We start from the raw sequence: 57,054 nt of genomic DNA, 5'->3' as shown, positions 1-57,054 counted from the left end.
TCGCGCAACGCGTGGCTCAGGAACAGCTGCAGCACCCGCTCGCCCAGCGCCCGGCGATCATGGCCCGCGGCATCCAGCGCGGCGTTGTCGCCCAGCGGCACGCCCTCGGCCCAGCCCATCGTCATCACCCGGCGCGCGGAAAATGCCCATTTCACATCCGGCAGGCGAAAGCCCGCATCATTCGCGGTATTGGCAGCAAACTCGCTGGCCGAGGCGCTTTCCAGCCGCAAATCCAGCTCGCCCTTCACCACACCTTCGAAATGGGCGATCACGTCGCGCGGTTTCAGCCGACGTGACGCCGGGCTGAGAAACTCGATCATGTCGGCAGCAAAGTAAAACGCGTCCACGTCGCGTTGAAACGCCCGCTCGATCCCGGGCCGTAGCACTTTCACAGCCACCGCTTCGCCCGTGTCTTTCAACCTTGCGCGATGCACCTGCGCGATCGACGCCGCCGCGACCGGCTCGCTGAACTCGTCGAACACCTCGCTCACCGGCAGGTCCAGTGCCTCGCGCACGCTGGCCTTGGCGATCTCGGTCGGAAACGGCGGCAGCTTGTCTTGCAGCACCCGCAGTTGCACGGCCAGATCATCGCCCACCACGTCGGGCCGTGTGCTCAGCACCTGGCCGAACTTGATATAGGCCGGCCCCAGCGCGGTCAGCGCCCGCGTGGCCGGCGGCATCGACGTGTCGCCCTTCTCGCCCAGCCACTGGAACGGCCACACCAGCCCGCGCAGCACCATCCGCATCAGCCGCGGCGCGTCATAGGCATCCAGGATCACCTTCATCGCCCCGGTCCGCTCCAGTGTCGCGCCGGTGCGAATGAGCCGTATGACGTTATGCGGCCCTCTCAAAGCTTCCAGCCCGAATGCAGACAGGCAATGCCCATCGTCAGGTTGCGGTACTTCGCCTGTTCGAACCCCGCGTCCTTCACCATCTGCAGGAAGGTCTCCTGATCGGGAAACTTGCGAATGGATTCAACCAGGTACTGATAACTGTCGCGGTCATTCGCGATCACCTTGCCCATCTGAGGGATGATGTTGAAGGAATAGAGGTCATAGACCTTCTGCATCATCTCATTGGGGATCTGGGAAAACTCCAGCACCATCAGTCGCCCGCCGGGCTTCAGCACCCGGAACGCCTCGCTCAAAGCCTCCTGCGGACGCGTCACGTTCCGAATGCCAAAGCTGATCGTGTAGACGTCGAAACTGTTGTCGGCAAACGGCAGCGCCATCGCGTCGCCTACCACCCAATCGAGGCTGTCGGCCATGCTCGCCGCTTCCGCCCGCTTGCGCCCTTCGACCAGCATCGGCTCGGTCAGGTCGAGCACCGTGGCATGCCCATGCCCTGCGCGCTTCAGAAAGCGAAACGAGATGTCCCCGGTGCCGCCCGCGACATCGAGCAGCGTCTGCCCCGGTCGCGGCGCCAGCCAATCCATCATCGCATCCTTCCAGATGCGATGAATGCCCATCGACATGACATCGTTCATCACATCGTATTTCGAGGCGACCGACCCGAACACCCCCTGCACCCGCCCGGCCTTCTCGGCCTCCGGGATATCCTGAAATCCGAAATGCGTGGTCTTTTCGGTCATTTGGCTTGCCTTCACGCTGTCCGCCCCCTCTTATACGGGCCCGACACTGCGCACAATGCGCCGCAATACCTGCGAGCCCCGATGCCCGAACTCCCCGAGGTTGAAACCGTCCGCCGCGGCCTGGTGCCCTCGATGGAGGGTCAGGTGATCGCCCGCGCCACGGTCAACCGCGATGGCCTGCGCTGGCCCTTCCCGAAGGGCTTCGCAAAACGCCTCACCGGGCGGAAAGTGCTCCACCTCCGCCGCCGCTCGAAATACATCCTCGCTGATCTCGATGGGGGCGAAACGCTGCTGATCCATCTTGGCATGTCCGGCCGGATGACCGTCTCGGGCGACCCGCTGGGGCAATTTGTCCATGACCACCCTAAGTTCGAGAAACACGATCACGTCATCCTCGACATGGAAAACGGCGCTCGGATCACCTTCAACGACCCCCGCCGGTTCGGCGCGATGGATCTCGTCCCCACGACCCAAGCCGACACGCACCCGCTGCTGACCAAGCTCGGCCCCGAACCGCTGGGCAACAGCTTTGACGAGGCCTACCTGATCGCAGCGCTGAAGGGAAAAAACACACCCATAAAGTCGGCGCTGCTCGACCAGCGCATCGTTGCGGGCCTTGGCAATATCTATGTCTGCGAGGCACTGTTCCGCGCCCATATTGCGCCGACCCGCAAGGCCGGGCGCATCTCGGCCGCCCGCGTCGCCAGCCTTGTCCCGATCATCCGAGATGTCCTGCAAGAGGCCATCGAGGCCGGTGGCTCCAGCCTAAGGGATTTCCGCCAGGCCAGCGGTGAACTCGGTTATTTCCAGCACAATTTCGATGTCTACGACCGCGAAGGTCAACCCTGCCGCAGCCCCGGCTGCACCGGCACGATTCGCCGCACTGTGCAGGCGGGACGCTCATCTTTCTACTGTCCGCAATGTCAAAGATAGCTTGATCCGCCCGGCGACAGTGGTAAGGAATCGACTCTCAGCGAAACAGCCGAAAGCGACCTGACACATGGCCTATGAGACGATCATCGTCGACGTAGAAGACCACATCTGCCTCATCCGACTGAACCGCCCCGACGCACTCAACGCCCTCAATAGCCAGTTGCTTGTCGAACTGGCCCAGGCGATGACCGAGGCCCAGGAAAACGAACGCGTGCGCTGCATCGTGCTGACCGGCTCGGAAAAGGCCTTCGCTGCCGGCGCCGACATCAAGATGATGAGCGAGAAGAGCTTCACCGACGTCTTCACCGAGGACCTGTTCACGCCGGAAACCGAAACCATGCTGCGGGTGCGCAAGCCGATCATCGCAGCCGTGGCGGGCTATGCGCTCGGCGGCGGCTGCGAACTGGCGATGCAGTGCGATTTCATCATCGCCGCCGACACCGCCAAGTTCGGCCAGCCCGAGATCAACCTCGGCGTCATGGCGGGCCTCGGCGGCACCCAGCGCCTGACCCGTTACATCGGCAAGTCCAAGGCGATGGACATGAACCTGACCGGCCGCTTCATGGACGCCGAAGAGGCCGAGCGTGCAGGGCTGGTCAGCCGCGTGGTGCCGGCCAAGAAACTGATGGAAGAGGCGATGGGCGCCGCCGCCAAGATCGCCGAGAAGTCGATGATCACCGTCATGGCCGTCAAGGAAGCCGTCAACCGCTCGTACGAGACCACCCTGCGCGAGGGCCTGCTGTTCGAGCGCCGCGTCTTCCACTCGCTGTTTGCCACCGAAGACCAGAAGGAAGGCATGGCCGCGTTCATGGAAAAACGCGAGGCGCAGTTCCGCGACCGCTGACCCGCGGCGCTGCCGACTTCCGTCGCCGACCGACAAAGCAACGCCCGGCCCCCAAAGAGGACCGGGCGTTTCCAATCGTAAAAAGAAAAAGACTTGTTACTTAACCAGGCGGAGATTTCCGCGCAGTTCTGAAACGTCGATCCCGCTCCGGCTCAGCTTCCTTAACTCGTCCTCGTTCAACAAATCCCAAACGTCCGATCTGAGTCGGCGGGACAAGGCAACCCGTTTTTGCGGGTCCGTTTCCGCCATCAACTCATTAACGCGGTCTTCTAACTCATTGTTTCTCAAACTCGCTCCAATCGTACCAAAAACGCTTTTACTACCGCCAGTTGACCACGAGCTATGCATGTGTCAAAGCTCTTTGAACGGAATACACATATGTAGATATTTTAGATGAGCGTGGGCGACAACATTCTGAAAGCCTGCAAGGCGAGGGGCGTTTCCCTGGCGCGGGCCTGCACGCTCGCCGACCTGCGCTATTCCACCCTGCACTCACAGATCGCCAACGAACGCGAGATTCCGTTTTCCACCATCGACAAGCTGTCAGCCGCGCTGAACCTTCCGCTCGGCTATTTCTCCAGCCACGAACCCGCCGTCCGGATTGAACCCGACGAAGAAGCCACGCTGCTTCAGGCACGGGCGGCACGGGCGCTCTCCAACCTGCTCGAACGCCAGGTCGCGGCGCTGGCCGACTGGGGATACCAGATCGGCGTCGAGGACGTGCTCGACTGGCTGATCGCCCATGACAGCATGCTGATCAAACACGACTGGCTGATCGAACGGGTCGACCTGTTCTATCCGGTGAAGAAGGGCGACACCATGCTCCGCCCCTACCGGATCGGGTCACAAAGCCTCGCGGCGCGCTATTTCCGGCTTCTGGACACCGACGATTACAACGAGGTCGTCGGCCGCTTCAATCGCGACTTCCTCAACCGCCTGCTCGTCGCCCATCGCGACGTGGCCAACAAGCGTTACTCCGTGGCCGATGTAATGATTGACGAAGTCATCGACGGCGCTCGCATCAAGGGCACCTACCGGCGGCTGCTGGCCCCGGTCACCACCCCGGACGGACAGAAACTCACGCTTCTGTTCTCAAAACTTGCTCAATTCTCCACACGCTAGGACATGCTCGATATCCCGTGTCGGGATGCCGACCAGGAAGTGGTCCGACGCCCGTCCCCTCGGTTCGGGGTCGGCCCACCGCACCGCCTGCGGCAGCTTGTAGGTAAAAGCATAGTAATCGGCAAAGCGCTGCTGCTCTCGGGGAACGAAAGCATAGATCCAGTCGAGATCCGGCCAGGTCATCTTTACCAGGATCATGCACAGTCGGGCAAAAGCGGTCAGCACCCGCCGACTGCCCCGCGCCCGGTCCGAGAAATAGAGTTCGCCGACATAGATCAGCTTGCCGTTCATTACGGCAGTCGCCGCCGGCGACACCCATTCGATCGCGGCCTGGCCGCCCCCGTACTGTCCTCGCGCCGTGCGGATCAGGTATTGGTCGAACGGCTCACCCCTGAGATCCTGGCATTGCGCCGCCAGACCGCCCACGCGTTCGCCATCCTTCATCAGGAAGGCCCAGAAAGCCTGGCCGCGGGTGAAATCGTTGCGCAAAACGTCGAAGGGCGGGCTCTGAAACGGCTTGCCGAAGTCGAAAACCTTCTCCGGGATTGTATCGAAGTCATCTTCCGCCAGGCAATCATAACCCAGCTCGTTCAGCGTCTTCAGGATCTTTGCCGATTGGACGAGAAGGTCGTTTTGTATCATCCACAGCCCCGGTCACTTGCCCGAGACCCGGCTATCACAGCGGCGGCTCGGATTTCCAGCGCAACCCCGACGCGTCCGAAATTGCCCTTGCCGATGCTGCAAAAATGACTCGGCCACCGTTTGCCGTTGCATTCCGCGCGAAAATCCGTATCAACCGCGCCAGACATGCGCGTGATGCCCGCTTCGGCAAGAGACAGCCCCGGCCCCGGGGACCCGTTCGGGCATTTGCGCGATTGAAGTGAAACGAACCGAATGTGAAAGGGCCACACCCATGGCAAACTCGCCCCAGGCTAAAAAACGCGCGCGTCAGAACGAACGCCGCGCTGCCGTCAACAAAGCGCGCCGTTCGCGCATCCGTACCTTCCTGCGCCGCGTAGAAGAAGCCATCGCCTCGGGCGACAAGGACGCCGCCGCCACCGCGCTGCGTGCGGCTCAGCCCGAACTGATGCGTGGTGTCAACAAAGGCATCTTCCACAAGAACACTGCCGCGCGCAAAATGTCGCGCCTGTCGGCCCGGGTGAAGGCACTCGGCTAAACCGATTCTTCCCGTTTCGATCCGGAAGAGGCGTTGTCCCGGCAACGCCTCTTTTCGCGTTCGAGCCCTTATTTCCTTGGCTTTGAATGGCTTCTCAGATTCTCTGTCGGAAAAATCCGAGTCAAGAACGAAGTTTCGTTGAACCGTCCGCAGGGCTGTTGCTAATTTCGATCCTGCGAGTCACATCGACTTGGGGGGACAAGCCTTCTTCCGGCATCTGCCGGCCCTTGAAAAAGGGTCGGTCGGGGTTGGGGGGATCGGATATCTGTTTTCGACTTGTCCAAATTCAAGACGTCGCGGTGGCGTTGGCCTGCAGGCCGGGTTCTGGGGAGTCCCGGCAAAACCTGGCAGACCGATGCAAACCGCAATGATCGGCCGGGGCGGCGATTTCGTGCATTGCGCAAGCGGTGCGACGGTGTCCTTTGGTCTGACCCGAGTGGTTCGCTCTCGTCCGGGGTGGCGCCTGGATGCGGACAGATTGCCGACATTTTGGGACAGTGTAGCGAATCGGGGATCAGATGACGCAGGAACAATGGGGGCAGGTTCAGAAGGCTCTTCTCGAAACCATCGGGAGAAACAACTTCAGGACCTGGATCGAGCCGCTCGAGTTTGCCGAACTCACCGATGGCGTCGCGACGCTTCACGTGCCCACCAGCTTCCTCGGAAACTATGTTCGCCAGAATTTCGGCGACATGCTGCTCTACCAGATGACGGCCGTCGGCGCCGATGTCCGCCGCATCAGGTTTCAGGTGCCGGCCCATCCTGCCAATTCAACGCGCCCTGCCCCGCAGAAGCCGGCTATCGCCGCACCGACACGTCCCGCCGCGGCGGCCCCCGCGGCCGCCCGTGACGATCTCCTGCCTGCCGCCCCGCTCGATCCGCGCTTCACCTTCGACAGCTTCGTCGTCGGCAAACCGAACGAGCTGGCCCACGCCGCGGCCAAGCGCGTCGCCGAGGGCGGCCCCGTCACCTTCAACCCGCTGTTTCTCTATGGCGGTGTCGGCCTGGGCAAGACCCACCTGATGCACGCCATCGCGCACGAGCTCAGAACCCGGCACCCGCATCTCAACGTGCTCTACCTCTCGGCGGAACAGTTCATGTACCGCTTCGTGCAGGCCCTGCGCGACCGCAAGATGATGGACTTCAAGGAAATTTTCCGCGCCGTCGACGTGCTGATGGTCGACGACGTGCAGTTCATCGCCGGCAAGGATTCCACCCAGGAGGAATTCTTCCACACCTTCAACGCCCTGGTCGACCAGAACCGCCAGATCGTGATCTCTGCCGACCGCGCCCCGGGCGAGATCAAGGATCTCGAGAACCGGATCAAGAGCCGCCTGCAATGCGGCCTCGTCGTCGACCTGCACCCGACCGATTACGAACTGCGCCTCGGCATCCTGCAGTCGAAAGTCGTCGCCCAGAAGGCCCAGTATCCCGAGCTTGAGCTGGCCGACGGCGTGCTCGAATTCCTCGCCCACCGGATCTCCACCAATGTCCGGGTGCTCGAAGGCGCGCTGACAAGGCTCTTCGCTTTCGCCTCGCTGGTCGGCCGCGAAATCACGCTGGAACTGGCCCAGGACTGCCTGGCCGATATTCTCCGCGCCTCGGACCGCAAGATCTCGATCGAGGAGATCCAGAAAAAGGTCTCCGAGCACTACAACATCCGCCTCTCGGACATGATCGGACCCAAACGCGTGCGCAGCTTTGCGCGCCCGCGTCAGGTGGCGATGTATCTCTGCAAGCAGCTGACCTCGCGATCACTGCCCGAGATCGGCCGTCGTTTCGGCGGACGTGATCACACCACCGTCATGCACGGGGTGCGGCGGATCGAAGAGTTGCGGATGCAGGACGCCCAGATCGAAGAAGATATCGAGCTTCTGCGCCGCGCGCTTGAGGCCTGAACCACGCGTCCCCCTTTCGGACCGTCTCGCGGAGGCAGAGCGAGACCATCCCAAAGGGCGAAATCACTGCCTTGACCTCGATCCTGCAAACCCTGAAAACACCATTAAAACCTTGCGTACACGGGCGAACCCGCTAGGGTTTCGATCCCGGCCATGCGGATACGGAGTGAGGGCATGAAATTCAGCATTGAACGCGGCGCGCTGTTGAAGGCTGTCGCGCAAGCACAATCGGTCGTCGAGCGGCGCAATACGATCCCGATCCTCGCCAACGTGCTGATCGAGGCCGAAGGATCCGACGTGCATTTCCGCGCCACCGACCTCGATATCGAGGTGGTCGACAAGGCCCCGGCCCAGGTCGAACGTGCCGGGGCCACCACCGTCTCCGCCGTCACCCTGCACGAGATCGTGCGAAAGCTGCCCGACGGCGCACTGGTCACCCTCACCGACGACGGCGCGGCCGGTCGCCTCTCGGTCGAGGCGGGGCGCTCGCATTTCAACCTCGCCACCCTGCCGAAGGAAGATTTCCCGGTGATGGCAAGCTCGGAATACAGCTCGAATTTCTCGGCCCCTGCGGCGGTGCTCCGGCGTCTGTTCGACAAGTCGAAATTCGCGATTTCCACCGAAGAAACAAGGTATTACCTGAACGGCGTCTACATGCACGTCTCCGAGGCGGATGGCGGCAAGGTGCTCAGATGCGTGGCCACCGATGGTCACCGCCTGGCCCGGATCGACGCCGATCTGCCCGAAGGCGCGTCCGACATGCCCGGCGTGATCGTGCCGCGCAAGACGGTGGGCGAGTTGCGCAAGCTGCTCGATGACGACGACACCCAGATCGCCGTCTCGGTTTCAGAGACCAAGGTCCGCTTCGCCACCCCCGACATCACGCTCACCTCCAAGGTGATCGATGGCACCTTCCCCGATTACACCCGGGTCATCCCCACCGGCAACACCCGCCGGCTCGAGGTCGACGCAGCCGAATTCGCCCAGGCCGTCGATCGCGTCGCCACCGTCTCCTCGGAACGCTCGCGCGCCGTGAAACTGTCGCTCGACGAGGACAAGCTCACGCTCTCGGTCAACGCCCCCGACAGTGGCGCCGCCGAGGAAGAACTCGCCGTGGCCTATGGTGACGAACGGCTCGATATCGGCTTCAACGCCAAGTACTTGCTCGAGATCGCCTCTCAGGTCGACCGCGAAAACGCCGTCTTCCTGTTCAACTCCTCGGGCGATCCGACCTTGATGCGCGAAGGCAACGACACCTCCGCCGTCTATGTCGTCATGCCGATGCGGGTGTGACCCGCACGTCGCCCCCCGCAACCACCCCGACCCCTTCATCTTGCCGAAAATACTCCGGGGAGCGCGAGGGGCTGTCCCCTCGCTCCTGCCCTTTCAACAGGCACATCGGGGCGCAAACATGACCCTCGCCCTCACCCATCTCACCCTGTCGCATTTCCGCTCGCATAAACGGGCCGAAATCACCGTCGATACCCGCCCCATCGCTATCTTCGGGCCCAACGGCGCCGGCAAGACCAACATTCTCGAAGCCGTCTCTCTGTTCTCTCCCGGCCGCGGCCTGCGCCGCGCCAGCGCGCGGGACATGGCCCGCCGGCCCGAGGCGCTCGGCTGGAAGGTCACCGGCGTCTTGCGCTCGTTGCACCAACTCCATGAAATCGAAATCTGGTCGGATGCGGGCGCTGCCCGCCAGGTCAGGATCGACGGCAAGCCCGCGCCGCAGACCGCGCTGGCCCGTATCGCCCGCGTGCTCTGGCTGATCCCGGCGATGGACCGGCTCTGGCTCGAAGGCGCCGAAGGCCGCCGCCGCTTCCTCGACCGGATGACGCTCAGCTTCTTCCCCGACCACGCCGAGGCGTCGCTCGCCTATGACAAGGCCATGCGCCAGCGCAACCAGCTCCTCAAAGACATGGTTCGCGACGCCCACTGGTATGCCGCGCTTGAACGCCAGATGGCCGAAACGGGCGCCGCCATCCACGCCCACCGCCGCGCCGCGCTCGACCTGTTGGCCACCGCCCAGGCCCGGGCTGAGACCGCCTTTCCCACGGCGACGCTGGCGCTGCAGCAATCCGAAGGCGAGATGCCCGCAACCGAGGACGACCTGCTCGCCGCCCTCGCCGACTCGCGGCCGCGCGATTTGCATGCCGGCCGCGCCCTGATCGGCCCGCATCGGACCGACCTCTACGGCGTATACGCCGCTAAGAACGTGGCCGCCCGCGATTGCTCAACCGGCGAACAGAAGGCGCTGCTGGTGTCGCTGATCCTTGCCAACGCCCGGGCATTGGCGCAGGAGTTCGGCGCACCGCCGTTGCTGCTTCTTGACGAGGTCGCCGCCCATCTCGACGCCACCCGCCGCGCCGCCCTCTACGACGAGATCTGCGCCCTCGGCGCCCAGGCTTGGATGACCGGCACCGGCCCAGAACTTTTCGCCGAGCTGGGTTCCCGCGCGCAGTATCTCGAAGTCACCGAAAGCAACGGTGAGTCCGACACACATCCCCGCGCATAGCGGCAGCGCGCAGGGTCAACCGAGCCCAAGGCGCCGGCGCATCACCACCATCACCCCCGCCTCGCCCGCGCGCCGGCGCAGCGTTGCCTGCCCCAGCAGCACGGCAAAACCCAGCACGAAGACAGGCGCAAACAGCTCGGCAACGAAGGCATAGTGGCTCCGCCCCATGAAAAAGCCGAAGCCGAACACGATCCACAGCATGTTGGATATCACCTCGAACGGGTTCCACAGCGCATCCTCGCGCACCCGCCAGCGGCTGCCGATCTTCTCGGTTGGGCTCATCCGCACCTCCGCCTCGGGTGCCGGCGGACGAACCCGCGCGCTTTCGGGAAACTGTTCCTGGCTCATCGCCGCCTGAATGGCCTTACTCACGGGGCTGCTCCCTCTTGATACTCGTTGCGTTCGAACCTCGCCGAAAGTTTGGGACAGATTGGGGCAAAGACGAGGAATTTCCGGTCCAATCCAGAGACCCGAAAAACCACAAAATATAGTGTCTTCGCGTGACAAACCTCCCCGGAAAATGTATAAAATCATAGGAAAAACAAAGAACTTCAGGCCATGTCAGACAACGAGCAGAAAAACCCCGAATACGGGGCCGAATCCATCAAGGTTCTCAAGGGCTTGGAGGCCGTCCGCAAGCGCCCCGGAATGTATATCGGCGATACCGACGATGGCTCCGGGCTGCACCACATGGTCTACGAGGTCGTCGACAACGGCATCGACGAGGCCCTGGCCGGCCACGCCGACCACGTTTCGGTAACGATCCACGCTGACAGTTCCGTGTCGGTCTCCGACAACGGCCGCGGCATCCCCGTCGACATTCATCGAGAAGAGGGCGTCTCGGCCGCCGAGGTCATCATGACCCAGTTGCACGCGGGCGGAAAATTCGACAGCAACTCCTACAAGGTCTCGGGAGGCCTGCATGGCGTCGGCGTGTCGGTGGTCAATGCGCTCTCGGTCTGGCTTGAGCTCAGGATCTGGCGCGACGGCAAGGAACATTTCGCCAAGTTCGAACATGGCGAAACCTCCGAGCATCTGCGCGTCGTCGGCGACGCGAACGGCAAGAAGGGCACCGAGGTGCGCTTCCTCGCCTCGACCGACACGTTCTCGAACCTCGACTACAGCTTCGAGATCCTGGAAAAGCGCCTGCGCGAGCTGGCCTTCCTCAATTCCGGTGTCCGCATCATCCTGCGCGACGAACGCCCGGCCGAGCCGCTGGAAACCGAGCTGATCTACGAAGGCGGCGTCAAGGAATTCGTCAAGTATATCGACCGCCACAAAACCCCGATGATGCCCGAACCGATCTATGTCAAAGGCGAACGTGACGATATCGGCGTAGAGGTCGCAATGTGGTGGAACGACAGCTACCACGAAACCGTGCTGCCCTTTACCAACAACATTCCCCAGCGCGACGGCGGTACCCATATGGCGGGCTTCCGCGCCGCGCTGACCCGCACCATCGGCAAATACGCCCAGGAAAGCGGCATCGCCAAGAAGGAAAAGGTCAACTTCACCGGTGACGACGCCCGCGAGGGCCTCTCCTGTGTGCTTTCCGTCAAGGTTCCCGATCCCAAGTTCAGCTCGCAGACCAAGGACAAACTGGTCAGTTCCGAGGTCCGCCCCGCGGTCGAAAACCTCGTGGGCGAAAAACTCGGCGAATGGTTCGAGGAAAACCCGAACGAGGCCAAGATCATCGTTGGCAAGATCATCGAAGCCGCCTTGGCGCGCGAAGCCGCCCGCAAGGCCCGCGAGCTGACCCGCCGCAAGACCGCGATGGACGTCAATTTCCTCGCCGGCAAGCTCAAGGATTGTTCGGAAAAGGACGCCTCCAAGACCGAACTCTTCCTGGTCGAGGGCGACAGCGCCGGCGGCTCGGCCCAGACCGGCCGCGACCGCCGCACCCAGGCGATCCTGCCGCTCAGGGGCAAGATCCTGAACGTCGAACGCGCCCGCTTCGACAAGATGCTGTCCAGCCAGGAGATCGGCAACCTGGTGATGGCGCTCGGTACCGGCATCGGCCGCGACGAGTTCAACATCGAGAAGCTAAGATACCACAAGATCGTCATCATGACCGACGCCGATGTCGATGGCGCCCATATCCGCACGCTGCTGCTGACCTTCTTCTATCGACAGATGCCCGAACTGATCGAGGGCGGCTATCTCTACATCGCCCAGCCGCCGCTTTACAAAGTCGCCCGCGGCAAGTCCGAGGTCTATCTCAAGGACCAGGCCGCGCTGGACGATTACCTGATCCAGCAGGGCATCGAGGGTGCGGTACTGAAACTGGGCTCGGGCATGGAAATGGCCGGTCAGGACCTCGCCCGCGTGGTCGACGAGGCGCGTCAATTGAAACGTGTGCTCGAGGCCTTCCCGACGCATTACCCGCGCCACATCCTCGAACAGGCCGCCATCGCCGGCGCCTTCGTGCCGGGCGCGGTCGATGCCGATCTGCAAGGCGTGGCCGACAAGGTGGCGGCCCGGCTCGACCAGATCGCGCTGGAATACGAACGCGGCTGGCAGGGCCGGATCACGCAGGATCACGGCATCCGCTTGGCCCGCATCCTGCGCGGCGTGGAAGAGGTCCGCACGCTTGACGGCCCGATGCTGCGTTCGGGCGAAGCCCGCAAGACAGGCAGCTTCACCCAGTCCCTGCAAGAGGTCTATGACCAGCCCGCAACGCTCATCCGCAAGGAACGTGGGCAGCTCATCCACGGACCACTCGACCTGCTCGCGGCGATCCTGCAAGAGGGTGAAAAAGGCCTCACACTGCAACGCTACAAGGGCCTGGGCGAGATGAACCCGGATCAGCTCTGGGAAACCACGCTCGATCCCGATGCCCGCACCCTGCTGCAGGTCAAGATCGACGACATGGTCGAGGCCGACGACCTCTTCACCAAGCTGATGGGCGACGTGGTCGAACCCCGGCGGGAATTCATCCAGCAAAACGCGCTCAGCGTCGAAAATCTCGACTTCTGAGGCATCGTCCGTCACAGAACCGGTGTCCTGCTTTGGGCGGATGTCCCGTGTCAGTCGGCGGTGTCCGTCAGTCCGCGAAAGGCCAGGTCTTTCAGTGCGGTGAGGTATTCTTCCTGCGACCAGCCGGCCTCTAGAGTCAATTGCTCCCAGTTGCGAACCGATAACAACGTCCAAAGCAGATCGGTCGCCTTCTCCTCGGTGAGTCCGGAACGCAGCTCACCATCGGCGGCAAGCGCAGATACCGCGGCGGCGCAACCATGGCGCACCGCCTGCATGCGGTCGCCCCAGGCCTTTCGCGCCTCTTCGTCATTATCCTGCATCGCCATCAGCGCCCGGCCAACGCCATAAATCTCGGGGATATGACCGGCCCAGGCCTCGACAAACAACTGAAGCCGTTCGCGCCCGTTTGTCGCCGCGCGACTCGGGGCGAGCCGGTCGTCGACCGCCTTGGCCTCATCGATATGCCGTGTCGTTTCGATCAGCAGTTCGGCGCGCGAAGGGAAATGCAGGTAGACCGCTTGACGGCTCACCCCGGCCGCCTTGGCAATATCCGACATGCGGACTTTGCTGCCGCCCTTCTCCAGCAGGTTCCATGCAGCGTTGAGAATGCGGGTGCGGGCGTTCGGATTCTGACTTGACATGGTGTAAAGTTACCCTTAATTGACACGCTGTCAACTTTACACAGTGTCAAGTTCTTGATCCAAGATTTAGGAAAAGGAGAAAACCATGAAAGTCATCGTTTTCGGCGCCACCGGCAGCATCGGCCGCCTCGCGGTCGCCGCTTTGCTGGCCGACGGCCACACAGTCACTGCTTTCGCCCGCCGGCCCGGCGCCTTGGAACAGGACCATACCGGCCTGCATCCCTGGGCCGGCGACGCAAGGGACATCGACGCAGTCTCGCGTGCCACAGAAGGCCAGGACGCGGTCGTGATCGCCCTCGGCGCGGGCGCCTCTCGCAGCAGCGACATTCGCTCGCAAGGCACGCTGAACGTCATCCGCGCGATGCAGCAGCACGGCGTGCGGCGGCTGGTCTGCCAATCCACGCTCGGGGCACATGAAAGCTGGAATAACCTGAACTTTTTCTGGAAACGCATCATGTTCGGCCTGCTCCTGCGGCCGGTGCACCGCGACCACGAGTTGCAGGAAAGCCTGGTGCGCGCCAGCGGTCTCGACTGGACCATCGTGCGCCCGTCGGCCTTCGCTGACGGGCCGGCCACCGGCACCTTCAAACGCGGTTTCGGCCCTGAAGAACGGGCATTGAACTTGAAAATCTCGCGGGCCGACATCGCCGAGTTTCTCAAGCGGCAAGTCACCGACCTCTCTGACCTGCATCGCGCCGTCGCGATCTCGAACTGATCTTGAAAACAGGTGTCACCATGTCGAACGACTTCATCCAGATCCTTCTCGTTGCCGCCACCCTCGCTTCGGGGCTTGTAGCCGGTGTCTTCCTCACCTTTTCCGACTTCGTCATGCGGTCGCTGGGACGGGCACAGCCCGCTGCCGGGATCGAGACGATGCAGATCATCAACCGCGAGGTCTACCGCTCGCAATTCATGGTCCTCCTCATAGGCATGAGCTTTGCGTCGATCGGGCTCGCGGGTCTTGGTCTGCTCTTCCTCCCGGATCCCGTCGCGGCCTGGTTGGTGGTGGGCGCCATGGCCTATCTCGGCGGCGTCATGGCGGTCACGGCTCGGATCAATGTGCCGATGAACAAGGCCCTTGACGCCGAACGCCCAGACAGCGCTGCGGCCTTCTTCCTGTGGCAAACCTACCTGCGAAACTGGACGCGGTGGAACCACTTGCGCTCGGCTGCCGCAACCGCCGCCGCGCTCTGCTACCTTGCCGCCATCATGGCGGCACCACCTGCCGCCTGACCTGTTCGATCGGACAACTTCTGTGCCCGGTGAACCTGCGCCGGGCGCAGTTGCGTCTTGCTCCCGCGGTTTCCGCCCTTACTGTCCGGGGACAGCGAAACAAGCGACGTACCCGATGACCCAGCGCACCTCCCTCACAAATTCCGACGTGGTCGACCTCACCCAATGGCGGCGCGAACTGCACCGCCATCCCGAGCTTTCGGGCGAGGAGAAAGAAACTGCCGCCCGCGTCGAAACGATGCTCCAAGCCACGCAGCCCGACCGCATCGTGACCGGGCTCGGCGGTCACGGCGTCGCGGCGCTTTACAACGGCGCCGCCCCCGGCCCGCGTCTCCTCTTGCGCTGCGAACTCGACGGGCTGCCTATCCGGGAAACCTCAACGCACGACCATCGTTCGCAAGACCCGGGGAAAGGCCATCTCTGCGGCCATGATGGCCATATGACCATAATCGCCGCTATGGCCCGCCTGTTGGGCCGCCGGCGCCCAACGCGCGGCTCGGTGGTCCTGATGTTCCAGCCGGCCGAGGAAAACGGCGCCGGGGCGGCGGCCGTCGTCGCCGACCCGGAATTTGCCGATCTGACTCCCGACTATGCCTTCGCTATCCACAACTGGCCCGGCGTGCCGCTGGGCCACGTCGCCCTTGCGTCAGGGCCGGTCATGTGTGCCTCGCGCGGCATGCGTATCCGGCTTGCCGGCCGCACCGCCCACGCCTCGCAGCCGGAAAACGGCCTGTCACCCATGACCGCGTTATCTAGCCTGATGCCCGCGCTCGCTGCCCTGGGGCAGGGCCGGTGCGGCACTGACCCTGACTATGCACTGGCCACGATCTGCCATGCCCGGCTTGGCGACCCGGCCTTTGGCGTCGCCCCGGGCGAAGCCGACCTTTACGTCACCCTGCGCGCCCTGACCGAAGCCCGCATGGTGCGCCTGATCGAGGACGCCGAAACTCTGGCCGCAACCGCGGCCCGAAACGGCGGCCTAGGTCTCGAGATCGGCTACGACGACGTCTTTGTCACCTGCGACAACACCCCGGGTGCCGTAGCCGTCGCCTCCAAGGCGCTCGACCGGATCGGCATTCCCTATGACCAGGGCCCTTTCCCTCTGCCCGGGTCCGAGGATTTCGGCCGTTTCGGCGGCGATTGCGAACTCGCCATGCTGCTCCTCGGTTCAGGGGTCGACAGCCCCGCGCTCCACAATCCGGATTTCGACTTCCCCGATGATCTGATTCCCGTGGGGGCCCGCATCTTCTCCGCGATCGTCGACGACCTGACGTCTTAGCCGCCGCCTCTTGCGCCTGCGGCCGGCGGCGCTACGCTCGCGGCAAAAGGACATGTGCGTGCTTCCCTCACCCAGGACCCAAGCTTCATGAGCGGCTTCGGCGCCCTCGCAAACCCAGCGTTCCGCCGCTACTTCGTGGGTGCCGTGGCGGGAGTGAACGGAAACTGGATCTTCCGGGTGCTGCTCTCGTGGCTCGCCTGGGATCTCACGGGATCGGCCAGTTTTGTCGGCCTGGTCGCCGCGCTCAGCCTCGCGCCGGTCGCCTTCACCGCGCCCTTCTTCGGCGCGCTGACCGATAGAACGCCGATCCTTGTCGCCTATCGCTGGGTCTCGATCGGCTTGCTGGCTTGCCCGGCGGCGCTGCTCGCGCTGATGCTTGCAGGCGTCCTGACCCCCAGCGGCCTGCTCGGCATCGCACTTCTCTTCGGCACCGTGATCTCAGCCTATCACCCCGTGCGCCAATCGCTCGGCCCACGCCTGGTCGACCAGCCCCAGATCGGTTCGGTCGTCGCGCTCGCGGCTCTCAATTTCAACGTCGGCCGTGTGATCAGCCCCGCCATCGGCGGGTTTCTCATTGCTCAGCTCGGCACCATCCCGACCGCGGCAATTTCGACGGCTCTTTTCCTGCCCAACCTGATCATTGGTCCAACGCTGAAACCGCGCGCTGTGCCGCCCAAGGCCGAGCGCAGCAGCTTCCTTACCGACCTGGCCGAGGGGCTGCGCGCCGCCTGGTCGCGCCTGCCGGTGCGGTACAGCCTGCTTCTGACCGTGGCCGCGATGGGACCGATCCGGGGCGTCACTGAAATCCTGGCCCTGATCGCCGATGGCCGCTTTCAACGCGGCGCCGAGGGGCTCGGCCTGCTGACTTCGGCCGTTGGCGCCGGCGCCCTGATCGCGGCAGTGTTCCAGGTCGTCGCGGGCGCGCGGCTCGCCGGCATGGCGGCCACCCGCTTCACCGTCATCGCCGTCGGCTTCACCGCAACCGCCGCGCTGACCCTGGCGCCCTCCTTCCCGCTGGCCTTCGCACTGGCACCGATCGTCGGTTTCGCCGGAACCTATGTCGGCGTGTCTCTGCAGATCGGTATCCAGACCGACCTCGAAGACGAACTGCGCGGGCGCATCATGTCGCTCTGGATGGTGTCGATCACGTTGTCGACCTCGGCGCTGGCCTTCACCATCAGCGCCCTGTCCGAAGTCTTCGGGCTTGGCCCCACCACGCTGGCCGTCATCCTGCTGGCCGGCTCCACCGTCGCCCTGATTGCCATGATCGGCAAGCGCAGAGCCTAGGTCGGGGGGTCATCCACCGAGGCCGAGCTCTTTCAGAATGTCTGCACCATGCGCGCCACGTACCGGCGACTCGGTCGGCTCCCAAGCCGGCTGCCCGGCAAAGCGCGGTGCCGGCGCTGCCTGCAACACGCCTGCCGGCGCCTTCCACACGCCCCGCGCCGCGTTCATCTCGTGCAAGGTGGCCTCGTCCGGGCTCAGCACAGGCGCCACACAGGCATCCGTGCCCAGGAACAACGCCTCCCACTCGGCCCGCGTCCTGCCGGCGAAAATCGTCTTCAGGCGCTCCGTCGCCCGGGGCCACAGGCCGTGGTCGAACTGCCCGGCGAAATCCGCGTCCTCGTTCAGACCCAGCAGCTCGAGGAAGATCGCATAGAACTTGGGCTCCAGGCACTGCACCGACATCCAGCCACCATCGGCGGTGGCATAGCTCCGGCACCAGTGCGGCCCGTCGAGAATGCCCTCGCCCCGCGCCTCTGGAAACCCGCCCGCCTGGCGCAGCGCCATCAGCAGGTTCATCATATGGGCCGAACCATCATAAATCGCCGCATCCACCACCGTGCCCCGTCCGGTCGCCTTTGCCTGCATGATCCCGGCCAACATCCCGACCACGAGATAAAGCGCTCCGCCACCGATATCGCCCACAAGCGTCGCCGGCGTCACCGGCGCATCACCCGGCGCACCAGCATACCACAGCGCCCCCGACATCGAGATGTAGTTCAGATCGTGACCGGCGGCCTTGGCAAGCGGACTGTCCTGTCCCCATCCCGTCATCCGCCCGAAAACCAGCGCCGGGTTGATCGCGTGGCAGGCCTCGGGCCCGATCCCGAGCTTTTCCATCACCCCCGGCCGAAACCCCTCGATCAGCCCGTCGGCAGTGGCCACCAGCTTGCGAAACACCTCCAGATCATCCGCATCCTTCAGATCCAGCGCGATCGACCGTTTGCCTCGGTCCAGTACCGAGCGGTCCGGCACGCCCGGCGTCGGGTTGCCGCCCTTGCGATGCACCACGATCACGTCGGCACCGAGATCGGCCAGCGTCATGGCTGCAAATGGCCCCGGTCCCAGCCCTTCGACCTCGACGATGCGGATGCCATCCAGCATGGTAAACTCCCAAAGGAAAAGGCCCCGGCGAACCGGGGCCCTGGATCAGAAGTTCAGCGAGATATCGCGGTGCACGGCGCTGCAAGACGCCATGTAGAGCGCCTGCTCGCGGGTCAGCTGGTCTTGCGAGCGAATCCCCAGCGTGCTGCGAATCCCGTCGAGATAGGCCTCGACTCCGGGCCGCAGGTTAGCCGCTTCGGCGCGCCACGCCTTCTGCGCTTCGTATTCGGCCAGCGCATCGTCAAAGCTCTCCAGCGCCTGTTCGCGATCGAATTTATTCACCCGCAGCGCCCGGCGTGCCTTGCTCAGGTCCGACTTGACGTCACTGGCGCCTTCGATCACGCCGAACTTGTCCTCCAGCACCTTGACGGTGTCCTCGGCCGCCGCGTCGGTCTCGGCCACGCTTTCGATATAGCCACGCATGTCGCGCAGCTCGGTTTCCAGCGCGTCAAACGCCGCGTTGTCATCCAGGATCGCCAGCACCTCACTCGGAGCTTCCCAAGCCTGATCGGCGTTGCGTCGATAGGTCGTGCGCGCTTTCTGCTCGGCGGTTGTCAACTCGGCAAAGACCTTGTGCGCTTCCTCCCAGTTCTCCGGAATATGCGTTTTCTGCTCCTCGGCCTCGGCCAGAAGCCGGTCACGCCGGGTCTCCAATCGGGCGCGGCGCTCGGCCTGCGACTCGTCGCGCAGACGTCCGATGATCGTCCGCAACTCCTCGGCCTCTTCCTCAAGCTTCCGGATATCTTTCTCGATCGTCCGCACCTCGCGCTGCAATGGGCGATAGTCGTTCGCCGCCGCGTCCACGGCCTCCTCGGCCGCGAACACCGAGTCCAGCCCGGCGAGTGCCGACTCGGCGTTTTCGAAGCTCTTGGTCAGGTCATTCTGCAGGTTCTTCGGCAGGGCCGACAGGTCCAACGCCTTGGCACGCGCGATCACCTCGGCCGGGCTGCTCTCGGCAATCTGTTGCCCGGTGTATTCCTCGATGCAGTATTGCAGCTTGGGGTTCCGCGGCGGCGGTGCCGTTTCCGACAGGAACGATACCCGGTTCGGCAGATAGTTCACCAGCGGCGGGTACGCCCCAACGATGCCCAGCGCCAGAAGCTGCAGCGAGATGAAGGCAACTACGCCCTTGTACATATGCACCGTCTTAACGCTCGCCGGTGCCACCCCGCGCAGATAGAAAAGTGCAAACCCGAAAGGCGGTGTCAGGAACGAGGTCTGGATGTTCAGGCCGATCATCACACCAAGCCAAACGGCAGTGATGTTTGCACTCGGGTCCATCAGCAGAATCGGCGCGACGATTGGCACGACCACCACGGCAATCTCGATGAAGTCGAGGAAGAAACCGAGGACAAAGATCACCAGCATAACGATAATGAACTGGGTCCAGAACCCGCCCGGCAGGCTGTTGAGGAACTCTTTCACCAGTTCCTCACCACCGAATGCCCGGAAGGCCGCGGTCAGCATCGCCGCACCCAGCAGGATGATGAAGACGAGCGACGTGGTCTTCGCCGTCTCCAGCATCACACCCTGCATCGTGTTCTCGATTTTCAGAACCCGCCATCCACTCCAAACCAGCGCGACCATCAGGACGATCATCGCTAAAAGGCCAAGGTAGATCCCGGTCCAGTCCTCGGCGGTGCTGGCCGACTTCAGGTTCATGTCATAGTTCGACAGCACGTAGGCCATCATCGCCAGCGATGCCAGCGCCATCAACGCCGGCCAGTATGTCGTCCGACCCTTGCCCTCGTAAAGCCGGTAGCCCGCCATGATCAGCGCCCCCGCGGCCCCGATGGCACCGGCCTGGTTCACGGTGGCGACACCGGTGATGATCGACCCCAGAACGAGGAAGATCAGCGTCAGCGGCGGCACCAGCGTCAGGAAGACCTCGCCCCAGAACTTGCGATCAAAGCCGCCTGAAGTATGCACCGCAGGCGCGGCCTTGGGATTGATCACCGCGAAGATCAGGATATAGGCCATGTAAAGCAGCACCAACACGATGCCCGGCACGAAGGCGCCCAGGAACATCTCGCCGGCGCTGGTCGAGGCGACGTCGAATTCCGATGGCATCGACAGCTCGCCGGTCGAGACCTTGTGCAGTGCCTTGCGCGCGGTCGAGGCCTGGTCGGTGGCCGAGGCCAGTTGGTCGGCCAGGATGATCAGCACGATCGAGGGCGGAATGATCTGCCCCAGCGTGCCCGAGGCCGCGATCGTGCCGGTCGCCAGCGACGGCGAATAGTTGTTGCGCAGCATCGCCGGCAGGCTGATCAGGCCCATCGCCACCACGGTGGCACCGACGATCCCCGTCGTGGCCGCCAGCAGCGCGCCGACGAAAACCACCGAAATGCCAAGGCCGCCCGGCACCGGCCCGAACAGGCGCGCCATGGTGACCAGCAGGTCTTCCGCGATCTTCGAGCGCTGCAGCATGATGCCCATGAAGATGAAGAGCGGAATGGCAATCAACGTGTCCCGCTCGACCTCCCAATAGACCCCTCGGAGGTTGGTCACCCCGGCCGACAGCCATTGCTGCGGCCCGCCGGAATGGAAATAGGCGTCGGTCGAACCGGCAAACAGGTAACCGGCCCCGGCGGCCGCGCCGATGGTGATGATCGCAGCCCCCGGCAGGGCGAAGGCCACCGGATAGCCCGAGCCCAGCGCGATGGCCATGGTGATGATCAGAAGGGCGAGGAAATAGAGTTCCATGGGTCCCGTCCCTCCTTAATGTGCCGAGGCCGGCGCGATTTCGCGCTTGCCTGGATGATTGCGCCAGTCTGCGACCGACTCGAGGTAATAGCTGACGAACTGGATCAGCATGGTGATCCCGAAAATACCCAGGAAGGCCGCCATCTGGTATTTCACATACATCCCGGTGCTGCCCGACTGGGTTACCTCGAAGTTCATCACCGGCGAGTTGATGATCGATTGCTTGCCGTTGAACCCGATCGCCAGGATCACCCAGGCCGCCGACATGCCCAGCAGGATCGAGCCCCAGGCGTTAACGAAACCACGCTTGGTGTGACCGAAGCCGGCATAGAGCACGTCAACGCGCACATGCCCGTCCTCGAACAGCGTATAGGCGCTGGCAAACAGGAACAGCGCTGCATACCAATAGCGTACCAGGTCGCCCATCAGCGCCTGTTCATAGGAAAAGCCGAAGCGCGACACCACGATGGCCAATTCGGCCGCCACGATCAGAAGCGCCAGCCACTGGAAGCCCAGCGTGCGCGTAAACAACGCGATGATCAGGCTCAGCCCGATCAGGGGAAGGTGCACGTAGGGCCCGACAAATTGCGCCCGCCCGAGTTCCCTCGCGAGGGTCTCGCCGAACAGGCCGTCCAGCATATTCTCGACCCGCATCAGCGCGATACTGGAGTCGACAATCCCGACCAGAAGCACCGCCCAGAAACAGGCGCGGATCAGATAGACGTTGAAGCGGTGGATCGCCATCGCGTCCCAGCGTAGGTTACGCCCTGGCGACGTCACGACATAAGCCAGAGCCACTGCCAGACAGCCCGCATAGACCAGCCAGGAAATCCAGGCACCTTCGCCACCGCCTCCTGCGATCAGGTCATGCGTTCCGGGAAGTTCCCATCCAACATTCAACGCGTTCACGATCACGAACGCGGCAAGGATGGCTAACATACCCCAGCCGAACAGGCGTGCGATCACTGACGTGTCGCCGTCCTTCGGCACAACATGCGTAGCGCTAGCGGCTGTCATGGATTCTCCCCCGTCTACAGATGCCCGGCTTCACTCGGCCCGGCCGTCTGCTGCTCCCGATGCAAAGGAAGCGGGGCCAGTTCAGGCCCCGCCTCATGTTTCAGATCAGCTTTGATCAGATCATCCCGAGGACGCGGTTGCGCTGCGCCGAGAACTCGATCTCGGCGGCGGCGCGCCAGGACCCGATCTCACGCAGCTTCGCCTGGAAGTCATCGTTGATCTTCGCAGCCAAGGCCGAATGTTCGCGGGTTTCCTCGAACACTTCCGCCGCGGCATCGCCGAAGGCATCCCAGATGTCTTCGTTGAACGCGCGGGCTTCGACGCCATGCTCGTTGATCAGCTTCTGCAGGTACTGACCATTCAGCGCCGCCGCTTCTTCCGGCTGGTTGCCGTTTTCTTCATAGCAGGCCGCGGTCAGAACCGCTTTCTCATAGTCGGTCAGCGAGCCCCACCACGATGCGTTCATGCCGAAGGCCAGACCGCCGCCCGGCTCGTGCATGCCGCCGGTATAGTAGTACTTGGCGGCCTCGTAGAACTTCATGAAGTAGTCGTTGTACGGACCAACCCACTCAGTCGCTTCGATCGAGCCCGACACCAGGTTTTCGTAGATCTGGCCGCCCGGCAGCGACACGGTCGACGCGCCAAGCTTGGACAGCACGGTGCCGCCAAGGCCCGGGATACGCATCTTCAGGCCCTTGAAGTCGTCGGGGCTGTTCATTTCCTTGTTGAACCAGCCGCCGGCCTGTGCGCCGGTGCCGCCGCAGGTCAGCGCTTTCAGGCCGAACTCTCCCGAAAGTTCATCCCACAACTCCTGGCCGCCGCCGAACTTGACCCATGCGTTCCATTCCGGCGTGGTCATGCCGAACGGCACGGCGGTGAAATAGGCAAAGCCCGGGTGCTTGCCAACCCAGTAGTAGTCAGCGGCGATGTAGGCCTGGGAGTTGCCCGAGGCGACTTCGTCGAACACGTCAAACGCGCCGACGCGCTCACCGGCGGCAAAGTATTCCACGTTGAAGTGACCGTCCGAGATCTCACCGATCCGCTTGGCCAGACGTTGGGCCGAAGTGCCCAGACCAGGGAAGTCCCGCGGCCAGGTCGACACGATGGTCAGTTGCCTGCCGCCCTGGGCGAGTGCCGGCGTGGCCAGCGCGGTTGCACCGGCACCAAGCGCAGCACCTTTCAGAAATTTACGACGTTCCATTTGTTCTCCTCCGAGTTGTCGTTTTCGTTATCGTTCACGGACCATAGGTAAACCCTGCGGCCCACATGGCGTCAATTACTAAGCAAGTCTGAGCAGAATACAATTGCATTTTTCGAGAACTGGTAATGTTTGTTTACCAAATCGCGCAAGTTGTTTTTACCGCTGCACAAAATTTACCTCAATCTTCCCGCTATAGGCGATCCATTCGACGCCGACGCACGCCCGCCTTCACTCGATTCGTGATCACGGTTCCGGTGTCTCGTCCCGCTCTGCCAGCGCGCCGGAAAAGGCCCATTGCAGCTGACCCTTGGTCTCCACGGCACAGTCGCGCAAGCTGCGCAGCCGCTTCAGCGCCTCGAACCTGTCTTCGCCGCACTCGACCATCAGCCGCAGCGCCACCATTCCCGACCGACCGCAGCCACCCATGCAATGAACGATCACCCGGCCACCGCCCTTCAGGGCCCGGCGGACATTGCGGCTGACCTCGGGCCATTTCGCTTCGACATCCGACCCCGGCGCACTGAAATCCGGCACCGGCAGATGGCACCAGCGGCTGGCGATACCGTGGATGTCCGACCCCAGATTGTGACCCCCGACCTCGGCCATTTCCGCCTCGGTCGTCATCGACACCACGATGCCCGGCTTCCACTCGTGAAACACCTCAAGATCGCCGCGATAGTCGCCCCCTCGCCCCGGCAGCGAGGCAATCGCCAGCGTGCCCCCGCCCACCGGCAGGGCATAGATCACCAGCCCGGACATGTCCCCGCCTCCGCAGGCATGACCCGGTCCCGCCTGATCGGGTTTTCCGAAATCGTCACCGTTTCACTCCCCCCGAAAACGGAATCACAAGCTCAGAGCCGCTTTGCCCCGAACGTATCACAACTTCCCGGATCACCACTGTCATAGCCCGCTGCGAACCAGCGTTGGCGCTGTTCGCTGGTGCCGTGGGTGAAGGTATGCGGCTGCGGTACCCGCCCCGCCCGCCGCTGCAGCGTGTCGTCGCCGATCTGCCGTGCCGCGTTCAGCGCCTCCTCTAGATCGCCTGGCTCCAGAAGCCCGCCAACCTCGCGCGCCCAGACACCCGACAGGCAGTCCGCCTGCAACTCCAGCCGCACCGTCAACGCATTGGCCTCGACCTCGCTTGCCCGCTTGCGTGCGGCGTTGACCTTGGGGATGATGCCAAGCTCGTTCTGAACATGATGCGCCACCTCATGCGCGATCACGTATGCCGCGGCGAAATCGCCCTTGGCCCCAAGCTGCCGCGCCATCGTGGCGAAGAAATCGGTATCGAGGTAGGCCTTCTTGTCCGCCGGGCAATAGAACGGGCCGGTGGCGCCGCTGGCCCCGCCGCAGGGGCTTTGAGTCACGCCGCTAAAAAGCACCAGCACCGGCGGTCGATACGCCTCGCCGAACGCCTGCGGAAACACCTCACCCCAGACATCTTCGGTGGTCGCCAGCACCTTGATTGCGAAATCGCCGGCATGTTTCTCTTCCGCCGTCAACTCGCGCGGTGCGCCACGTTGCTGTGTGCTGTCATCAAGCTGCCCCTGCAGCAAAGGGGTCACATCCACACCCGCGAAATAACCGATGGCTAAAATGATCAAGAGCCCAATCCCGCCGATCCCGGCCCCGGTCTTGCCGCCCATTCTGCGCCGGTCTTCCACGTTCCGACTGCCGCGCACGCCTTTCAATCGCATGGGTCGACCCCCCTCACCATTTGACCGTCTCACACTGGCCGATTCCCGGAACCTTTCCAAGCCTTGATCTCCCGCGACAGCGATGCGCAACGCCCTCCGAAGCCACCGCGACCGGGTGCGCCATGCCTCGGTCGCCGGCGGCTCAGAAAGCCCCGCCATCGGCCCGGCTCCGCGACCCGACCGATACCGCTCCGCCGGCAAATCCGGGCTTCCCTGCGCCCGCGCGCAGGCATAACCTCGGTATATGGCCGCCGCGGAAAGAAACCGGGAAGACGAAAGTCACGACGTCCAGCGCACCCGCTGGTCGGAAGACCGCACGCTGATGTCTTCCGAGCGCACGTTTTCGTCCTGGACAGGCACCGCGCTCGGCTGCGTCGGCGTCGCCCTTGGGCTGCATGCCATTTTCGGCGAACTCACCCCTATCTGGCTGCCCAAGGCCGTCGCCTCGCTTTTCCTTGTCGTCGGGCTGATCTTCACCTAGTCCGCCCGCAACCGCGCCTGCGGCACCCGCGACAGGCTCTCGGAAAACGATGTCGACACCGGCAATTCGCGGTCCTACACGCTGATCGCCATACTGGTGACGGTCGCTACCCTGTCGACCGGCCTGATCCTCTGGCTGGTCTGAGCTAGACCTCCCCGCGCCACCCCTTTACCCTGCCCGCAGCCCCGAATCCTGCAAGGCCTCCAATGAGCGACACCGACAAGAAACCCTATCAGGTCCTCGCCCGCAAATACCGCCCCGAGACCTTTGCCGATCTCGTCGGGCAAGAGGCGATGGTGCGCACGCTGAAGAATGCGTTCAAGGCCGATCGCATCGCCCAGGCCTTCATCATGACCGGCATCCGCGGCACCGGTAAGACCACCACCGCCCGGATCATCGCCAAGGGCATGAACTGCATCGGCCCCGACGGGCAGGGCGGCCCCACCACCGAACCCTGCGGCGTCTGCGAACATTGCACCGCCATCATGGAAGGCCGCCATGTCGACGTGATGGAGATGGACGCCGCCTCCCGCACTGGCGTGAACGACATCCGCGACATCATCGAGTCGGTGCACTACCGCGCCGCCTCGGCACGCTACAAGATCTACATCATCGACGAGGTTCACATGCTCTCCACCAGCGCCTTCAACGCGCTGCTGAAAACGCTGGAAGAGCCGCCCGAGCACGTCAAGTTCATCTTCGCCACCACCGAGATCCGCAAGGTGCCGGTCACCGTCCTGTCCCGCTGCCAGCGCTTCGACCTGCGCCGGATCGAACCCGAAGACCAGATCGCCATGCTGCGCCGCATCGCCGACGCGGAAGCCGCGGAAATCACCGACGAGGCGCTTGCGCTGATCACCCGCGCCGCCGAAGGCTCGGCCCGCGACGCGACCTCGCTGCTTGATCAGGCGATCTCGCACGGTGCCGGCGAAACCACCGCCGACCAGGTCCGCGCCATGCTCGGCCTGGCTGACCGCGGCCGCGTGATGGACCTGTTCGACATGATCATGAAGGGCGATGCCGCCGGTGCCCTGACCGAACTCAGTGCGCAGTATGCCGACGGCGCCGACCCGCTGGCCGTGCTGCGCGACCTGGCCGAGATCACCCACTGGGTCAGCGTGGTGAAAATCACCCCCGACGCCGCCGACGATCCGACGATCAGCCCCGACGAACGCACCCGCGGCAAGCAGATGGCCGACACCCTGCCGATGCGCATCCTCGCCCGCACCTGGCAGATGCTCCTGAAGGCCCTCGACGAGGTTGCCCAGGCCCCCAACGCCATGATGGCCGCCGAGATGGCGATCATCCGGCTGACCCACGTCGCTGACCTGCCGTCGCCCGAAGACCTCGTGCGCAAGCTCAAGGACGCCACACCGCCGCCCCCGCCGGCCGGCGGCGCGCCCGCGGCGCCCTCGGGCACTGGCGGCCCCGCGGCCACCGCCCGCGCCACCGTCTCCTCCGGCGCAACCGGCGGTCCCTCCGCCGCGCTGGCGCAGGACGCCGAACACGCGCTCGCCCGCTACCCGACCTTCGACCACGTGGTCGAACTGATCCGCGCCAACCGCGACGGCAAGCTGCTGATGGATGTCGAGGCCGACCTGCGCCTCGTCTCCTACCAGCCCGGCCGCATCACCTTCGAACCGACGCCCACCGCCCCCACCGACCTCGCCCAGCGCCTCGGGAGCGCCCTGCAACGCTGGACCGGCAACCGCTGGGCCGTCTCGGTGGTCTCCGAAGGCGGCGCCCCCTCGATCGTCGAGGCCCGCACCGCCGCCAAAACCGCGCTGGAAACCGAGGCCCGCGACCACCCGCTGGTGCAAGCCGTGTTCGAGGCCTTCCCTTCCGCCAGGATCCTAGACATCCGCTCCGCCGCCGACCTCGCCGCACAAGCCCAGACCGAGGCGCTTCAGGAGGTCGAAGACGAGTGGGACCCGTTCGAGGAGGAGTGAGGGAGCGTCGTCCGCTTTGAGCCCACAGTGCAGGAAGCTGCGCGAAAAACCAATGTCCGTTACTGCCTTGATGGATGTTGCAGTGCTTTCGCTTGATAGCGCGACCACTGCACACATTCAGCGCCAGTGAGGATTGCGTAGGTATAGGTAGCGCAACGCGCGACAATCCCGTATGAATTTGCTCCACCTATCCGGCAGTTGTGGAGGCATTGCGATGGAAGTTTCTCAGGTTGTCCAATTGGCGAACTGGTATCAGACACACTTCCAAGAGGTGAAATCTGAATACTCCGCCTTGGTAAGCGTATTGCAGAACAATTCACAACAGGCCAGCCAACAGCCTGTTGCCGATCCGCTCAAAGCCCTGTCTCGCGCTTTGCGTGAAATGCCCACGTCCGAACTTTCGACGCTGCAAATGCAAGTGCTGGAAAGGCTGGGCGTTGCGCACCTTGTGGGAAAGGCCGGAAGGGCTTGGATCATTCGTACGGTCCAAACAAAGACTTATGATCCAGCTACCACCTTTCAAACTGTCCAAGAGGCTTTCCAGAAAATGGAACAAGCCCAAAACCAACTGGACGAATTCAAAAATTCCGCTGCAAGAATTGGCTTCAAGCGTGGCGACGTTATCGACACCCCGACCCCCTACGCCTTCAACGTGATTTTCCAAGGTGGCGCCGCTATTACCAACGTCACGGACTGGAAAAGGACAGCGGCCGATTGGGAACTCTACTTGGGAAGTGTCGCCGTTGTCGCGGGCGAGAGACCCGAAGACGTTGCCGTTGTGGGCGCGCAAAACGGTTCTATCATCTTCACGCTAAGCGCCGCGCCAATCGTTACAAAGATTCTGGCGACGGTTTCCAAGCATATCGCAAGTATCGCAAATGACTATCTGGATTTTCAGCTCAAGCGGGAAGAGCTTGAACGTTCTCGTATGTATTCGGACGCAATTAAGAAAGACCTGACGCGTCAAGAGAGAGAGCGGCGTGAGGAATCCAAAGCGGCCCTAATGAAGGTTGTCAGGGAAATGCAGCCGAACGCAGCCCCGGAAGCCATTACCAAACTCGAAAAGGCGATAGATCGCTACATCACCTTCACAGAAAAAGGCGGCGAAATGGATTACATGTTGCCGCCGCCGTTGGACGCAGAGTCCGAAGACTATGACGAAGACCTTGCCCAAGCGGTGGAAGAGGTGCGTGACTTGATCCAAGACTATCGGGAAGAGGTTCAGAAGACGAAGCTATTGACCCACGAGGAAGACGACGACGAATTTGATGACGACTCATGATAAGGGCGCATAAACGGCGCTCCCAAATAATCGTTTCTGGCCGTCAGTTGTTAAATCCCGCTGCGCATTCAGGCTTCAATCCATCGCAGCCCGTACCAGACGGCGTTAACCGAAAGCTGACTTTTAATTGTTTGCCGTGAATGGCAGAAAAGTCCGCAAAACAAACTTTCCCCCCTCAAAACCGCGACAACACCACCCCCACCGCCACCAACCCGGCTCCCAAGACCCGCGGCAAGGACAACTCCCGCACCGGCAGCCCGAACGCCCCCACGTAATCCACCACCAGCGCCGCCACCATCTGCCCCAGGATCAGCGCCGAGACCATCGTCACCACCCCCAGCACCGGCACGCCCCACAAGGCCCCCCAGACGTAGAACGCCCCCAGCGCGCCGCCCAGGAACATCCACCACGCCGCGCCCGAGAGGCGGCCGACGTCACCGCCGCCGCCGGTGACCAGAACCACCAGGCTCAGTACTGAAAACCCCACCCCGAAGGATACCGCCGCCGCCAGCAGCGAATTCTCCACCACCCGCGCCAGCGCCGCGTTCACCGGCGCCTGCAGGCTCGCCGCCACCCCCGCCGCGATCACCACCGGCAAAGCGATCCAGAAAGTCATGCCCGTTCCCTCCAAAACCAGTCCCCGCTCACCTTACCCCCCACATTCCGTTTGCCAAACCCTTCGCCGCGGGCCACTTTCCCCGCATGCACCGCCTCGCCGCTCTCCTCGTCCTGCTGCCGACCCACGCCCTGGCCGATGTCTGCGCTCAGGAACGCCCCGACTGGGATCCCGCGCGCGGCCCCGCCACCGGCCTCGACGAACTGGTTTTCCTTTTCACCTCGCTGCCCGGCCTCGGCATCCTCGGCGCGATCACCCTCGCGGTGCTCACCGGCCAGAAACGCTATTTCGCCATCTCGGCGGTGTTCGCCACCCTGATCGGCGCCGCCCTCTACGTCCAGTCGACCGCCCCCGACGACATCCGGCGCACCGCCATCGCCGAGGGCTGCGTCGGCCCGCAGACCATCCCCATAGCCACCTGCGCCGTCATCGCGCTGATCTCCGCCGCCTCTCTGGCCTGGCTGTGGTTGCGCGACCGCCCCGCCGACCGTATCTAAAGCCCGACACCCCTGAAAGGAGATCGCAATGTTCAAAGGATTGGGCGCCATGGGCGACATGGCCAAGATGATGAAAGCCGCCCAGGAAATGAAAACCCGCATGGAGGCGCTGCAGGAAGAGATGCACAGTATGCTGGTCACCGGCGAGAGCGGCGCCGGCCTGGTCACCGCCACCTGCACCGCCAAGGGCGAGCTCAAGGCGCTCGACATCGACCCGTCGATCTTCCAGCCCGACGAAAAGGAAGTCGTCGAGGACCTCATCCTCGCCGCCATCAAGGATGCCCAGCAGAAAGCCTCCGACAAGGCGCAGGAGGAAATGGCCAAGATCACCGAGGCCATGGGCCTGCCCAAGGACATGAAACTGCCGTTCTGATCTTCTTCTGTTTGAAAATACCTCGGGGAGCGCGAGGGGCTGGCCCCTCGCACCCGACGCCACCAGAGGCGCCACCGCCGATATGAGCTCCACCCGCGACATCGACGCCCTGATCGAGATGATGGCCAAGCTTCCCGGCCTCGGCCCGCGCTCGGCGCGGCGCGCGGTGCTGCACCTCATCCGCAAACGTGCCCTGCTGCTGACCCCGCTCGCCGACCTGATGCAGACCGTCGCCGCCACCGCCCGCGAATGCCTCAACTGCGGCAATGTCGGCACCTCCGACATCTGCGACATCTGCGCCAGTGAAAAACGCGCCAATGGCGAGCTTTGCGTGGTCGAGGACGTCGCCGATCTCTGGGCGATGGAGCGCGCCGGGGTGTTCAAGGGCCGCTACCACGTCCTCGGCGGCACCCTCTCGGCGCTCGATGCCGTCGGCCCCGAAGACCTGCGCATCCCCAAACTGGTCGACCGCGTCACCGCGGAAAACATCGCCGAGGTCATCCTGGCGCTCAACGCCACCATCGACGGCCAGACCACCGCGCACTATATCGCCGATCAGCTCGAAGGCAGCGTCAAGGTCACGTCCCTGGCCCAGGGCGTTCCGATCGGTGGCGAACTCGACTATCTCGACGACGGCACCATTTCCGCCGCGTTGAAGGCGCGCAGGGACGTCTGAAGCCATTGGGTTCGTCTCGACCCGGCAATTGTTTCGTTCCGCTTGTCGCATCCTTCGGCCAATCGCAGATTGGCCACGCGCCGACTGCCCCCCTGGGCGGCGCGTTCCGCGCCAGCCGCGGTCGGCTTGTGTCCGGATCGAACGTCACAAGACGCTCACCCGCCCTTACCCCTCCTTCCGGGCCACCAGGTAAATATGCACGTAATCCATCGCATGGCCCGTCGGGTTGGCCGCCACCCTGGCTTGATACCGGCCATAGAATTCATTGATGATCGCCGCCTTATCCTCCAGCGTGCGGTTGTCAGACAACCCGTTCACGAAGGTCGGTTCCGACCACGACCTGAGTGTCGGGATGTAGTCGCGGGCAAACTCGGCCGCGCCCTGCCCGGTCTCCGAATAATTGTGTTCGAACGGACAGCGCACCACCCGCGCCTCGACATGTTCCAGCCGCAGACCTGCCTGCCAGACCGGCCCCTGTTCATCCAGAAACGGCGCGGTGAACTGCGCCTCGGTGCGGTAACATTGCGGGAAATTCGTCGCCGCGAATTCCGCCGGGCTGATCACCCCCTCGTCCCGCAAGCCGCGCCAGAGATCGGCGAAGGTGTCGAACATGTTTATGCCGCCGGTGTTGCCAAGATAGCGCCCTTCTTCGTCGATCCCGAAATTGAACAGCGCCAGCCGCGCCCCCGGCTTCATCTCCTGCGCCCGCGCCAGCAGCATCCGTTCCCAGTCCGCTGCTCCGGTGGCCTCGTAGGCCGCCCGTTCCTCCGGCGCCGCGCCGACCATGTGGACGTGATCGGCGATCTCGCAGGGCACCGAGGCGATGTAGTGCGACGCCGTCGCCGAGAACCCCAGGTCCAGGGTGCCCGGCGGCAGGATCGCCTCGTGAAACGACGTCGCCGAGGCCAGCACGTACACCTCGGGCACCTTGCCGGCATAGGTCTCTTGTCCGGTCAGCCCCAGCGCGTTCTGGAACGTCTGGCTGAAGTCGTTGCGCGGCAGGTCGGTATAGACGATCTCGATCGGCCGCCCCGGCACCTTCTCGCGCACCCGCGCCAGCACCCGCCCCCACATCGCCAGCGACGTGCCGCCATCCGCCGCGCCCATGTCGGTCACCCGGAAGACCGACCCGTCATCGTCCGGGTCCATCCGCTCCAGCGCGTCCAGCACCAGTCCGGCGGCATTGTCCATCACATGCTTGGCCCCGATGGTGGCGCGAGAATAATACCCTGCCCCTTTCATTGCCATGAACCCCTTGGTCGATCCCGACATCTTTGTCCCTCCCTGTCTGTCCGGCAATCCTGCACCGCTCACACCTCGGTGCAAAGAAAAACCATGCGTGCGGCCGCCACATCGTAGGGCGGGCTTCAGCCCGCCACCCGCTCAGTCCCGTGCAATCGCGATGTTCAACAGAACCTGCCGCCCCACCTCGTCGCGCACCCTGATTGCCCGCTCCAGCGCGCCGGGCAGGTCCTCGCCGCGGGTCACCGTCTCGGTCCAGGCCCGGCTGGCCTGCGCCGTCAGGGCGAAATCCGGGGACGGCCGCAGCGAGGTCAACGGCATCTCGTTGGCCCGGCTCGACAGCCCGTCGGGATAGGTCATCTCTGCGCTTGCCCGTACCGCCCCCCATTCCTCGTTGTTCAGAACCAGCACGATCACCGGCAGGCCCAGGCGCTCCATCACCTGGTGACAGGCCGTCGGGTTGGCAAACATGTAGGACCCGTCGCCGATCGTGGCGAAAACCAACCGCTCGGGATCGGCCAGCTGCGCCCCCATCGCCGCCGGCAAACCCCAGCCCAGCCCGCCGGAATGCGGCTCCTGAAAATAGCTCAGGTGCTCTTCGAGGTCCAAGGGCTGCAACGGACAGCCCAACTCGTGAAACACGCTGGCCTTGCGCCCCTTGATCGCCCGCCCCAGGCACAGCGCCACCCAGTCCTTGCTCATCGGCGCGCCGCGTCCCTGTTCCGCCGCGGTCACCACCGCCGCCCGCGTCGATTGCGCCGACGCGGCGATCCGCTGCCGCCTTGCCGCCAACGCGGCGTCGTCTCGTGCCTGACGTTCCATCGCCCCAATCAGCGCCAGCAGGGTGTCCCCGGTTTCCCCGGCCAATGTCACATGCGCCGGGAAATTCCGCACCGGGGTGCGCGAAAACAGCGGATCGGGGCCAAGCTGGATCACCGTCACCTCATCCCGCAATCGCACCTTGTCGGGGCACCACGGCGCCAGCGCGTTGATCACCAGCACCACGTCGGCCTGTTCCAGCCAGGGCCCCGGGTCGGCGCCGATCTGCATCTCGTGCCCGACCGGCAGGATCAGCTGGTTCGCCCAATACTGCGACACTGGCAGCGCCCAGTCGCGCACGAACCCGCCGAACGCCTCGAATGCTGCGGCTGTCCCCGCCCCGCGCTGCGCAACGATCACCGGCGCCTCCGCGCCGGCCAGCAACGCCGCCGCCCGCGCCAGTGCTGCCGGATCACAGGCCGTCTCCACCGGCGCCATCGCCGAAGGTGAATCCAGCCTCCGAGCCGGAACCTCCTCGCACAACACCTCCCGCGGCAAGCTGAGATAGACCGGCCCTTTTGGCGTGGAATTGGCAATCGCCCATCCCCGGTCCAACAGCTCTCCGATCTGCTCGGGAAACCGCAACTCATAGTCCCACTTGGTGACTTCCCGGATCAGCGCCGCCTGGTCGAACATCTCCTGGCCCCAGCCGATCGGCACCGTCCGCGCTCCGAACCGGCCCTTCTCTGTGACCGGTGTCCGTCCCGACATCAGGATCATCGGCACCTGGTCGCACCAGGCATTGATCGCCCCGATCACGCCGTTGGCCAGCCCGACATTGGTATGCAGGATCACCGCCTGCGCCCGGCCGGTCACCTGCCAGGCCCCGTGCGCCATCCCAAGCGCCACGTGCTCATGCGGTACCGTGATCGGCTCAGGCAGGTCGACGCCGGCCCGCTGCGCCGCAATCAGCCCCTCGATGATCGGCGGAAAATCCGTGCCGGAATTGGCGAAGACAAAGTCTACCCCCAGCGCCTTGAGCTTGCCAAAAATCGCCCCGCCCGCCGTCACCGTGTGTGTCATAGCCGTCCCTCCCGCGATCACCCGCACCTTACAGAAGAACGAAGCCGGCGGTAAGTTCGGCAAGCGCTCCGCACGGGCCCTGCATCTGCGCCGTCACCGCACCAGGATTACCCGCAGATCGTTGACATTGGTGCCGGTCGGCCCCGGCTCGAACAAGCCGCCGACCGCCTCGAACGCGCTCCAGGCGTCGTTGCCCGCCAACGCCGCGGCCGGGTCCACGCCCGCCGCGCGCATCGCCGCCGCGGTGCCGCCATCGGCAAACGCCCCGGCATTGTCCTCGCTGCCGTCGACCCCGTCGGTATCGGCAGCCAGCGCCGCGATCCCGGTCACCCCGTCGATCGCCAGCGCAAAGCTCAGCAGAAACTCGCTGTTCCGCCCACCCTTGCCAGCCGATCCGCGCAGCGTCACGGTGGTCTCGCCCCCCGACAGGATCGCCACCGGTGGCGCGAACGGCCGCTGCCTTGTCGCCACCTCGCGGGCGATCGCCGCGTGCACCTTCGCCACCTCGCGGGCCTCGCCCTCGATGGCGTCCGACAGGATCACCGGGGTATAGCCGGCGTCGCGCGCCACCTCCGCCGCCGCTTCCAGCGATTTCGCGGCGCTGGCGATGATATGCACCTTGTCGTGCTCGAACTCGGCGTCCCCCGGCTGCGGCGGTTCTTCCGCCCGCTCGAGATAGTCCGCCACTCGCCCGGGCAACGCGATCGCGTAATCCCGCACCGCCGCCAGGGCCGCAGACCGTCCACCAGGCCCCGGCACCGTCGGCCCGCTCGCCACCTCCCAGGGCGCGTCTCCCGGCACGTCGGATACGATCAGGCTCACCACGCGCGCCGGATGTGCCGCCGCGGCCAGGCGGCCGCCCTTGACCCGGCTCACCATCTTGCGGATCGCGTTCATCGCCCCGATCGGCGCCCCGCTCGCCAGCAACGCCTCGTTCAGCGCGATCTCGTCCGCCAGTTCCAGCCCCTCGGCCGGCGCGGCCAGCAGCGCCGATCCCCCGCCCGAGATCAGCGCGACCACCAGGTCCTCTTCGCCCAACCCGTCGACCGCCTGGACCAACGCGTCGCTTGCCGCGACACCGGCCGCGTCCGGCACCGGATGCGCCGCCTCCAGAACCCGGAGTCGCTGGGTTTCCGCCCCGAAGCCATAGCGCGTGACCACCACGCCCTCGATCGGCCCCGCCCACAGCTGCTCGAACGCCGCCGCCATCTGCGCCGCCCCCTTGCCCGCACCAATCACAACCGTGCGCCCACGGGGCGGCTCCGGCAGGCAAGACCGCATCGCCGCGCCCGGTTCGGCCACCGCCACAGCCGCGGCGAACATCGCCTGCAAAAGCTCCCGGTCCTCGTCGCGCATGTGTTTTCCTCCAAACCGAACCTTCGCCAAGCCGTTGGCAAAACACCACCCTTTTCCTCCATCCTGCCGGAAATTCACCCGCCGACGGCTCTTCCGCACGCAGCGCGCCTCACGGCCTGGACTTACAGAATACACCGATCTGGCCCTATCGTCATTCCCCGGAATCAGTCTGAAGATATCAACAGTCATTCCAACCCACGCAAGCGCCGGCCCCGCGCCGCGGTGCCCCTGTTCCGGAGATCCCCATGGACGGCCATCTCAGCGAAAACGATATTTCCCACGTGGTTGATGCCGACCGCGCCCATGTCTGGCACCACCTGATCCAGCACAAACCGTTTGAGACCGGCGAACCCCGGGTCATCATCGAAGGCAAGGGCATGCGGGTCTGGGACCAGCATGGAAAGGAATTCCTCGACGCCGTGTCAGGCGGGGTCTGGACCGTCAATGTCGGCTACGGCCGCGAAGAAATCGCCAACGCCGTGCGCGACCAGCTGGTCAAACTCAACTACTTCGCTGGTTCGGCAGGCTCCGTCCCGGGCGCGCTGTTCTCGGAAAAGCTGATCTCAAAAATGCCCGGCATGACCCGGGTTTATTACTGCAACTCCGGCTCCGAGGCGAACGAGAAGGCCTTCAAGATGATCCGCCAGATCGCCCACAAGCGCTACGGCGGCAAGAAGACCAAGATCCTCTACCGCGAACGTGACTATCACGGCGGCACCATCGGCACGATGTCGGCCGGCGGCCAGGACGAACGCGTCATGCAATACGGGCCGCTGACGCCACATTTCGTCCGCGTGCCCCATTGCATGGAATACCGCGCCCAGGCGGAATGGGACCCGGCCTCGGAAAGCTATGGCGAGTTCGCCGCCAACCAGATCGAAGAGGTCATCCTGCGCGAAGGTCCCGACACCGTCGGCGGCCTCTGCCTCGAACCGGTGACCGCCGGCGGCGGAGTCATTCCTCCGCCCGAAGGCTACTGGCAGCGGGTGCAGGAGATCTGCCGCAAGTACGATGTGCTCCTGCACATCGACGAGGTCGTCTGCGGCATCGGCCGCACCGGCACCCACTGGTTCGGTTACCAGCATTACGGCATCGAGCCCGATTTCGTGACCATGGCCAAGGGTGTCGCCTCCGGCTATGCCGCCATCGCCTGCTGTGTCACCACCGAACGCGTCTTCGAGATGTTCAAGGACGAACCCGAGGACCCGCTCAACTATTTCCGCGATATCTCGACCTTCGGCGGCTGCACCGCCGGCCCCGCCGCGGCACTGGAAAACATGCGCATCATCGAGGATGAGGGCCTCCTCGAAAACACCGCCAAGATGGGAGACCGGATGCTGGGCAACCTCCAGGCGCTGATGGAGAAACACAAGGTCGTCGGCGATGTCCGCGGCAAGGGTCTGTTCCTCGGTGCCGAACTGGTGGCCGACCGTGCCACCAAGGAGCCGGTAAGCGAGAAACAGATCGCCCAGGTCGTCGCCGAATGCGGCGCCCAGGGGGTGATCATCGGCGCCACCAACCGATCGGTGCCAGGGCTCAACAACGTGCTCTGCTTCTCGCCGGCGTTGATCGCAACCCCCGACGACATCGACCAGATCACCAAGGCGGTGGACGTGGCCCTGACACGGGTCTTCGGTTAAAGTTTAGTGTCTCCAACGGGTTGCGCCGCGCGTCGCGCGTCGCCCCGGACAGGGGCCGCCACCGATGCATGGCAACGTCCTCGCAGTTCGATGCACCAGGAGCGGATCGGATTCAGATGGAACCGTGTCGGTTATGGCCTGGAGAGGACGTTCGCTCTTCGGATCGCGAGCCGCGATCCGACCGAGGCGGGGGAGGCGCTGCCTCCCCCGCACCCCCTCCGGGATATTTCAGGTCAGATGAAGGAAAACACGCTTGTCTTCCTCTTTCTCCAAATATCCCGGGGGGACTGGGGGGCTGGCCCCCCAGTCGGTCGGAGTGGCGAAGCCAATTCGAAACCAATGACCCCTCCAGACCAAAAGCGGAAATCAGTTCGACCAGAAAACCTGAGGCGTTCTACCCAGACGGTTTACCGGGCTGCGCCCGGAGGAGCGCGCACCCCCGGAGCCGCCGCGCGGGGTGGGAGGACACAACTTTGAAACCAACGCAACAAACCAAGAGTGGAAGCGCGGCTGCAGAGCACCGCACGCCGCATTAACCCTACCCCTAGCCAGAACATTACCCAACCGCGCGCCAGACGGGATGCCAGCCAGACCGCCAGCCAGGCCGCCATACCGGCGATTTCCACCGGACGGTGGCATTAACCGCGTTCCCGGTCACAACCGATTTCCGCTCGCACAGCGCAATGACACTTAAGACCAGATTGCGCCTTACATAAGACCAGACTAAAGTCACCTCCATGGCGATTTCAGTGGAAACCTTCTTCCTCGATCCCGACGCCCAAGGTACGCTGCAATCACAGATTCAGCAGATGATCGCCGAGGGCATCCTCTCGGGCCGGTTCCAACGCGGCGAGAAACTTCCCTCCTCGCGCAAGCTGGCCGCCCATCTCGGCGTTGCCCGCATCACCGTGACGCTGGCCTATACCGAACTCTTGGCCAACGATTATCTGACCTCGCGCGGCCGTTCGGGCTACTACGTGTCCGACACCGCGCCAGAGCCGCCCGCTTTTCCGCCGCAACCGCCGCGCCAGGACGCCGTCGACTGGTCCCGCGCGCTGGGCCAGCGCTTTTCCGGCGGCGCCACACCGGTGAAACCGCAGGATTGGTCAAGCTACCGCTACCCGTTCGTCTACGGCCAGACCGACCCGACGCTGTTCGATCATGCCAGTTGGCGGCACTGCGCGCTCCAGGCGCTGGGACAGAAGGATTTCGTTCCGCTCACCTCGGACTATTACGACCAGGACGACCCCCAGCTGGTGACCTTCATCGCCCGCCACATTCTGCCGCGCCGCGGTATCCTCGCGAACCCGGACGAAATCCTCGTCACCATGGGCGCGCAAAACGCGCTCTGGCTCACCGCGCAGGTGCTGCTGACTCAGCGCCGGACGGCCGCCATCGAAGACCCGTGCTACCCGGCGCTGCGCGACATCCTCACCCAGTCGCGCTGCCACGTTACGCCCATTCCCGTAGATGCCGATGGCCTTCCACCCGACTCCGTTCCGGCGGAGTCCGACGTCATTTTCACCACTCCCAGCCACCAGTGCCCGACCACGGCAACCATGCCGATGAGCCGCCGGCAGGCGCTTCTGGCCCGCGCCCGCGAACTCGATGCGTTGATCGTCGAAGACGACTACGAGTTCGAAATGTCCTTTCTTTCGCCGCCCTCGCCGGCGCTCAAGTCGCTCGACCGTGACGGCCGGGTGATCTATGTCGGCTCTTTCTCGAAATCGCTCTTCCCAGGGCTGCGGCTGGGTTATCTGGTGGGATCGACGGCCTTCATCCGCGAGGCCCGCGCGCTGCGCGCCTCGGTGCTGCGCCACGTCCCCGGCCATATCCAGCGCACGGCGGCCTATTTCCTCTCTCTGGGGCATTACGACAGCCTGATCCGCCGCATGGGCAACACGCTCCGCCGCCGCCGAGAGGTCATGGCAGACGCCATCGCGGCCCATGGCCTGACCGTCGCCGGTCGTGGTGCGTTCGGAGGGTCGTCCTTTTGGATGCGGGCACCAGACGGCACCGATACCGAGGTGCTGGCCGAACGCGTCAAGGCCAAATCCGTCCTGATCGAACCCGGCCACCCGTTCTTCGCCTCCCCGGGCCGCGGCCAGGCGCACTATCGGCTGGGGTATTCGTCTATCCCGTCTTCCCGAATACCAGAGGGCATCGCGATCCTCGCCCGGATCGTCGCCGAACAGGCCTGACCCGGCGCTGACCCAAAGGCGCGGTTCGCGCGAAATCTGGCTCTAGGAGGCCAAGGGAATTGGCCCTAACCCCAGACTTGTGGAGCCCGTAAATTCATCCCAACCCGTGCGGTAGCCCGACTCGCCGCCAACCCTCCATGTCCAAAGGAACGCGCCCATGAAAATGACCACAGAAGAAGCCTTCGTGAAGGTTCTCCAGCGCCACGGAATCGAACACGCTTTCGGCATCATCGGCTCGGCCTTCATGCCGATCTCCGACCTCTTCCCGAAGGCCGGGATCATGTTCTGGGACTGCGCCCACGAAGGCTCGGGCGGGATGATGGCCGACGGCTATACCCGCGCCTCCGGCAAGATGTCGATGATGATCGCCCAGAACGGCCCCGGCATCACCAACTTCGTCACCGCCGTGAAAACCGCCTACTGGAACCACACGCCGCTTCTCCTGGTCACCCCGCAGGCCGCCAACAAGACCATCGGCCAGGGCGGTTTTCAGGAGGTCGAGCAGATGGCGCTGTTCCAGGACATGGTCGCCTATCAGGAAGAGGTCCGCGATCCTTCGCGGATCGCCGAGGTTCTGAACCGGGTGATCCTCAACGCCCATCGTGCATCCGCCCCAGCCCAGATCAACGTCCCGCGCGATTTCTGGACCCAGGTGATCGACATCGATCTGCCCGAGACCGTCGATTTCGAACGCCCCCGCGGCGGCGAAGCCGCGCTGGCCGACGCTGCCCAGCTGCTGTCCGAGGCCCGCTTCCCGGTCATCCTCAATGGCGCGGGCGTGGTGCTGGGCGGCGCCATCCCCGCCTCGATGGCGCTGGCCGAACGGCTCGATGCGCCGGTCTGCGTCGGCTACCAGCACAACGACGCCTTCCCCGGCTCGCACCCGCTCTTTGCCGGGCCGCTGGGCTACAACGGCTCCAAGGCCGGGATGGAACTCATTTCCAAGGCCGACGTGGTGCTCTGCCTCGGCACCCGCCTTAACCCGTTCTCGACCCTGCCAGGCTACGGCATCGACTACTGGCCGAAGGATGCGAAAATCATCCAGGTCGATATCAACCCCGACCGCATCGGCCTGACCAAGAAGGTCTCTGTCGGCATCGTCGGCGACGCCAGGAAGGTGGCCGAACAACTGCTTGACCGTCTCTCCGGCACCGCCGGCGACGAAGGCCGCAAGGCCCGCCGTGACCTGATCGCGCAAACCAAATCGGCCTGGGCCCAGCAACTGGCGGGCATGGATCACGAGGATGACGATCCCGGCACCACCTGGAACGAACGCGCCCGTGCCGACAAGCCGGACTGGATGAGCCCCCGCATGGCATGGCGCGCCATCGAAAGCGCTCTGCCGAAAGAGGCGATCATCTCGTCCGACATCGGCAACAACTGCGCCATCGGCAACGCCTACCCAACCTTCGAAGAAGGGCGCAAATACCTGGCCCCCGGTCTCTTCGGCCCCTGCGGCTATGGTCTGCCTTCGATCATCGGCGCCAAGATCGGACGGCCCGACGTACCCGTGGTCGGCTTCTCCGGCGACGGTGCTTTCGGCATCGCCGTGACCGAGCTCACCGCGATTGGCCGCGAAGAATGGCCGCCGATCACCCAGGTGGTGTTCCGCAACTACCAATGGGGCGCCGAGAAGCGCAACTCGACCCTGTGGTATGACGACAATTTCGTCGGCACCGAACTGGACGAGCAGGTCAGCTATGCCGGCATCGCACAGGCCTGTGGCTTGCAGGGCGTGGTCGCCCGCACCATGGACGAGCTCAAGGACGCGCTGGCCAAGGCCATCGACGACCAGATGAACCATGGGCGTACCACGCTGATCGAGGCGATGATCAACCAGGAACTGGGCGAACCCTTCCGCCGCGACGCAATGAAGAAACCGGTCGAAGTGGCAGGGATCGACCCCGCCGACATGGCGAAACAGAAAGCTTGATCCATGGCAGGGCCCGGCGGCGACCACATCCTGGTTCTGAACGCCGGGTCCTCCTCGATCAAATTCGCGGTTTTCGACCCTAACCTTGCCGAAAAGCTCTCCGGTATCGCCGCCGAGATCGGCGGCGCCTCGTTCCTGCGGATCGGCGATCACGATACCCAGTCCCCCTTCATCGACCACCGCTCCGCGCTGCAGGCGATTCTCGCCGGGTTAGAGACGCATGGCTTCACGCTGGCCTCGCTCAGGGCCGCCGCCCACCGGGTTGTCCACGGCGGCCACAAGCTCACCCAACCTGTCCGCATCACCCCCGATGTGCGCGCCGAGATTGCCGCCTGCTCGCCGCTCGCGCCGCTGCACAATCCGCACAACCTCGCAGCCATCGACACGCTGGCCGAGCTGGCCCCCGACCTGCCGCAATTCGCCAGCTTCGACACCAGCTTTCACGCCACCAACCCCGAGGTCGCAACCCGCTATGCCATCCCGAAGATGATGGAAACCAAGGGCATCCGCCGCTATGGTTTCCACGGCCTGTCCTACGCCTCGCTCACCCGCCTGCTGCCTGAAATATCCGGCGAACCCCTGCCTTCCCGCCTGCTGGCTTTTCACCTCGGCAACGGCGCCTCGCTCTGCGCCATCAAGAACGGCAAGTCCATCGCCACCACCATGGGCTATTCACCGCTCGACGGGCTCACCATGGGTACCCGGTCAGGGGGCATCGACGCCAACGCCGTGCTGCGTCTGGTCGAGGATCACGGGCTCGAGCGCACCAAGGCAATCCTGAACCACGAAAGCGGGCTTCTGGGCTTGTCAGGCGGCAAATCCGACATGCGCAAGCTGATGCTCGACCACAGTGCCGACAGCGATTTCGCCGTCGAGCATTTCTGTTACTGGACGCTGCGCCACGCCGGCAGTCTCATCGCCGCGATGGAAGGGCTCGACGCCATCGCCTTCACCGGCGGCATCGGTGAAAACGCCGTAGGCGTGCGCGCCCGCATCCTGCGCGGGCTGGAATGGCTCGGTGGGCGCATGGACCCCGACGCCAACCACCGCAACGCCCCCCGTCTGCACGCGGACACGTCCAAAGTTACGGTCTGGATCGTCCCCGCCCGTGAAGAAGAAATGATCGCCCGCGACGCGCTTTCCCTGATGGCGGCGGCATGAGCGTTTTTCGTGGCGAAAAACGTTTCGGAAATCGACGCGATTTCCGGCCCGCGCCAAGCCTAACCGCCCGCGCCTCGAATTCCGCGTCGGAATTCGAACCGGAAACCGGGTCGGTTTCCGCCAACGTTCACGCCATTGCCACGGTCACCGCGGTCGCCGCCACGATATCGTCTACGCTCGCGCCCCGGCTCAAATCGCAGACCGGCCTTCGAAAACCCTGCAGAAACGGCCCCAGCGCCTGCGCCCCGGCCAGTTCCTGGCACAGCTTGTACGCGATGTTGCCGGCATCGAGATCGGGAAAGATCAGCACGTTGGCGTCACCCGCCCCCGCCCCCTTCTTCGCCGCAATCTCCGGATCCAGTGCCGCATCCGCCTGCACCGGACCGGCAAATCCGGCCCGCGCCGCCGCCACGCGTACCAGATCTACGCTCGTGCCCGCCCCGCTGGTCCCGGTCGAGAAGGACAGCATCGCCACCCGCGCCGCGCCCAAAAGGTCTGCGGCCGATCGTGCCGAAGCCCGCGCGATATCCGCCAGTTGCCCCGCATCCGGGGCGACATTCACCGCGCAATCGGCGAATATCAACTCGCGCCCGTCCGGAAACAGCATCACGAAAAACGACGACGGCGTCTCCACGCCCTCGTCCAACCCGATCGCCATCGCCGCCGCCTCGATCACCCGCCGCGTCGGGCTGTCAGCGCCGGCCACCATGGCGTCGGCCTCGCCTGCCGCGACCATCGCCGCCGCCCGGTACAGCGGTTTCCCCAGAAGCCGCCGCGCCATTGATTCCTTCATCCCGCGGGCCTCGACCAGTGCCGCCACCTGCGCGTCCGACACCTGCGACAGGCCTATCGGCACGCACAACCCCTCGGCCTCAAGCCGCTTTGCCGCCGCCGCCACCCGCAGGTCGTCAAGCTCGGGAAAAACAACCTGCGCGGCTTTCGTCGTCGCAGCCTGCGCCATCCGGTCCAGAAACAGCACCATGACATACCCCCTTCATACCGCAAGGAGCCAGCCATGACCGAAGACGTCAAGATCAACCGCGGCCTCAAGGGCATCTATTTCGAACGCTCCGGCGTCTCGCAGATTGACGGCACCCGGGGAGAGCTGAGCTATCGCGGCTACTCGATCCACGATCTAGCCACCCGGTCCACCTTCGAGGAAGTCGCCTATCTTTTGATCCACGGCGATCTTCCCAACGCGGCGCAACTCGCCGACTTCGATGCCCGCCTCACGGCGGCCCGGACCCTGCCGCCCGCGATTTTCGACATTATCGCCGCCTGCAAGGGCGGCCACCCGATGGACGTACTGCGCACCGCGGTCTCGGCCCTGGCCGCGCTGGAACCGGGCAGCCGGCAGATGGGCGAAGAGGCTTTCATCGAGAACGGACTTCGCCTGACCAGCCAGGTGCCGATGATCGTCGCAGCACACGAGGCGATCCGCAACGGCCGCGCGCCCGTCGTCCCGGACCCCGATCTCTCCCACGCTGCCAACTGGCTATGGATGCTCAAGGGGGAAAAGCCCTCCCAAGATGCCGCTCGCCTCGCCGATGTCGATTTCATCCTGCATGCCGAGCATGGCTCCAACGCCTCGTCCTTCGCCGCCCGCGTCACCATCGGGACCGAGGCGAACCTGCACGGCGCCATCGTCACCGCGCTGTCCACGCTCGCCGGCCCCGCCCATGGCGGGGCTGCCGAAGACGTGATGAAAATGGTGCAAGAGATCGGCTCGCCCGAAAACGCTGCCGACTACGTCAAGACAAAGCGCAAGAACCGCGAGGCCGTCACCGGCTTCGGCCACCGCGTCTACCGCGCCGAGGATCCGCGCGCGCGGCACATGCGCGAGGGCGTGCGCCGCCTGGGCGAAGAGATGGGCGCCCCCGAATGGTATGAAATCCTGCAAGCCGTGGTCGAGGCGATGAAACCCTATGCCCGCCACGGCCTGAACGTGAATGTCGATTTCTACTCCGGCGTCATCTACCAGTTGCATGGCATCCCGATGGACCTCTACGTTCCGATCTTTGCCCTCGGCCGCATGCCCGGCTGGATCATCCAGTGCATCGAACAGCAGCGCCAGAACATCCTCATCCGCCCGCTCACCCTCTATAACGGCCCCGAGCCGCGCCCCTACCTGCCGCTCGCCGAGCGATGATTGTTGCCGCCGCGCTGACACCGGGTCAACTGGCTTTCGCTGCCGTCACGGTCTTTTTCGCCGGGCTCGTACGCGGCTTCACCGGCTTCGCCCTCTCGGCGCTGATCATGGCGACGCTGGTGATCCTGATCCCGCCGGTCGAACTGATCCCGATCTGCCTGCTGCTCGAACTCGCCTCTTCGCTGCTGCTCCTGCGCGGCGGCCTCGGCGACGCGGACAGGAAAATGGCGCTGCGCTTGCAGACCGGCGCCCTGATCGGCGTGCCCCTCGGTCTCTGGCTCACCACCTCGCTGCCGCCCGACCTGTCGCGCCGCATCGCGCTGCTGCTGATACTGGGGCTCGCCGCAGCACAGCTCCTGCGCCTGCGCCTGCCGGTTTCGCCGGCAGCGCTGCCCACCGTGGCCACCGGTATCTTCTCGGGCTTCGTCACCGGCCTGGCCTCGATTGGCGGCATGGTCATTGCGCTCTACACTCTGGCGCTGAACATCCCGCCGCGGCGGATACGCGGCACACTGATCCTGATCATCTTCCTCGGCGGCACCCTCGGGCTTGTCTGGCAGAGCCTCTTTGGCATGCTCACCGCCACGGCGCTCACCCGGGCCACGCTCCTGTTTCTCCCGACCATGGCCGGCGTTGCGCTCGGCCGCCGCCTGTTTACGCCCCGATGGGAACGCTACCACCGTCCCTTCTCGCTGTCGCTGCTCATCGCCCTGGCCCTGGCCAGCCTGGTTCGCAGCCTGGCCTGAGCCGGTCTTTCATCTTTCCGGAAATAGTCACGATCCACCGGCTGCGGTTGCACAGCCACCGGGCTCACTTTTTCGACCGCCAGCTATCCAGCCAGCGCGCGATGCGCCCCTTCTGATGCGTCACGCTCTCGTGCACATCGTCCCAGGCCGGGTCGATGGTGCGCTCGCGGAACTGCCGCCACATCGCCCGGATCATCCCGATGGCCAACAGGACAAAGACGAAGAAGAAGATGTTGAACCACGGGATCACGGTCACGTCCGGCCCGTCGACTTTCCTGATTCCGATCGCGTTGGGATAGATCGTCAGGTACTTGTTTCGCCAGCCGTAATGGGTGATCACCACCCATTGATCCTGCCCTGCCGCCTGTACGCTCGCGGCGTTGGCCTCGGCCTGAAGATCGGACGAGTCGAACTTGAAATAGGGTGGCCAGATCCAGCCGGTGTCCTCGTTGCGATAGACCATCACGCGAGTCGACTCGCGTTGTCCGAATCCCAGAAACCAGGTCTTCCTGATCTCGGTGTTGATCAGCCGCAGATCCCGCGTCGTCAGCTCTGCCGTGCCGCTGTCGGCCTGCGCGTAGAAGATGCGGTTGAGCCCGGTGAAATCCGCCCGGATCACCTCGCTCGACGTCACACGGCCCACGTCATGCTGTGGCAACACGTAATGCAGAACCGTCGCCAGCAGCACGAAGAAAATCACCTTGATGATGGTCCAGATCCGGCGCATGTCGCCTCCTCTCAATAGGTCGTCAGGATGTGGATCACGGTCACCAGCACCGCCGGCACAACGTAAACCAGAAGCAGGAGCTTGGGCCTGAGCGAGCTTTCATACTGCGCCATGCCCCGCTCCAGAAAGGCCTCGCGCTCGACCGGATCGCCGCCTTGCGGGTGATCCTCGGCCCAGGCATTCTCCAGTTTCTCCTTGCGCAGGCTGCGCGAATAGATCGACAGCAGGAAATAGATCACGGTCAGCCCGATGGCCCCGAATATGATCAGCCGGATGAACCCCATTGCTTACCTCCTCACGGCTCCCCATGGCCCCACCCGCTCGATCAGGTCCTCGCGCGGCACAGTGCCATCGTCGGCCAACGGCGCGTCGTGGCCAAAGAGTGCCTTCCGCGTGCCCACCTTGTCCACCTGATATTCGCGGTGCAGGAAATCGGCGACATAGGACTTCTTGGTCTCGCTCCATCCGGCATAGAGCCTGTAGAACAGCTCCTTGTGGCAGATGAACAGTTGCCGCACGTCCTTCGGCGCCAGCTCCGACAACAGCATGTTGACCAGGTCCCGGTCGGCATGATCGGCCGCGCGCAACGTATAGAAATAGGCCGGGTGGTCGCTGGTGATCCGCGGCCACTTGCCGCCGTCCTCGGCCCAGTGCAGCAGCTCCTGCAGCCCGTGGAACTCCTCTGGCAGCTGCCCGGCATAGCGTCGCGCCAACGCCCGGATATCCGCCCGCGTGGCGCCCGACAGGTCGATCCCGGCCTCCTGCGCCGCGTCGACCACGATGAAATCCATCTTCTGCCGCAGGATCGCGGCGGCATCTATGCCGCGCGCCTTGACGATCGGCTCCACCAGGTCGTTGAACTCGAAGAACTTGGCGATCTGGTTCCGATCATTCAGGTCGAACGTATATTTTATCGGCAGCTTGCCCAGCCCGGTCTTGTCACCACTGGCGATCACCGCCGGGTGGTCCATCCCCCGGAACAGGTAGAGCCCGCCGAAATGCGCCGTCCAGAAATTCTGCTGCTCGAACTCCATTTGTCTGAGTTTGACAGGGTTGCGTGTCACGTCGCCGGTCTTCTTCGCCATAGTGATCATCTCGGCGATCAGCACATCGTCGAACCAGGCGTCATCTTCGCTCTGGAACCGGTCCACTAGCGCCCCGAGTTTCTCGGCTTGCCGCACCGTGCCTTCCGTCGTATCCGCCTCAATCACCACCTTGCGGATGTCGAACAGCCGTTCCGGTGTCTCCACCGCGTAAACCGAATTCACCAGCTCCCCCGCCACCGCGTCGCGCGCGGTCAGCGCGAAAAGCTGCGCCTCGTTCTCCTCGATGAACTGCCTGAGGATCCCGCGGCTGGTCGAAAACTTCGCCCCCAGGAGCGGCGCCGTCTTCTGCTCGGTGGTCAGCAAGATGAACTGGCGGTTCACGCCGTTCTGGTTGAGGTAAAGGTGGTCCCCCAGCTCGTCACCGACTTCCGGGGAATAGCCGGAAATGTCGATATGGAGATCCTCCAGCGCCGTGCGCTTGCCGGTCAGATGCTCCAGCGCCCGGTTATAGCGCTCGATCAAGGCGGGCGAGGCCACCTCGATCAGGTTGCCGAACATCAGGCCTCTTTCGATGAGGCGTTTCATTGGGCCGTCCCTTCTTGAGGAATTGGCGACTGTCGTATTTCACGAACGCGCTTTGCGACATGCAGGCCCTGCACCACTAAGATAATCAATTCTGCGCCTGACAAACCGAACGCAATGGCCGCAAATGGTGGCCAGAAATAGCTTCCGTCAAGGTCGAAATGAACCAAAGTTAACGCGCTGAGGCTTCCAGCCAAGGCAAGTTTTAGGCCTCCAATTGAAATTGTAAGCGCGGCAAGAGATCTGGCTAAAACCGTTGTGAATGAAGCATATGCTTTTGTCGGGGGCAATGCGAGGCTGGCCGCAATAATTAGGAGAGCGAGGACAAAAGCAGCCCAAAAAAGTACTTCAACCGGCCAAGGAATCATTTCCTTGATTGCCAGTGCAGCCTCTGCTTTTTCTTGCTCGGTCACGACTTGGTCTCCCGAACAGCACCGCGAGCCAACGTTTTCATAGATCCGCCCGGCCTCAGGCCGGGCAGCGCCCGACCCGCCCCATGGGCGGGCGCTCCGCACCCACCCCGGGCCAGGCGCTGCCCTTCGTTCTTTGTGTCTGCCGGCGGTTTCAACATCTAATCGTGCTCCCTCGCATCCAACCCCATCCGCGCCACCTTCACCGCCCGCGCCTGCACCCATACCAGCACCACCAGCCACACCCAGATCAGCACCAGCGCCGCACCCCCCACCACCGTCGCGAACTCGGCCGGCTTCGACCCAAGCACCTGTGCAAACCGCGTCTCGCAACTGCCGGTGATGCCGCACTGCTCCTGCACTCCCCACCAGATTACCAGAGCCACAACGGCCAGCGAGGCCACTACCCCCCAGAACACCGGATGAACCACCATTCGACGCAGCGGAAATGGCTCCTCATACCGCCCGCTCATCCCTCGCCTCCTGCCGTCGGCCGGGTTTCGGCCCGGCACCACGAACCGCTCACCACACGTTCTCCTTCCACCGCCGCGGCGACGTCGAAATCATCAGTATCATCACCGGACCCCAGATCAGCCCCGCGCTCAGCCCCAGCCGCAGGAAATAGCCCAGCGTCTCGCCCGGCGCAAAGCCGATGGCGTCCAGCAGTCGCGTGTCCTGCCGCTGGTAGGCCCACAGGAAATACCCCGTCGACAACAGCGTCATCAACACCGCCGTCAGCACCCCGTTCACGATCATGCCGCCCACGCTCTCCGGCACCCAACGCTCCAGAACAATCGGAATGACCACCGCGCACAGGATCAGCCCCAGCGCCGGGAGTAGAACGCTGACGACCATCAGGCCCACCCGCCCCGGGCCTGACCCGGGGCCTCTAACCACATGTCGAGAGGTCCCGGGTCGAGCCCGGGACGCGGCGGAAAGTTCATCACTCCTTGGCCTCCAGATACCGCCGCTTGGCCTCTTCCTGCCGCCCGAACTCGCGCACCATGGTCTCGATGGCGACCTCGTCCGACTTGTCGGCATAGCGGAACTCGCTGTCCGCATAGCGGTTGATCTCCTGGATCACCATTTCCACCGTGATCGGCCGGCGCAGCTCCTCAATCATCCCCGCCTTTTCCTCGTAGGGCTTGAACAGGAACAGCTCGGGGTCTTCCATCCATTCGTCCGGTAGCTCGAAATCCATCGCCCTGACCTTCACCGCATCGGTGATGTTCTTGATCGACCGACCGGTGAACCGGTCATCCGCCTCCTGGATGCCCTTGAGATAGGTCCCCAGCTTGGCAATTGTGTCGAGCTTGCCGATCTCTTTCTCGACCCGCTCGTAAACCCGCATCAGTCCTTCCTCGTGCGGCTTGTTATGCGCTTCGAACGACCGTGCCACCGCCCGCTTGATCTCCTGCGCGGCGTAAAGCTCGTGATCGCCCAGCGGGATGTCGTGCTTCTTGCCCATCAGAAGGTGCAGGATGTCGACGTAGTCCTCCCGCGTCTGAGGCCCGTCGACCAGGAACCGCGCCCCGGCCCGCTGCCGCAAGGCATCGTCAACGTTCTCCGGGAAGTTCGAGAACATCCCGAAGGTGCAGTTTCCCCGGACCACCGTGTTGGCCCCGGCAAAGGCCTCCATGAAGACGGCTGTCACTTCCTGCTGCCCGGCGCTCGACTGCCGGTCGCCGCGCTTGCCGGCGATCTGGTCGATATCGTCGATGGTGCCGAAGCCGATCACCGACGAGTCCAGCACGTTCTGTACGAAGGCCTTGGCGTTCTGTCCCGACTTGCCCTGGTAGCTGTCGATATTGTCGATGCCGAAATTCTGATAACGAAACGGATAACCGGCATTGTCGCAATAGCCCTTGATCAGCCCCGCCATCATCTGGATCAGCGTGGTCTTGCCGGTGCCCGGCTTGCCGTCGCCCATGAAGGTGAAAATGAAGCCACCGAGTTCCGCAAACGGGTTCAGCCGGCGTTCGAAATCATAGGCCATCAGCATCTTCGACAGCCGCAGCGCCTGGTACTTGGCGATATGGTTGCCTACCACCTCGTGCGGCTGCTTGAAGGTCATGGTCAGGATCGAGCCCTTCGCCGCCCGTGCCGGCTGGAAGCCGCGGATCGAGAACTCGTCGGCCTCGACCTTCCACGCCGCGCCGGTGAACGGTCCCAGCCGCCCGGCCGTCTGCGCCCGGAGCGAAACCTTCTCCATCAGCTGCTCGGCGTAGGCACAGACAGTTGCGATCAGCCGCGCATCGTCACTGGCAAAACCCGCGATGTCCTGGTCCAGTTCCCACAGCGCCCCGTGCAGGGCAAGCAGGCCATTGTCGGTCAGCACCTCCTGCACCTCGCCCACCTCGACGCTGACCTCGGTCAGGTGCGGGCTCAGCAGGAAGGCGGTGGCATTGCCGAAGACATGCAGCGTGATCAGCGCCTCCGCCGTCAGCAGTTCCGAGAACTCATTCTTCCGGTCCGGCGGCAACGCCCCCTCGAGGTTTGCCCGCTTGAGATCAGCCAGCCCGGTCTGATCGCCATAGGTCTCGGCCACGGCCAGCGCGATAGCAATGGCGCGCCTGAGCCCGTTCATCACCGAGGCCTGCGCCGAGCTTACAATCGGATCGTCGCCATCCGCCGACTCGATCCGCGCCAGGAGTTGCACCCCCTCCGGCCGTGCCGTCGAGCGTGTCACCAGCCCCGGCGTCGTGGTCCGGAACCGCCGTCGCGTGCCGATCCCGCTCGAACGTTCCTCCTTCGGCGCCTCCTTGGCCTTGGCGATCCGCGGCGTGTGGTCGAACCCCTCCAGCATCGCCGCGGCGGCCTCGTAATGCTTGCGGATATCCTCCTCGCGGAGCTCCATCTGATCGCTTGTCCGGCTCATCTATGTCCTCTCGCACAAAGTGCGCCATAGGCACACCCTACGTCGGGTGCGCATCCTGCGCAGCATCCCTCACCTGTAACTCAACACCCGCCCCTGCGGGCTCACCACGAACTTGCGCACATTGACAAATCCCGGTGGTCGCCGCTCCTCAAGCACCTGATAGGGCCGCTGCGGCAGGATGATCGCCCGCTCGGTCCGCGTTGCCCCGGTATCGACGCCGCGCCCCGAAAACGGATCCAGCGCGAACACCTCGCGTTCCACCGTCGAAAACCACCCGGTTCGTTCTTCCGTCACCCGCTCGCTCTCCAGCTCCTCGATGGTCCAGGCCAGGGCCCAGTCCTGCCCCTCGGGCGCGCGGGCATCGCGCAGCACTTCGCGCAGCGGCCCGGTCTGGCGGGTGAAAGCGTGGGAATACATCGGCCCGACATGGATGCGCTTCAGCAGTTTTGGATGCAGGTCGTCGAAATCCTCGTCGAAACCCTTCGCAATAGTCACCAGCTTCAGTCCGCCCACCGATTGTGCCATCAGGTGCGACTGCACCTCGGGCCAGCGCCGCTCATCGAGCGGCAGCGCGGTGCGTCCGGTATCCTCGACCTCCATCAGATAGATCGTCGGCAGGTTCACCAGGCTGTCATAGACCGCCCAATAGACCAGGAACCGGGTGCGCGGCGCCTCGCCGGAAATCCACTGGATGTCGGGGTCGTTACGCGCCCAGAACAGCTCGCCCTTCATCAGTTCCTGGTAATAGAGCCGCTGGCTCAAAGCGTATTGCAGCTTGGTCGGCAGTTCCCGGTCGCCGAGAATCTTGCGCACCATCTGCTCCTTAAGCGCCTGGACCGTCGGCATGTTCTCCAGGTGCCGCGCCGCCTGGGCGGCGTCGTTGGCCATCACCAGAAGCTCTTGGAACACCGGAAAACCAGATTCCACCCGGTCCATCTCCAGCGCGCCGAAATGCCGGCCGGTGTCACGCCCGACCATCAGGTATTTCATCGAAAGCGCCTGGAAAGTGTATCCGATGGCCACGACATAGCGGGTCATCACCTCGACCTCGCGCGCACTCAGTTGCCCCTCGGCCTGCATCTGTGCCGCGACATGGGTCAGGTGCTCGGTGATCTTCTCGAATTTGCGGAAATAGCGGCGGCTGGCAAACGTGTCCGTCAGCCCTACCTGATCGCGATCCCCGGTAATATCGTCGCGGCGGTCGGTGATATCAGTCATTTCGCTTCCCGAAATAGAGTCCGCGCATTGTGACGAAACCGTCGATGGCAAATGCCGCGAGACTCGGCGCCAACTCGTGGCGCGGCACTGCCAAACAACCCAACCCCAGGCAACACCAAGCCAAGCAAATGCAGCCCATCGCCAATCGCGCCGATCACAAAGAGGGAAATGCGCCGCATCCGGCCCCACTACTCCCCGTAGAGATTCTTGTCGTGCTTCTCGACGATCGCCGCGAACCGCCGGGCGAACCGCTCGTCGGCCTTGGCCTTGGCCTCCAGCACTTCGCGGGCAAACACCATGTGCTCCTCGTGGGCCTCCATCATGTCGGCCATCCGCTGGTTGGTCGCGGTGCCGATGGCGGCCATCGCGCTCTGGGCTTCCTTGTCGGTCTGCACCCCGATCTCGTTGATTCGGTGAGCCACGTCCTGCTGTTGCGCGGTTTTCAGCGACTTGGTCAGCGCGTCATACAGCACCACCCGCTGCTTGGTGTCGGTCTGCAGCTTGTTGATCAGCACCATCTGCGTCGCCGCCTGGTTCTGAAGCGAGTCGATCCAGGTCTTGCCCTTCTCGATATAGCGCTCCAGCGTCTGCGACTTCGCCAGTTTCACCTGCTCGTCCTGCACCAGCGCGTTGTATTTCGCATTCAGCTCGGCCAACTCGGTTTCCAGCTTGGTCCGCGCCGCCGCATCCTGTTCCACAGCGATCTTGTTCTCCAGCTCGATGATTTTCGGATCCATCGCCTGGATGTCGGCCCGCACGGTCTCTAGGTCGCCGACCGTCACTTCGCGGTCTTCCAGCGTTTCCGACAGGTTGCCCTCGACCGTGGTCTTCTGCCGGTTCAACTCGTCGAGCTGGCCCTGCAACAGCTTTGTAATGACGTCCGATTTGCCGATCAGGTCCTGCAGCTTGTCATCGATGCTGGCTGCACGGATGCGCTCGCCCCGCATCGAGTCCGCCTTGGCCTTCGAGAAAATGCCGACGAGGGTCTCCCAGCCGGTCTTCGAGCGCATCTCGTCGAAATCCTTGGAAAACGCCGCGGTGACATCGTCGAGTCCCATGATCAGTTCGGCGATATTGGCGTTCATCAGCTCGGTATGGGCGTGCACCTCGTCGAGCGTCGCGTTCTCGATATCGATGGCGATATCCTCGCCCGACTCCATCTTCTGCCGTGCCGTCTCGATGCGGCTGGTCAACTCGGCGATCTTCGCCTGTGCCTCGGCCACCTGCTTCTGAGATTCCTGCATCTGGGCTTCGAAATTCGCCATTCAGTACTCCTTCCACGGCAATCACTTGGGGTAGATATGGGCAGTGTTAATCCTTTTTACATCCACCGGGTCTCGCGTTCGGCGAAAGTGTTGCAAAACCGCACGGCAAAGGAAAGGGGAAAGGCGGCGCCGATTGTTCCGTCCTTCAGCTCTGCGGGTAACCTTTCGTTAAGCAAGGTTTATTCCTCAACCCCCACCGTGCGCCAGTCAGGATGCCAGCCAGCGTGCCAGCCGGGCGGCCATACGGCCATTCGGGGCAAAAGGTTAATTCTTACCGCCCCGACCCATTCCATTTCGGCATGGTTGGTCTCAGCCCACCACGTTGAACCCCGGTCCATAGGGATAGCCAGTGATGTTTTCGTTGCCCTCTTCCGTGATCACCAGAATGTCGTGCTCGCGATAGCCCCCGGCCCCCGGCTGGCCCTGCGGAATGGTCAGCATCGGCTCCATCGAGATCACCATGCCGGGCTGCAGCACAGTGTCGATGTCCTCGCGCAGCTCCAGCCCCGCCTCGCGGCCGTAATAGTGGCTCAGAACCCCGAAGGAATGGCCATAGCCGAAGGTCCGGTATTGCAGCAGGTCGCGCTCCTCGAAAAAGGCGTTGATCTGCTGCGTGACCTCGCCACAGTTCACCCCCGGCTTCAGCAGACTCATGCCATATTCATGCGCCGCAACATTGGCCTCCCAGATCTCCCGCGACGCGTCGTCCACCTCGCCCACGAACATCGTCCGCTCCAGCGCGGTGTAATAGCCCGAGATCATCGGGAAAGTGTTCAGGCTCAGGATATCCCCCCGCTCCAGCACCCGCCCCGTCACCGGGTTGTGGGCTCCATCGGTATTGATGCCAGACTGAAACCAGACCCAGGTGTCGCGATACTCAGCCTCCGGAAAAGACTTGGCAATTTCCAGCTCCATCGCGTCACGCCCGGCCATGGCCACGTCGATCTCGCGCACGCCCGGCTTCACCGCCTCGCGGATCGCAAAACCGCCCACGTCGGCCACCCGCGCGCCTTCGCGGATCAGAGCGATCTCGGCCTTCGATTTCATCATCCGCTGCCGCATCGCAGCCGGCGCCACATCGACCATGGTCAGCGGCTTCAGGAAGTCCTCCAGCTTGTCGCGCTGCGCCAGCGTCATGTGATCGCCCTCATAGCCAACCACGTTGCCCTCGCCCGTCACCGAGCGGACCGCACGCCAAAAGTTGTCGCGCTGCCAGTCGGTATAGGTGAGGTTGTCGCCATAGCACCGTCGCCAAGGCTGGCCCGCGTCGATGCCGGCGCTGATCGTAACGCAGGCGCTGTCGGTTACCACCAGCCCATAGGGCCGCCCGAAGCTGCAATAGAGGAAACCCGAGTAATAGGCGATGCCATGCATCGAGGTGAACACGGCCGCGCCCACCCCCATCTCGTCCAGTGTCCGGCGCAATGCCTTCAGCCGCGCGGCATATTCGGTTTCTGCAAACGGCAGCTTGGCCTTCTCGCCATTGTGGAAACGATACATTTCGGGACGTGCAGTCATATTGACCTCCTTGAAAAGAAGATCCCGGCGTTCAGGACTGTCTGGTAAAGCCCTCGTGCGGAGCGACGCCATCGCCCCGGGCCGTCCCCTCTCTTGCCGATCCCGCGCGTTCTGGCAAGATGTGAGTCACACAAACAAGGGAAAATCACCATGCAGGCCAAGCCGGGCAGCCGAAACCTCATAACCGATGTCGCCGGATTAACCGTCGGCAACGCTTCGGACGACATGATCAAGACCGGCTGCACCGTTCTGTTGGGGAACGAACCGTTTACCTGCGGCGTCTCGGTCATGGGCGGCGCTCCCGGCAGCCGGGAAACCGATCTGCTGGCGCCCGACAAGACGGTCGAACAGGTCGACGCCCTGGTCCTTTCAGGTGGCTCCGCCTTCGGGCTCGACGCTGCCTCGGGCGTGGCCGACAGCTTACGCGCCCAGGGCCGCGGCTTCGCCGTCGGCGATCAGTTGGTTCCGATCGTACCTGGCGCGATCCTTTTCGACCTGCTCAATGGCGGCGACAAGGCCTGGGCGTCCAACCCCTACAAGGCCCTTGGTCAACAGGCCCTGTCCGCCGCCGCTGCCAATTTCGATCTCGGCTCCATTGGCGCCGGCACCGGCGCCACTACCGCCAATCTCAAGGGCGGCCTCGGCTCGGCCTCGGTCGTACTGCCCTCCGGCCACACCGTCGGCGCCCTGGTCGCGGTCAACGCGCTTGGTTCGGCTACCGTTGCCGATACCCCGCATTTTTGGGCCGCGCCGTTCGAGATCGATGACGAGTTCGGCAGCCTCGGCGTATCGGCCACTTACCCCGCCGACCCGCACCTGCCCGACACCAAGCTTGCCAGCCACGCCAACACCACCATCGGCATCGTCGCCACCGACGCGACCCTCACCCAGGCGCAATGCACCCGGCTGGCCACCGCCGCGCATGACGGCTATGCCCGGGCCCTCGTCCCCTCGCACACTCCGATGGACGGCGATCTGATCTTCGCCGCCGCAACCGGGGCCACGCCGCTGGCAAATCCCATCGCCGACACGCTCTATCTCGGTCACGCCGCCGCCACCGCCATGGCCCGTGCCATCGCCCGTGCCATCTTCCACGCCACCCCTGCGGAAACCGACCAACTCCCCTGCTGGTCTTCTCTTTAGCTTCTTCTTCTGTTCGGTAAATACCTCGGGGGAGTGGGGGCTGGCCCCCACTCCGCCCCTATGCCAACAGCGCCTCGACCAGATCGCTGTCGCCGATCTCCAACGGCTCGATCACATCGAAATGGTGCCGCCCTTCGGCCACCGTCCGCTCACAGCCCCAGGCCTCTGAAAGCCACCGCGCCTGGTCGAGAAAGGCCGGCCGCTCATCCTCCCCCACCCAGACGGTCACCGGCACATCCAACCTGTCGCGCATCAGAACCGGGCTTTCCGCCTCCGCCTCGGCCGCGTCGAGCTTCAGATCGGCATTCATCGAAGTCTTCAGCAGCGGCCGCAGATCCGCCACCGGCGAAATCGGCACTACCTTTTGCAAACGTGCCGCCACCTCGCCCTCCAACATGCCCCGCGCCAGCATCCGTGCCACCAGATGCCCGCCAGCCGAATGCCCGGTCAGCCGCACTGGCCCCGCCACGATCCCGGCGGCGACGTCCACCGCCTTCGCGACCTGCCGGGTGATGTCTCGGATATGCACCGCCGGGCACAGATCATAAGACGGCATCGCCACCGCCCAGCCGCGCGCTACGGGACCCGCTGCCAGGTGCGACCAGTAGGAGCGGTCGAATTTCAGCCAGTAACCGCCATGCACGAACACCACCAGCCCCTTTGGCGTAGCTTCGGGCAGGAACAGGTCGAACCGCTCGCGCTCGCCCTGCCCGTATTCCAGGTCGAGTCGCGCGTGATCGTCGTGCGCCTCCCGCGTGCGCCACAGCCGGGCCGCCTCGGCCCAACGTGGCGGGTAGCCCTCTGCGCCGGAAATATGAGCCGCATTGGCGTAGGCGTCGTCCAGTTCCATACTGTTTCTCTCCCTTTCTGGCCCTAGACAATCCTACGCTGCAGTGCTTTGCCTTGGC

At 64.0% G+C, this 57,054-nt stretch carries 52 protein-coding genes (1 of these 52 cut by a window edge); 25 read left to right on the top strand and 27 right to left on the bottom strand.

The window, feature by feature from the left end; translation table 11 throughout:
- Both ubiB and ubiE read right to left on the bottom strand, forming a co-directional pair.
- Window positions 1-851, bottom strand: partial view of a 2-polyprenylphenol 6-hydroxylase gene (ubiB, locus tag NO357_RS11505; RefSeq protein ID WP_306735818.1) — the 5' portion only. The gene continues 682 nt to the left of window position 1, outside the view; the window shows 851 of its 1,533 coding nt (coding positions 1-851); the start codon lies at window positions 849-851; the stop codon falls past the left edge of the window.
- Window positions 848-1,591 carry a bifunctional demethylmenaquinone methyltransferase/2-methoxy-6-polyprenyl-1,4-benzoquinol methylase UbiE gene (gene ubiE, locus NO357_RS11500; RefSeq protein ID WP_306735817.1) on the bottom strand — a complete coding sequence of 248 codons (744 nt, stop codon included), beginning with the start codon at window positions 1,589-1,591 and terminating at the stop codon, window positions 848-850. Before ubiE ends, ubiB begins: the two co-directional genes overlap by 4 nt.
- A gap of 81 nt (window positions 1,592-1,672) precedes the next feature.
- Between ubiE and mutM the strand changes: the two genes are divergently transcribed.
- From mutM to NO357_RS11485, 3 genes are all read left to right on the top strand, one after another.
- Window positions 1,673-2,524, top strand: coding sequence for a bifunctional DNA-formamidopyrimidine glycosylase/DNA-(apurinic or apyrimidinic site) lyase (mutM, locus tag NO357_RS11495; RefSeq protein WP_306735816.1), 852 nt, complete (start codon window positions 1,673-1,675; stop codon window positions 2,522-2,524).
- Window positions 2,525-2,591: 67 nt separating this feature from the next.
- Window positions 2,592-3,368, top strand: coding sequence for an enoyl-CoA hydratase (locus tag NO357_RS11490; protein WP_306735815.1), 777 nt, complete (start codon window positions 2,592-2,594; stop codon window positions 3,366-3,368).
- Window positions 3,369-3,761: 393 nt separating this feature from the next.
- Complete coding sequence (locus tag NO357_RS11485; RefSeq protein WP_306735814.1) at window positions 3,762-4,490, top strand: helix-turn-helix domain-containing protein; 729 nt, start codon at window positions 3,762-3,764, stop codon at window positions 4,488-4,490.
- Here NO357_RS11485 and NO357_RS11480 read toward each other — a convergent pair.
- Window positions 4,461-5,132: a hypothetical protein gene (locus tag NO357_RS11480; RefSeq protein ID WP_306735813.1), complete on the bottom strand. Its 672-nt coding sequence runs from the start codon at window positions 5,130-5,132 to the stop codon at window positions 4,461-4,463. The genes NO357_RS11485 and NO357_RS11480 overlap by 30 nt on opposite strands.
- A 271-nt stretch (window positions 5,133-5,403) precedes the next feature.
- On the opposite strand from NO357_RS11480, the gene rpsT reads away from it, so the two are divergent.
- The 4 genes from rpsT (at window position 5,404) to recF (ending at window position 10,080) form a co-directional block, all read left to right on the top strand.
- Entirely contained in the window at window positions 5,404-5,667 is a 264-nt protein-coding gene (gene rpsT / locus NO357_RS11475; protein ID WP_306735812.1) for a 30S ribosomal protein S20, read from the top strand.
- Between the two features lie 518 nt (window positions 5,668-6,185).
- The gene (gene dnaA, locus NO357_RS11470; RefSeq protein ID WP_306735811.1) at window positions 6,186-7,565 is read left to right on the top strand and encodes a chromosomal replication initiator protein DnaA; all 1,380 of its coding nucleotides are present in this window, start codon (window positions 6,186-6,188) and stop codon (window positions 7,563-7,565) included.
- Between the two features lie 174 nt (window positions 7,566-7,739).
- A complete protein-coding gene (gene dnaN, locus NO357_RS11465) occupies window positions 7,740-8,858 on the top strand; it encodes a DNA polymerase III subunit beta (protein ID WP_306735810.1) in 1,119 nt (372 codons plus the stop codon).
- Between the two features lie 118 nt (window positions 8,859-8,976).
- Window positions 8,977-10,080: a DNA replication/repair protein RecF gene (gene recF, locus NO357_RS11460; protein WP_306735809.1), complete on the top strand. Its 1,104-nt coding sequence runs from the start codon at window positions 8,977-8,979 to the stop codon at window positions 10,078-10,080.
- Between the two features lie 15 nt (window positions 10,081-10,095).
- On the opposite strand, the gene NO357_RS11455 is transcribed toward recF, so the two are convergent.
- Window positions 10,096-10,452 carry a hypothetical protein gene (locus tag NO357_RS11455; protein WP_306735808.1) on the bottom strand — a complete coding sequence of 119 codons (357 nt, stop codon included), beginning with the start codon at window positions 10,450-10,452 and terminating at the stop codon, window positions 10,096-10,098.
- A 186-nt stretch (window positions 10,453-10,638) separates the two neighbouring features.
- Between NO357_RS11455 and gyrB the strand changes: the two genes are divergently transcribed.
- On the top strand, window positions 10,639-13,056 hold the full coding sequence (gene gyrB, locus NO357_RS11450; protein ID WP_306735807.1) for a DNA topoisomerase (ATP-hydrolyzing) subunit B: 2,418 nt from the start codon (window positions 10,639-10,641) through the stop codon (window positions 13,054-13,056).
- Between the two features lie 50 nt (window positions 13,057-13,106).
- Here gyrB and NO357_RS11445 read toward each other — a convergent pair whose 3' ends face one another.
- A complete protein-coding gene (locus NO357_RS11445; protein ID WP_306735806.1) occupies window positions 13,107-13,697 on the bottom strand; it encodes a TetR/AcrR family transcriptional regulator in 591 nt (196 codons plus the stop codon).
- A gap of 85 nt (window positions 13,698-13,782) precedes the next feature.
- On the opposite strand from NO357_RS11445, the gene NO357_RS11440 reads away from it, so the two are divergent.
- The 4 genes from NO357_RS11440 to NO357_RS11425 all read left to right on the top strand — a co-directional run bounded on the left by NO357_RS11440 (window position 13,783) and on the right by NO357_RS11425 (window position 17,496).
- On the top strand, window positions 13,783-14,412 hold the full coding sequence (locus NO357_RS11440; protein WP_306735805.1) for an NAD(P)-dependent oxidoreductase: 630 nt from the start codon (window positions 13,783-13,785) through the stop codon (window positions 14,410-14,412).
- 20 nt (window positions 14,413-14,432) lie between these two features.
- Entirely contained in the window at window positions 14,433-14,930 is a 498-nt protein-coding gene (locus tag NO357_RS11435) for an anthrone oxygenase family protein (protein ID WP_306735804.1), read from the top strand.
- 115 nt (window positions 14,931-15,045) lie between these two features.
- Window positions 15,046-16,209: an amidohydrolase gene (locus tag NO357_RS11430; RefSeq protein ID WP_306735803.1), complete on the top strand. Its 1,164-nt coding sequence runs from the start codon at window positions 15,046-15,048 to the stop codon at window positions 16,207-16,209.
- A gap of 87 nt (window positions 16,210-16,296) precedes the next feature.
- Window positions 16,297-17,496 (top strand): MFS transporter, encoded by a 1,200-nt coding sequence (locus NO357_RS11425; protein ID WP_306735802.1) that lies wholly within the window; start codon window positions 16,297-16,299, stop codon window positions 17,494-17,496.
- A gap of 9 nt (window positions 17,497-17,505) precedes the next feature.
- Here NO357_RS11425 and NO357_RS11420 read toward each other — a convergent pair whose 3' ends face one another.
- From NO357_RS11420 to ypfJ, 6 genes are all read right to left on the bottom strand, one after another.
- Entirely contained in the window at window positions 17,506-18,597 is a 1,092-nt protein-coding gene (locus NO357_RS11420) for a CaiB/BaiF CoA transferase family protein (RefSeq protein WP_306735801.1), read from the bottom strand.
- Window positions 18,598-18,642: 45 nt separating this feature from the next.
- Entirely contained in the window at window positions 18,643-21,300 is a 2,658-nt protein-coding gene (locus tag NO357_RS11415) for a TRAP transporter large permease subunit (RefSeq protein ID WP_306735800.1), read from the bottom strand.
- Between the two features lie 15 nt (window positions 21,301-21,315).
- Window positions 21,316-22,317 carry a TRAP transporter small permease subunit gene (locus NO357_RS11410; RefSeq protein ID WP_306735799.1) on the bottom strand — a complete coding sequence of 334 codons (1,002 nt, stop codon included), beginning with the start codon at window positions 22,315-22,317 and terminating at the stop codon, window positions 21,316-21,318.
- Between the two features lie 115 nt (window positions 22,318-22,432).
- Window positions 22,433-23,518, bottom strand: coding sequence for a TRAP transporter substrate-binding protein (locus NO357_RS11405; RefSeq protein ID WP_306735798.1), 1,086 nt, complete (start codon window positions 23,516-23,518; stop codon window positions 22,433-22,435).
- A gap of 243 nt (window positions 23,519-23,761) precedes the next feature.
- A complete protein-coding gene (locus NO357_RS11400; RefSeq protein WP_306735797.1) occupies window positions 23,762-24,277 on the bottom strand; it encodes a phosphatase domain-containing putative toxin in 516 nt (171 codons plus the stop codon).
- A 92-nt stretch (window positions 24,278-24,369) separates the two neighbouring features.
- Window positions 24,370-25,215 (bottom strand): KPN_02809 family neutral zinc metallopeptidase, encoded by an 846-nt coding sequence (gene ypfJ, locus NO357_RS11395; RefSeq protein ID WP_306735796.1) that lies wholly within the window; start codon window positions 25,213-25,215, stop codon window positions 24,370-24,372.
- 244 nt (window positions 25,216-25,459) lie between these two features.
- Here ypfJ and NO357_RS11390 point away from each other — a divergent pair, with 244 nt between their 5' ends.
- The 3 genes from NO357_RS11390 to NO357_RS11380 all read left to right on the top strand — a co-directional run bounded on the left by NO357_RS11390 (window position 25,460) and on the right by NO357_RS11380 (window position 28,927).
- Complete coding sequence (locus NO357_RS11390; protein ID WP_306735795.1) at window positions 25,460-25,696, top strand: DUF202 domain-containing protein; 237 nt, start codon at window positions 25,460-25,462, stop codon at window positions 25,694-25,696.
- 206 nt (window positions 25,697-25,902) lie between these two features.
- A complete protein-coding gene (locus NO357_RS11385; RefSeq protein ID WP_376744372.1) occupies window positions 25,903-27,645 on the top strand; it encodes a DNA polymerase III subunit gamma/tau in 1,743 nt (580 codons plus the stop codon).
- Window positions 27,646-27,859: 214 nt separating this feature from the next.
- Window positions 27,860-28,927 (top strand): hypothetical protein, encoded by a 1,068-nt coding sequence (locus NO357_RS11380; RefSeq protein WP_306735794.1) that lies wholly within the window; start codon window positions 27,860-27,862, stop codon window positions 28,925-28,927.
- Window positions 28,928-29,102: 175 nt separating this feature from the next.
- Here NO357_RS11380 and NO357_RS11375 read toward each other — a convergent pair whose 3' ends face one another.
- Window positions 29,103-29,543, bottom strand: a complete 441-nt coding sequence (locus NO357_RS11375) for a DMT family transporter (RefSeq protein WP_306735793.1) — start codon at window positions 29,541-29,543, stop codon at window positions 29,103-29,105.
- 86 nt (window positions 29,544-29,629) lie between these two features.
- Between NO357_RS11375 and NO357_RS11370 the strand changes: the two genes are divergently transcribed.
- The 3 genes from NO357_RS11370 to recR all read left to right on the top strand — a co-directional run bounded on the left by NO357_RS11370 (window position 29,630) and on the right by recR (window position 31,089).
- Window positions 29,630-30,040 carry a hypothetical protein gene (locus NO357_RS11370; protein WP_306735792.1) on the top strand — a complete coding sequence of 137 codons (411 nt, stop codon included), beginning with the start codon at window positions 29,630-29,632 and terminating at the stop codon, window positions 30,038-30,040.
- Window positions 30,041-30,068: 28 nt separating this feature from the next.
- Entirely contained in the window at window positions 30,069-30,413 is a 345-nt protein-coding gene (locus tag NO357_RS11365) for a YbaB/EbfC family nucleoid-associated protein (protein ID WP_306735791.1), read from the top strand.
- 82 nt (window positions 30,414-30,495) lie between these two features.
- Window positions 30,496-31,089 carry a recombination mediator RecR gene (gene recR, locus NO357_RS11360; RefSeq protein WP_306735790.1) on the top strand — a complete coding sequence of 198 codons (594 nt, stop codon included), beginning with the start codon at window positions 30,496-30,498 and terminating at the stop codon, window positions 31,087-31,089.
- Between the two features lie 165 nt (window positions 31,090-31,254).
- Here recR and NO357_RS11355 read toward each other — a convergent pair whose 3' ends face one another.
- The 3 genes from NO357_RS11355 to NO357_RS11345 form a co-directional block, all read right to left on the bottom strand.
- The gene (locus NO357_RS11355; RefSeq protein ID WP_306735789.1) at window positions 31,255-32,361 is read right to left on the bottom strand and encodes a class I SAM-dependent methyltransferase; all 1,107 of its coding nucleotides are present in this window, start codon (window positions 32,359-32,361) and stop codon (window positions 31,255-31,257) included.
- 111 nt (window positions 32,362-32,472) lie between these two features.
- On the bottom strand, window positions 32,473-34,173 hold the full coding sequence (locus NO357_RS11350; protein ID WP_306735788.1) for a thiamine pyrophosphate-requiring protein: 1,701 nt from the start codon (window positions 34,171-34,173) through the stop codon (window positions 32,473-32,475).
- A gap of 93 nt (window positions 34,174-34,266) precedes the next feature.
- The gene (locus NO357_RS11345; RefSeq protein ID WP_306735787.1) at window positions 34,267-35,529 is read right to left on the bottom strand and encodes a glycerate kinase type-2 family protein; all 1,263 of its coding nucleotides are present in this window, start codon (window positions 35,527-35,529) and stop codon (window positions 34,267-34,269) included.
- A 245-nt stretch (window positions 35,530-35,774) separates the two neighbouring features.
- On the opposite strand from NO357_RS11345, the gene NO357_RS11340 reads away from it, so the two are divergent.
- The 4 genes from NO357_RS11340 to NO357_RS11325 all read left to right on the top strand — a co-directional run bounded on the left by NO357_RS11340 (window position 35,775) and on the right by NO357_RS11325 (window position 42,464).
- Window positions 35,775-37,169 carry an aminotransferase family protein gene (locus tag NO357_RS11340; protein ID WP_306735786.1) on the top strand — a complete coding sequence of 465 codons (1,395 nt, stop codon included), beginning with the start codon at window positions 35,775-35,777 and terminating at the stop codon, window positions 37,167-37,169.
- Window positions 37,170-37,906: 737 nt separating this feature from the next.
- Window positions 37,907-39,370: a MocR-like pyridoxine biosynthesis transcription factor PdxR gene (gene pdxR / locus NO357_RS11335; RefSeq protein WP_306735785.1), complete on the top strand. Its 1,464-nt coding sequence runs from the start codon at window positions 37,907-37,909 to the stop codon at window positions 39,368-39,370.
- 157 nt (window positions 39,371-39,527) lie between these two features.
- Window positions 39,528-41,303, top strand: coding sequence for a sulfoacetaldehyde acetyltransferase (gene xsc, locus NO357_RS11330; RefSeq protein WP_306735784.1), 1,776 nt, complete (start codon window positions 39,528-39,530; stop codon window positions 41,301-41,303).
- Between the two features lie 3 nt (window positions 41,304-41,306).
- A complete protein-coding gene (locus NO357_RS11325) occupies window positions 41,307-42,464 on the top strand; it encodes an acetate/propionate family kinase (RefSeq protein ID WP_306735783.1) in 1,158 nt (385 codons plus the stop codon).
- 127 nt (window positions 42,465-42,591) lie between these two features.
- On the opposite strand, the gene NO357_RS11320 is transcribed toward NO357_RS11325, so the two are convergent.
- On the bottom strand, window positions 42,592-43,446 hold the full coding sequence (locus NO357_RS11320) for a phosphate acyltransferase (protein WP_306735782.1): 855 nt from the start codon (window positions 43,444-43,446) through the stop codon (window positions 42,592-42,594).
- A 33-nt stretch (window positions 43,447-43,479) separates the two neighbouring features.
- Between NO357_RS11320 and NO357_RS11315 the strand changes: the two genes are divergently transcribed.
- Together NO357_RS11315 and NO357_RS11310 are read left to right on the top strand one after the other, a co-directional pair.
- Entirely contained in the window at window positions 43,480-44,613 is a 1,134-nt protein-coding gene (locus tag NO357_RS11315) for a citrate/2-methylcitrate synthase (protein WP_306735781.1), read from the top strand.
- Window positions 44,610-45,359 carry a sulfite exporter TauE/SafE family protein gene (locus NO357_RS11310; protein ID WP_306735780.1) on the top strand — a complete coding sequence of 250 codons (750 nt, stop codon included), beginning with the start codon at window positions 44,610-44,612 and terminating at the stop codon, window positions 45,357-45,359. Before NO357_RS11315 ends, NO357_RS11310 begins: the two co-directional genes overlap by 4 nt.
- 64 nt (window positions 45,360-45,423) lie before the next feature.
- On the opposite strand, the gene NO357_RS11305 is transcribed toward NO357_RS11310, so the two are convergent.
- The 10 genes from NO357_RS11305 to NO357_RS11260 all read right to left on the bottom strand — a co-directional run bounded on the left by NO357_RS11305 (window position 45,424) and on the right by NO357_RS11260 (window position 55,003).
- On the bottom strand, window positions 45,424-46,086 hold the full coding sequence (locus tag NO357_RS11305; protein ID WP_306735779.1) for a DUF1523 family protein: 663 nt from the start codon (window positions 46,084-46,086) through the stop codon (window positions 45,424-45,426).
- An 11-nt stretch (window positions 46,087-46,097) separates the two neighbouring features.
- Window positions 46,098-46,370, bottom strand: coding sequence for a hypothetical protein (locus tag NO357_RS11300; protein ID WP_306735778.1), 273 nt, complete (start codon window positions 46,368-46,370; stop codon window positions 46,098-46,100).
- Window positions 46,371-46,373: 3 nt separating this feature from the next.
- Window positions 46,374-47,717 carry a DUF6638 family protein gene (locus NO357_RS11295; RefSeq protein WP_306735777.1) on the bottom strand — a complete coding sequence of 448 codons (1,344 nt, stop codon included), beginning with the start codon at window positions 47,715-47,717 and terminating at the stop codon, window positions 46,374-46,376.
- Entirely contained in the window at window positions 47,714-48,127 is a 414-nt protein-coding gene (locus NO357_RS11290; RefSeq protein ID WP_306735776.1) for a hypothetical protein, read from the bottom strand. Before NO357_RS11290 ends, NO357_RS11295 begins: the two co-directional genes overlap by 4 nt.
- 158 nt (window positions 48,128-48,285) lie before the next feature.
- Window positions 48,286-48,597, bottom strand: a complete 312-nt coding sequence (locus tag NO357_RS11285; protein WP_306735775.1) for a hypothetical protein — start codon at window positions 48,595-48,597, stop codon at window positions 48,286-48,288.
- A 49-nt stretch (window positions 48,598-48,646) separates the two neighbouring features.
- Window positions 48,647-48,979 carry a hypothetical protein gene (locus tag NO357_RS11280; protein WP_306735774.1) on the bottom strand — a complete coding sequence of 111 codons (333 nt, stop codon included), beginning with the start codon at window positions 48,977-48,979 and terminating at the stop codon, window positions 48,647-48,649.
- Between the two features lie 88 nt (window positions 48,980-49,067).
- Window positions 49,068-51,002 (bottom strand): AAA family ATPase, encoded by a 1,935-nt coding sequence (locus NO357_RS11275; protein WP_306735773.1) that lies wholly within the window; start codon window positions 51,000-51,002, stop codon window positions 49,068-49,070.
- 69 nt (window positions 51,003-51,071) lie between these two features.
- Entirely contained in the window at window positions 51,072-52,220 is a 1,149-nt protein-coding gene (locus NO357_RS11270; RefSeq protein ID WP_306735772.1) for a hypothetical protein, read from the bottom strand.
- Window positions 52,221-52,408: 188 nt separating this feature from the next.
- Window positions 52,409-53,485 carry a hypothetical protein gene (locus NO357_RS11265; RefSeq protein WP_306735771.1) on the bottom strand — a complete coding sequence of 359 codons (1,077 nt, stop codon included), beginning with the start codon at window positions 53,483-53,485 and terminating at the stop codon, window positions 52,409-52,411.
- A 309-nt stretch (window positions 53,486-53,794) separates the two neighbouring features.
- Window positions 53,795-55,003 (bottom strand): aminopeptidase P family protein, encoded by a 1,209-nt coding sequence (locus NO357_RS11260; protein ID WP_306735770.1) that lies wholly within the window; start codon window positions 55,001-55,003, stop codon window positions 53,795-53,797.
- A 150-nt stretch (window positions 55,004-55,153) separates the two neighbouring features.
- Between NO357_RS11260 and NO357_RS11255 the strand changes: the two genes are divergently transcribed.
- Window positions 55,154-56,146: a P1 family peptidase gene (locus NO357_RS11255; RefSeq protein ID WP_306735769.1), complete on the top strand. Its 993-nt coding sequence runs from the start codon at window positions 55,154-55,156 to the stop codon at window positions 56,144-56,146.
- Between the two features lie 58 nt (window positions 56,147-56,204).
- Here NO357_RS11255 and NO357_RS11250 read toward each other — a convergent pair whose 3' ends face one another.
- Complete coding sequence (locus tag NO357_RS11250) at window positions 56,205-56,996, bottom strand: hormone-sensitive lipase (RefSeq protein WP_306735768.1); 792 nt, start codon at window positions 56,994-56,996, stop codon at window positions 56,205-56,207.
- Between the last annotated feature and the right edge of the window lie 58 nt (window positions 56,997-57,054).

This window comes from Marimonas arenosa (assembly GCF_030848945.1).
Taxonomy (GTDB): Bacteria; Pseudomonadota; Alphaproteobacteria; order Rhodobacterales; family Rhodobacteraceae; genus Marimonas; species Marimonas arenosa.
Note: the sequence above shows the minus strand (reverse complement) of the source record. Positions and strands in the feature narration are given on the sequence as shown.

Coding starts and splice junctions, on each gene's coding strand:
- ubiE (WP_306735817.1), bottom strand. CDS start 1,591: ATGACCGAAAAGACCACGCATTTCGGATTTCAGGATATCCCGGAGGCC.
- mutM (WP_306735816.1), top strand. CDS start 1,673: ATGCCCGAACTCCCCGAGGTTGAAACCGTCCGCCGCGGCCTGGTGCCC.
- NO357_RS11490 (WP_306735815.1), top strand. CDS start 2,592: ATGGCCTATGAGACGATCATCGTCGACGTAGAAGACCACATCTGCCTC.
- NO357_RS11485 (WP_306735814.1), top strand. CDS start 3,762: ATGAGCGTGGGCGACAACATTCTGAAAGCCTGCAAGGCGAGGGGCGTT.
- NO357_RS11480 (WP_306735813.1), bottom strand. CDS start 5,132: ATGATACAAAACGACCTTCTCGTCCAATCGGCAAAGATCCTGAAGACG.
- rpsT (WP_306735812.1), top strand. CDS start 5,404: ATGGCAAACTCGCCCCAGGCTAAAAAACGCGCGCGTCAGAACGAACGC.
- dnaA (WP_306735811.1), top strand. CDS start 6,186: ATGACGCAGGAACAATGGGGGCAGGTTCAGAAGGCTCTTCTCGAAACC.
- dnaN (WP_306735810.1), top strand. CDS start 7,740: ATGAAATTCAGCATTGAACGCGGCGCGCTGTTGAAGGCTGTCGCGCAA.
- recF (WP_306735809.1), top strand. CDS start 8,977: ATGACCCTCGCCCTCACCCATCTCACCCTGTCGCATTTCCGCTCGCAT.
- gyrB (WP_306735807.1), top strand. CDS start 10,639: ATGTCAGACAACGAGCAGAAAAACCCCGAATACGGGGCCGAATCCATC.
- NO357_RS11445 (WP_306735806.1), bottom strand. CDS start 13,697: ATGTCAAGTCAGAATCCGAACGCCCGCACCCGCATTCTCAACGCTGCA.
- NO357_RS11440 (WP_306735805.1), top strand. CDS start 13,783: ATGAAAGTCATCGTTTTCGGCGCCACCGGCAGCATCGGCCGCCTCGCG.
- NO357_RS11435 (WP_306735804.1), top strand. CDS start 14,433: ATGTCGAACGACTTCATCCAGATCCTTCTCGTTGCCGCCACCCTCGCT.
- NO357_RS11430 (WP_306735803.1), top strand. CDS start 15,046: ATGACCCAGCGCACCTCCCTCACAAATTCCGACGTGGTCGACCTCACC.
- NO357_RS11425 (WP_306735802.1), top strand. CDS start 16,297: ATGAGCGGCTTCGGCGCCCTCGCAAACCCAGCGTTCCGCCGCTACTTC.
- NO357_RS11420 (WP_306735801.1), bottom strand. CDS start 18,597: ATGCTGGATGGCATCCGCATCGTCGAGGTCGAAGGGCTGGGACCGGGG.
- NO357_RS11415 (WP_306735800.1), bottom strand. CDS start 21,300: ATGGAACTCTATTTCCTCGCCCTTCTGATCATCACCATGGCCATCGCG.
- NO357_RS11410 (WP_306735799.1), bottom strand. CDS start 22,317: ATGACAGCCGCTAGCGCTACGCATGTTGTGCCGAAGGACGGCGACACG.
- NO357_RS11405 (WP_306735798.1), bottom strand. CDS start 23,518: ATGGAACGTCGTAAATTTCTGAAAGGTGCTGCGCTTGGTGCCGGTGCA.
- NO357_RS11400 (WP_306735797.1), bottom strand. CDS start 24,277: ATGTCCGGGCTGGTGATCTATGCCCTGCCGGTGGGCGGGGGCACGCTG.
- ypfJ (WP_306735796.1), bottom strand. CDS start 25,215: ATGCGATTGAAAGGCGTGCGCGGCAGTCGGAACGTGGAAGACCGGCGC.
- NO357_RS11390 (WP_306735795.1), top strand. CDS start 25,460: ATGGCCGCCGCGGAAAGAAACCGGGAAGACGAAAGTCACGACGTCCAG.
- NO357_RS11385 (WP_376744372.1), top strand. CDS start 25,903: ATGAGCGACACCGACAAGAAACCCTATCAGGTCCTCGCCCGCAAATAC.
- NO357_RS11380 (WP_306735794.1), top strand. CDS start 27,860: ATGGAAGTTTCTCAGGTTGTCCAATTGGCGAACTGGTATCAGACACAC.
- NO357_RS11375 (WP_306735793.1), bottom strand. CDS start 29,543: ATGACTTTCTGGATCGCTTTGCCGGTGGTGATCGCGGCGGGGGTGGCG.
- NO357_RS11370 (WP_306735792.1), top strand. CDS start 29,630: ATGCACCGCCTCGCCGCTCTCCTCGTCCTGCTGCCGACCCACGCCCTG.
- NO357_RS11365 (WP_306735791.1), top strand. CDS start 30,069: ATGTTCAAAGGATTGGGCGCCATGGGCGACATGGCCAAGATGATGAAA.
- recR (WP_306735790.1), top strand. CDS start 30,496: ATGAGCTCCACCCGCGACATCGACGCCCTGATCGAGATGATGGCCAAG.
- NO357_RS11355 (WP_306735789.1), bottom strand. CDS start 32,361: ATGTCGGGATCGACCAAGGGGTTCATGGCAATGAAAGGGGCAGGGTAT.
- NO357_RS11350 (WP_306735788.1), bottom strand. CDS start 34,173: ATGACACACACGGTGACGGCGGGCGGGGCGATTTTTGGCAAGCTCAAG.
- NO357_RS11345 (WP_306735787.1), bottom strand. CDS start 35,529: ATGCGCGACGAGGACCGGGAGCTTTTGCAGGCGATGTTCGCCGCGGCT.
- NO357_RS11340 (WP_306735786.1), top strand. CDS start 35,775: ATGGACGGCCATCTCAGCGAAAACGATATTTCCCACGTGGTTGATGCC.
- pdxR (WP_306735785.1), top strand. CDS start 37,907: ATGGCGATTTCAGTGGAAACCTTCTTCCTCGATCCCGACGCCCAAGGT.
- xsc (WP_306735784.1), top strand. CDS start 39,528: ATGAAAATGACCACAGAAGAAGCCTTCGTGAAGGTTCTCCAGCGCCAC.
- NO357_RS11325 (WP_306735783.1), top strand. CDS start 41,307: ATGGCAGGGCCCGGCGGCGACCACATCCTGGTTCTGAACGCCGGGTCC.
- NO357_RS11320 (WP_306735782.1), bottom strand. CDS start 43,446: ATGGTGCTGTTTCTGGACCGGATGGCGCAGGCTGCGACGACGAAAGCC.
- NO357_RS11315 (WP_306735781.1), top strand. CDS start 43,480: ATGACCGAAGACGTCAAGATCAACCGCGGCCTCAAGGGCATCTATTTC.
- NO357_RS11310 (WP_306735780.1), top strand. CDS start 44,610: ATGATTGTTGCCGCCGCGCTGACACCGGGTCAACTGGCTTTCGCTGCC.
- NO357_RS11305 (WP_306735779.1), bottom strand. CDS start 46,086: ATGCGCCGGATCTGGACCATCATCAAGGTGATTTTCTTCGTGCTGCTG.
- NO357_RS11300 (WP_306735778.1), bottom strand. CDS start 46,370: ATGGGGTTCATCCGGCTGATCATATTCGGGGCCATCGGGCTGACCGTG.
- NO357_RS11295 (WP_306735777.1), bottom strand. CDS start 47,717: ATGAAACGCCTCATCGAAAGAGGCCTGATGTTCGGCAACCTGATCGAG.
- NO357_RS11285 (WP_306735775.1), bottom strand. CDS start 48,597: ATGAGCGGGCGGTATGAGGAGCCATTTCCGCTGCGTCGAATGGTGGTT.
- NO357_RS11280 (WP_306735774.1), bottom strand. CDS start 48,979: ATGGTCGTCAGCGTTCTACTCCCGGCGCTGGGGCTGATCCTGTGCGCG.
- NO357_RS11275 (WP_306735773.1), bottom strand. CDS start 51,002: ATGAGCCGGACAAGCGATCAGATGGAGCTCCGCGAGGAGGATATCCGC.
- NO357_RS11270 (WP_306735772.1), bottom strand. CDS start 52,220: ATGACTGATATCACCGACCGCCGCGACGATATTACCGGGGATCGCGAT.
- NO357_RS11265 (WP_306735771.1), bottom strand. CDS start 53,485: ATGGCGAATTTCGAAGCCCAGATGCAGGAATCTCAGAAGCAGGTGGCC.
- NO357_RS11260 (WP_306735770.1), bottom strand. CDS start 55,003: ATGACTGCACGTCCCGAAATGTATCGTTTCCACAATGGCGAGAAGGCC.
- NO357_RS11255 (WP_306735769.1), top strand. CDS start 55,154: ATGCAGGCCAAGCCGGGCAGCCGAAACCTCATAACCGATGTCGCCGGA.
- NO357_RS11250 (WP_306735768.1), bottom strand. CDS start 56,996: ATGGAACTGGACGACGCCTACGCCAATGCGGCTCATATTTCCGGCGCA.